This window comes from Alteromonas sp. MMG017 (assembly GCF_018100795.1).
In the GTDB taxonomy this organism is placed as follows: domain Bacteria; phylum Pseudomonadota; class Gammaproteobacteria; order Enterobacterales; family Alteromonadaceae; genus Alteromonas.
This window is the reverse complement of record NZ_JAGJDY010000004.1, coordinates 173,014-230,684: the sequence shown is the minus strand read 5'-3', so window position 1 is coordinate 230,684 and position 57,671 is coordinate 173,014. Positions and strand designations below refer to the sequence as shown.

Sequence of the window (57,671 nt, the reverse complement as noted above, 5' to 3'; positions counted from 1 at the left end):
GGGATATGCCGATAACGAATATGTGGATGTAGGTGGAATTATTATTGATGATGTGAATAGTGCATTATCAACAGCCGATATGCTTGTAAGCGTAAATAAACCGGCTGAATCCCAACTGTCGGTGATGAAAAAAGGGGCCATTGTGGTTGGCCATCTTGACCCTTTCTTTGAGCAACCGCTGGTTGAGTCAATAGCAAACAAAAGCTTAACGGCTATTTCAGTTGAAATGATCCCCCGCTCATCTCGAGCCCAAAAAATGGACGCGCTAAGTTCACAAGCGAGCCTTGCTGGTTATGTCATGGTGATGCAAGCGGCGAACTACCTACCTTCTATATTACCTATGATGATGACGCCGTCGGGCACAATAAAGCCAGCAAAGGTATTTATTATTGGTGCCGGTGTGGCTGGCTTGCAAGCCATAGCGACTGCAAAACGCTTAGGCGCAAATGTATTGGCTTACGACACTCGCCCAGTTGTTGCTGAGCAAGTGGAATCTTTGGGCGGTAAATTTCTTAAAATCGATATTGGTGAAACTGGTCAAACTAAAGACGGCTACGCCAAAGAACTCACCGATGAACAAAAAGCCAAGCAGCAAGACGCGCAGCGTGATGCTATTGCTGATTCAGATATTGTTATTACCACGGCACAGCTATTTGGTCGCAAACCACCGGTGTTAATTAGCAAAGATACCTTGGCACTAATGAAGCCAGGTAGTGTGGTAGTTGATATGGCGGCCCAATCTGGCGGTAACGTTGAAGGTTCGGTGGCGGGTGAAGTAGCACAAGTGAATGGCGTAACAGTGATAGGCACAGGTAACTGGAGCCAAGCGGTTGCCCGCGCAGCCACCGATATGTACGCGAACAATATTTATAACTTAGTAGATGAATTCTACGACACCGAAAGCAACGCTTTTGGTTTGAATTTAGACGACGATATTTTAAGTGGCTGTGTTATTGCTCATGGCGGCGCAATTACCAACGACATGTTAACCAACGCCTACAAAGGAGCGTAATCATGGAGATTATCTATTTACTGTTTATTGTGCTGCTTGCTGGTTTTCTAGGGTTTGAGTTAATTCGCAAAGTACCAGCGACGTTACACACGCCATTAATGTCGGGCTCTAATGCTATTTCAGGTATTACGTTAGTGGGCGCATTGGCCGCGTCTGGTGGCGACAACAATGTGTTGACCACGGTATTAGGAACGGCGGCAGTCGCACTTGCCAGCATAAACGTTGTGGGTGGTTACTTGGTAACCGATCGCATGCTTAGCATGTTCAAAAAGAAAGATAAAAAATAAGGAGTATGCAAGTGAATGATATCGAAACCATAATCAATCTTGCGTACGTTGTAGCCGCAGCGTTATTTATTTTAGGGCTAAAATTACTTAGCCATCCAGATACAGCAAAAAGAGGTAACTTTGTTTCTGCTGTAGGTATGTTGATTGCCGTGGTAGTAACATTGCTCGACCAGCAAATTATCACTTACCAATGGATTATCTTAGGTGTTGTAATTGGTGGTGCCTTTGGTGCTTGGAAGGCCAAGTCGGTTGAAATGACAGCCATGCCAGAAATGGTCTCGTTGTTTAACGGATTTGGTGGTGCAGCCTCATTATTGCTTGGTTGGGCTACGTTGTCTGGCATGAGCATGGTTGCACTTCAAACCGCCACGGCGTTTACGTACATTACCTTGTTCTTCACAATTTTAGTGGGGGGCGTTACTTTCTCTGGCTCCGTGGTAGCGTGGGGTAAGTTGTCAGGCAAAATGTCATCTAAAGCCGTTATTTTCACCGGTCTTCGGGAGCTTAGCGTACTGCACCTTATTGCTATGCTGGTAGTGGGGTACTTTTTTACCACAGAACCTCAAAATACCCTGTGGCTTTACTGCGCTATTGCGCTGGCGTTAAGCTTCGGTCTATGGGCAACTATCTCAATTGGTGGCGCCGATATGCCAGTGGTTATTGCCTTATTGAATAGTTATTCAGGGGTAGCGGCTACGGCGGCAGGTTTAGCAACCGGCAACACCATTTTGATTGTTACTGGTCTATTGGTGGGCGCTTCAGGTCTTATTCTTACTAACATTATGTGTAAGGCGATGAACCGCTCGTTAATGAACGTGTTGTTGTCTGGGTTTTCGAAACCTGTGGAAGCGGGTGAAAAAATTGAAGGCGAAATTAAGATTTTGTCTGCCCAAGATGCATTTTATGTATTAGAAGCGGCGCAGTCGGTATTGGTTGTTCCAGGTTACGGCATGGCGGTAGCGCAAGCACAGCATGCAGTACGTGAAATGCAGTCATTATTGGAAGAGAACGGATGCACAGTAGATTACGCTATTCACGCGGTAGCAGGGCGTATGCCTGGCCACATGAATGTTCTACTCGCCGAAGCCGATGTTCCGTATGACCAATTGTACGAAATGGATGACGTTAACCCGCGTATGGAAAACTACGACGTGGTTATTGTTATTGGGGCTAACGATGTGGTTAACCCTGCCGCGAAAGAAATGAAAGGTAGCCCCATTTACGGTATGCCAGTTATTGAAGCGTATCGCGCTAAAACCGTATTCGTGCTTAAGCGTTCTGCAAATGCTGGTTTTGCTGGTGTAGATAACCCGCTCTTCTTTAAAGATAATACCCGTATGGTATTGGGCGATGCAAAAGAAACCATTAACAGCATCGTGAGAGAGTTTGGTGACGATTAAGGTATAAAATATCAGTGGCAGGTATGAAAATGCCTGCTACTGTTTATGCTCTCAGTGATAGATGCTACATATAAGCTTTTGTTTCTTTTTTATTTAGTTTATTTTTTCCCACTAAATTTACCTGCCAGTAAGCACCATTTTTTTCAGCGAAAAAGATGAGACATTTCTTGTACAACGACAATAATCACCTTTACCATTGCACATGCTACTTTAGTCGAGCTATTGAAAGGGATTGCAGTTAGTCAGATGTCAAAACAGCATTATCACATTGAAGTGTTTCAAGATCTTATTTTGGTAACACTGCGCGGGCGTTGGGATATGAATACCAACATTCAATATCTAGCAGCTTTTGGTGACACGCTCAAAGCAAGGCGAGGAAAAGCCTTTCATGTCATTGTAGATATGCGCTCTTGGGAAGTGCCGCATTCAGAGTCTTTTGCTCGAATGAAAGCCCCTATTCACCTCGATAGGCGCAACCAAAAAATCGAAATCTGGCTTGAGGATGACAACACCGTCTCCGATCACATAGCCGCAAAATTCTTTAATGAGCAAAACTTCACATTGCACCGTACCAAAGACCATGATTCGTTTATGACACAGGTAGACGTGGTGTTTGATCTTGAAACTAAGGCCTATGTTCAGGATTGGGTTACGGCGAGTGCTGTCGATAAACAAAATTAGTCGAGACAATCGATATTTTACGTAGCGCCACACTATACGTTGTCTATAATACCGCCCTATTTCGCATTAATTTCTGAACAGCAGCGTTCAGCATAGTTTTTAAAAGGTGACTACATTGTCAGATTGGAGCATTGAAGAAGCAGAGCGCGTCTATGGCGTGTCTCAATGGGGTGGCGGCTATTTTCAAGTTGGTGAAAATGGTAACGTGCATGTAACTCCAGTTCCTGATGATCCCAGTATTCGCATCGATTTTAAATCGGTTGTTGAAGAGATTCGAAAAGAAGGGGTTCAATTCCCTGTAGTGGTGCGTTTTCACGATATTTTGCGCTCTCAAGTCGCTAGTTTAAACAAAGCGTTTCGCAGCTCTATTGAAGAAGCTGAGTACAAAGGTCTTTACCAAGGCGTATATCCGGTAAAAGTAAACCAGATGCGTGAAGTGGTAGAAGAAATTGTAGAGGCCGGTGCACCTTTTAATTACGGTTTAGAAGCGGGCTCAAAAGCTGAGCTGCTTACCGTACTTGCCATGAATACCAACGAAGATTCTCTGACCATCCTAAACGGCTACAAAGACGACGAGTTTATGCGCTTAGCATTATTAGGTAGAAAGCTTGGTCGCAAAATAGTAGTGGTGGTTGAAAAGTACAGTGAACTATTGCTGTTGGTAAAAGTGTCTAAAGAACTGAAAATAGACCCTATTATCGGCGTGCGCGCTAAAATGACGGTGAAAGGCCGTGGTAAATGGGAAAGCTCGGGTGGCGAGCGTGCCAAATTTGGGCTTACCATCACGGAAATTATTAAAACCGCCCGTTATCTTGAAGAACAAGGCATGTCTCATTGCCTTAAGTTACTGCATTTCCACATTGGTAGTCAGCTAACCGATATTCGTGCCGTAAAAGAAGCGATGACCGAAGGCGCGCGTATTTATGCCGATTTGCACAAAATGGGTTTCCCACTAGATTATGTTGATGTAGGTGGCGGCTTAGGTATTGATTACGATGGTAGCAACTCTACTAACGAGTCTTCACGCAACTACAGCATGCAAGAATACGTCGCCGACGTGGTTTACGGCATGAAAGAGATGTGCGACCTAGAAGGCGTTCCGCACCCTAATTTAGTGAGTGAAAGTGGCCGAGCCATTACCGCCCACCACAGTTGTGTAGTGACCGAAATTGTAGGCGAAATTAAGTCGAATGCGGCTCAAATCGACACGTCTGCAAATGAAAACGAACATGTATTTTTAAAAAATATGCGTGAGTTGTCAGACGATTTCGAGAATCAAACCAATATGCACGAAGTGTATAACGATGCATCGCAATATAAAGAGCAAGCGCTAGGTGCTTTTAAATTGCGCGTGTTGTCGTTGGAAGAATTGGCAAAAATTGAAACCCTTTACTGGGATATCATGGCGCGTTTGCAAGTATGGTATCGCAAAGAAGAATATGTACCGGAAGAACTGCAAGAATTAGATTACAGCTTGTCGTCGCAATACTTATGTAACTTCTCGGTATTTCAGTCTGCCGCTGATACATGGGCCATTGACCAGCTGCTACCCGTAGTGCCGCTTACGCGTATGAACGAAAAGCCTACGGTGAACTGCTCATTGGTTGATATTACTTGTGACAGTGACGGCAAGATTGATCAGTTTTCGATTGGCCGTGAAATTACCGATGTATTACCGATGCACCCGCTTAAGAAAGATGAGCCTTACTATATTGGCCTATTCCTAACTGGCGCGTATCAAGACGTAATGGGCGATATGCACAACTTGTTTGGTCGTTTGAATGAAGTTCACATCTTTAGCTACGATGACGATCCTGAAGACTTTTACATTGAAGAAGTGGTGAAAGGCTCTTCTGTAGAAGATGTTCTGAACATTATGCAATATAACCCACGTGCCATGGCATCTGATGTGAAACGTCTTATAGACAGACAAGTGTCAGGTGGGAAAATTAATCCGAAAGAAGGGGTTCGCTGGACCGATTTTTACGAAAATTGCTTAAGCGGTTATACCTACTTAAAGCCGTAATTTAGGCGCTTTAACGTAAACCTTACGCATGATGGCGCTTTTAACCTGTAATAGAAAATGGGTTTTAAGCGCCATTCTAATCTTTAGCTTCAGCCTGCTTAAAATAACGCTTCCAAAACTCAGCCGTAGTGGAATTGATCATGTTCGATTCGGCATTCATTAGCATCACATATCCGGTTTTATAATCGGGCGCAAACGCCACATCGGCACGATACCCTTTTACCCAGCCACCATGGTAATTAATGCGTTTTCCATCAAAGTCATACACTCGCCAGCCTAGCCCATAATGGGCGTCATTTAGCATGCCGCGCCAACCCCTGCGTCTAGTTTCCCGCTGGGTTTTAACCCGTGGTGTAGTGACTTCATCAATCATGTCAGGTGAGATCACCGTAGGGAATTCGCCTAGCAAAGCCTGCAAGTAAATAGTCATATCAGTAATGCTGGCGTTTACACCTGCTGCGGGTGAAAAACGGTAGTAGTTGCTTTCAACTGCGCCTTCGCGCCATCTGTCTCTGGCAATAGCAATGTGTGGGCGAGCCCATGAAGCAGACGCAAGTAATCCGCCTTTGCCAACGCTTGCGGTATTCATACCTAGTGGCGTAAAGAGCTGGGTTTGTACTTCCCTAGAATAAGAAGAATAATTGTTCGTAAGGTAGTACTCAATTGCCCCAAAAAGGGCATTTTGATAGGTGTAGCATTCGCCAGGTATGCATAAAGGGTCGAGCTCACTCAATGAGGTTAACACCCGCTGCAATGAATAATCTGCTTCAATTAAGTTGTCGTAAGCATTGGGCATAAAGCCGCTAGATTGCCCCACAATATGCTGAAGCTGCAATGTTTCCATACCGTCCACATTGAAAGGTATGTCAGGTAACAGGGTAGAAATGGGAGTATCCCAATGTAAGCGCTGTTGCTCAACCAGTTTGGCAGAAAGTAGGGCGGTGAAAGTTTTTGATACCGAGGCTAGGCGAAATACCGTGTCTTCAGTAATGCGCTTTCCACCTTTGTGCGTTCTGCCATAAACATATACTTGTGGCGCCTTACCTTGCTCGTAATAAACAAAGGTATAGCCGGGCACATTATATTTTGCGGCTTCGCGCTGCACATAGTTGGCGTAATCAGAAAGCCAATCGGCGCTTAATGCGGGATATGTCACGATAAGCGTGAAAAAGAATAGGCTAATTCTAATCAAGCGCGGTACTAAATTGCGCGTGGTTTGCAACATGAATTGGGCTCAGTAAGGGCGCACCCCAAAGGTGGCAGGCACTATTATTCTTACGCCATTATGCGGTTGCTAGTGGCGATTATCAACTCTACTGATATTTTACTGTCAGTTCCGATTTTGTCGCACCCTTACTAGGGGAACAGGATACAATTAAATCTTAATAGCGCAGTGACGGTTTAAACCCGCACATTAACCCGAGCCATAGTATGAACACGGACATAAAAGATTCAGCGCATGAAGATAATGAGCACCGCGATACTTACGCTAAAGCTAGGGTGAGTAGAGATGCCCGTTTTGATGGCCGCTTTTTTGTGGCGGTGAAAACCACGGGTATATTTTGCCGGCCAATTTGCCCAGCCAAATTGCCTGATGAAAAGAACGTGGCCTACTATAACCATGCTGCTCAAGCTATGAGTGATGGCTTTCGTCCCTGTTTACGATGCAGACCCGACAGCGCGCCGTCTTCTTTTGCATGGTTAGGTGTAGGCACAACAGTGACAAGAGCGCTAACGCTATTAAGCGATATACCCGTGCAGTCTATTTCCACCATTTCAAGCCGATTGGGTATCAGTGAGCGTTACTTAAATAAACTCATGGTGTCGCATACGGGGTTGTCTCCTAAACAATATCAAGATTTGCAACGAGTGTTGTTCGCAAAGCAGTTGCTACAGCAATCCACCATGAAGCTTACTGATATTGCTTTAAGCGCGGGGTATGCCTCTACAAGGCAACTTCAGCGCGCAGTGCAAACTTATTGCAAAAAAACGCCTACCGAATTACGAAGTAAACGCCATACTGCACTGCCTGAAATATCACTAAGATTGCACTTCAGGCCACCTTACCATTGGCAACAAGTCAGAGAGTTTCTTGCCTTGCGGGCTATTCGGGGCGTAGAAATGGTGTTCGATAATACCTATAGCCGTTATATCAGCATTAACGGGGAGTCGGGATTTATCAGTGCGACTTTTAACGAGAGCGCAAATGGCTTCGATGTAAAAATGCGTTTGCCAAATTTAGCTTACGTGTATAAAACGGTTGAACAAATAAAGCAGCTGCTCGATTTACATGCCGCCCCAGAGTTAATTGAAAAATCACTATTAGCAGCGGGCTTGCCTGATAACCTACTGACGAAAGGGTTGCGCCTTCCTGGTACCTGGACCGTATTTGAAAGTGGATGCAGAGCCATTGTAGGCCAACAGGTCAGTGTAAAAGCGGCAATCAATCAAGCGGGGCTGCTTGCACAGCACTTAGGCGCGGTTGCCACTGAGGGGGCTGTCGAGCCAAGCCAGCATTATTGTTTTCCTGAACCCGAAGCGGTGGCTATCAGTGATTTAGCATTTTTGCGCATGCCAAATGCTCGTAAGCATGCACTTCGTGATTTTGCGGCGCTATTTTGTAACGGTAACCAGCCTACTCATGATGAAATATTGTCAATCAAAGGTGTTGGTCAATGGACAGTAGATTACCTTAAGATGCGAGGTGAACGTGATCCTGATGTGTATTTGGCTGGCGACCTTATTGTAAGAAAAATGGCCGAGAAGTATCCGGTGTCGCCGCAAGAGGCTGCGCCATGGCAAAGCTACTTAACACTACAATTGTGGCAGTTGAGTAATAGTTAACGTGTTGTTGGGTATACATTTATCAGTAGGAATAAGTCATGACAGTATGCAAAAGCTACCTTGAGTCACCACAAGGGCTTATTGAAATAGCCGCTACTAACAAAGGAATTAGTGCCATTACTTTTGTCGATAGCGTTAATGCTGACGTTAACGGCGGCGTTCACAGTAATGACCTTACTGAAACAGCGAAAGCACAGTTAGCGGCTTATTTTAATGGTAGTCTCACCCAATTCGACTTACCTTTTGATACCAAAGGCACTGCGTTTCAGCAGGCGGTATGGAAGGCGCTATGCGATATCCCTTATGGTGAAACCGCCAGTTATGCCGATATTGCCAATAAGCTAAATAATCCTAAAGCGGTTCGCGCCGTGGGTATGGCCAACGGGCGCAACCCTATTGCGATAGTGGTACCATGTCACCGAGTGATTGGAAGCAATAAAACCCTAACGGGATACGCAGGTGGGCTTGAACGTAAGCAATATTTATTAAAATTAGAAGGGGCGCAAGGCGTACTATGGGCTTAAGAGATATTGCTGCACTATTATTATTAGCGTCTATTTGGGGCGGCTCATTTATTTTTATGCGGGTGGCGGCGCCAGAGTTTGGTATTTATGTACTGGTAGCCATTCGTACCGTACTTGCTACCTGTGTGCTATTACCTATTTTAATGATGACCGGTGGCGTGAACCAAATTTTTAGGTATTGGTTCCCCATTGCATTAGTGGGGCTAGCGAATACAGCTGTGCCCTTCGTCTTATTTAACTACAGCAGTTTGCATTTAGAAGCTGGGGTTAATGCCATATTAAACGCGACCGCACCAATGTTCGGGGCGTTAGTGGCGTGGCTATGGCTGGGTGACAAACTTACTCCCACAGCTATCGCCGGATTAGCACTTGGGTTTTTAGGGGTAACGGTTATTAGCCAGCAAAAGCTAGGGGAAGGTGATATTAGCTTTGTGCCTATTCTAACCGCTTTACTTGCTACTACCTGCTACGGCATTGCGGCCAGCATGATGAAACGGTGGCTGCAAGGCGTGCGACCTTTAGTGGTGGCTACTGGAAGCCAAGCAATGGCATCTATTATGTTAGCGCCTTTCGCGTTAAGTACATTACCAGCCACTATGCCGAGTACTAACGCATGGTTAAATGCAGTGGCGCTCGCCATTTTAGGTACTGCTATTGCTTACATTTTGTATTTCAAACTAATTGCGAATGTGGGCCCAGCAAAAGCGATATCGGTGGCCTACATGGTGCCATTATTTGGTATTATTTGGGGCGTATTGTTTTTGCAAGAACACTTGTCGTTACAAACCATTGTTGGTGGGGTAATGATATTGACAGGTGTGGCACTCACTACCGGTGTGATAGGTATGATAAAGCGTAGCCGGGCAGCCAAAACGGCGTAAGAAGTTTGCTTGCTCGGTTCGAAAGGACGTTAGCATCACCGCCCACCGTTTAGCTAAAAGCGGCTGATACGGTGGTGATGCTAAGCGTTATATATTGAAATCTATTCGTTAAATTTCAAATAGAAAAAATTAAAGCTCCGCAGCTTATTTATTCAATAAGCTGCATACGCACTAAATTGTGCCCATCTCTTTTCGCCTGATACAGCGCATCTTCCGCATGGGCGGTAACTTCATTCATGCTACGAGTAGTAGCAGTAAACGATACCCCAAAAGAGGCGGTTAATTGTAGCTGCGGCGACTCACTTAACGGCGTTAATGTAGCAATGCCATGACGCAAATTTTGTGCAGTATCGAAGGCTTCGTGCGGGCCTGTTTGAGGCAGCAATATAATAAACTCTTCACTGCTCCAGCGACCAAGCACATCTTGCTCACGCAGGTGGTCAGAAAGATACGCCACCACTTTATCTAACACGTCATCACCTGCATTTCGGCCATGGGCATCAATAATATGCCCAAAGTCGTCTACGCTGATTAAAATCACGCTAATAGAGCGCTGTTCTTTTAATAATGATTGATAGATAAGTTCTAGGTTAGTGCGGTCGGGCAAACGATTAGCATGACGCACAATTAAATCGGGCTGCATGTCTCGTCTGAAATAATAAAGTAAGTTGTAAATAAGCAAAAAGAGAGAGAAAACAACCACTAGCAGCGTCACTACACTAAAGATGAAAGCTTGTGATATTTCGGTTTGCCTGTCTTCTAGTGGGCTAAGTAAAAAGACTGTCCATCCAAATTGGTTTAATTTAACTTCCGCAATCAAAAAGTCTTTTTGATTGATAGTCACCAACTTGTTATTAAGGGCTTGCTCGTCTTGAACCGTAATCGGGAGACTGGCATACCAAGGTAGCTCTGAAAGGTTGGTGAAATCAGAATACGAGGCCACAAGAGCAGGATCGGAAGACAGCATGATATCTCCCTTTTCATCGACAAAAAGAAAGTCGTAGCCGTATTGTTCTTTGTAAGAATCAAAGACATTGATGAAGCTGCGTAAGCTTTTTCCTACGCCGAAGAAGCCTAAAAATCGGCCATCGTCATCAAAAACCTTCAGGTCGATATAAAAATGGGTATCTTCCCATTTACCAATATCTGCCACTGCATCGTCAGGGCCGTCACGGTACTTAAAATACCAACTGACTTCGCCTTCAATTAAATCGATGGTAGTGCCATCAGAATTAAATTGGCGTTTGACATTTTCGCTGGCAATAAAGAAAGATAAACCGAATTCTCTTTCAAGTCGGTTTAGGGTGTTAAATATCGCGGCTTCGTCAACCTCGTCGCCTTCCATCAAGGTAACTAATTCAGTGGAATGGCCTAACGCTTCAGACGTGTGAAGAGGCTTTAATAACTGCTCGACAATAAGAGACACCGCTGGCGACAATGACTGTTGCTGTGCTCTGCTTTGCTCCGCCACAATTTTAGAAATACTAAAATGCACTAGGGTAACAATCGCTAAAACCACGACGGCAAACAGCACCAATATACTTCGGTGAAGTGTTCGAAAAGTATTCACTGACTACGCAAGCTCCTTTGCTGCTACAATCCAATTCAGTTGAAAAGTAAAGTATACCCGTTGATTTAATGAACTACTAGGCTGTTCAACTCAGATCTAGACTTAAGAATGAGCCTTCAAAAATCAATCGCTGACATATAATCACGCCTTAGATACACTAGGCAAAAGTTCGTATTATCGATTTTCGTAAAGGAATAGCATGGCATTTTCAGTGGTAGTTTTAGCCGCAGGCAAAGGCACGCGCATGAAGTCTTCGTTACCAAAAGTACTTCATAAAGTGGGCGGAGTGCCCATGGTGCAGCGTATTATCAACACCGTTCAAGCCTTAGAGGCTGATAGTATTCATTTAGTTTATGGTCATGGAGGCGACAAGCTAAAGGCCACAATAACTGGCGAAAACTTAAATTGGTGTTTGCAAGAAGAACAGTTAGGCACGGGTCATGCGGTGCAGCAAGCCGCGCCGCACATTAACGATGATGAAGATGTACTTGTATTAGTTGGCGATGCTCCCCTTATTCGCGAAGAAACCTTGGCGAAACTAAAAGCGGTAAAAGCCGAGTGTGATTTAGCCCTGCTTACCGTTGAATTAGACGACCCTACAGGAATGGGCCGAATTATTCGTAAAGACGACAACATCACCGCCATTGTTGAACACAAAGATGCTACCGATGCACAAAAGCAAATTTGTGAAATCAATACGGGCATGATGATGATGTCCGGAAGCGATTTAAAACGTTGGTTGGGTGCGCTAAGTAATAGCAATGCACAAGGTGAGTATTATCTTACTGACGTGATTGAAATGGCTGCTAAAGAAGGTAAGCGTATTCAATCGGCACAACCACAAGAGGTGGTTGAGGTTGAAGGGGTAAATAACCGCATTCAATTGGCGCATCTAGAACGCGCACTTCAGCTTCGCCAAGCAAACGAACTAATGACCAATGGTGTGGCACTGGCCGACCCTCAGCGTTTTGACCTAAGAGGCACATTAACCACGGGGCAAGATGTCACCATTGATATTAATGCAGTGGTAGAAGGTAACGTTATTTTAGGTAATAACGTAACTATTGGGCCAAACTGCGTTTTGAAAAATTGTGAAATTGCCGACAACGCGGTTATTGAAGCAAACTCTATTATAGAAGAAGCCATAGTAGGTGAAAGCTGCACGGTAGGGCCATTTGGTCGCTTGCGCCCTGGCGCGGTTATGCATGCAAAATCTAAAGTGGGTAACTTCGTAGAAATGAAGAAAACCGTGCTAGGCGAAGGTGCTAAGGTTAATCACCTTACTTACCTCGGTGATGCTGAAGTGGGTGCTAATGCCAATATTGGTGCGGGCACAATTACTTGTAACTATGACGGCGTGAATAAATCTAAAACCGTAATAGGTCAAAATGCCTTCGTGGGTTCGAACTCTTCATTAGTGGCCCCTGTGATCATTGGTGATAATGCTACGGTAGGTGCTGGCTCAGTCATTACCACCGAAGTAGAAAGTGCGGCACTTGCTGTAGCGCGAGGAAAGCAGCGTAATATTGCGAACTGGCCTCGCCCGACAAAAAAATAACCAGCATGTAATAGCTTTAGCGCGGTTTAGTGGTAAATGAAAGGGCAACCAAGGTTGTCCTTTTTTGTGCCAGCCGGTTTATATGTTGATAGCTTACTAGTAAAAATTGTACGAAAAACTTGCGAAATAGCCGCGAATAGCTTACATTTCTTTCACTTCGTAAATTATAACTTTCGTTTTGAAAGTTATGATTTACGAATAGTGTAGAAATGGTTTAGAGAAGGCACTGTAGTTTCCTTCATATCAGGGTTGGATTGAGTTTGAAAACGAGTCGTTCTGTAGATCAGCGCCGCGCTGGCATTATTAAATGGGTAAACACGCACGGCTACGCGCAAGTTGAATTGCTCGCGGCCCAGTTCAGCACATCTGAAGTGACTATTCGAAAAGATCTAGCCGCCTTGGCAGACCAAAAAAAGCTTATTCGCCAATTTGGCGGTGCCGCACCCCTATCTGCTTCTCAAGGCGAAACCAATGTAGTGAACTTACCTTCATCAATAAAACAGAATATAGGTAAGCTTGCTGCTAGTCGCATTCAGCAAGGGTCAAAAATAGTGTTGGATTGCGGCAGTACCATCGCGGCGCTTTTACCCTGCCTTCGTGATATACCCAACTTGGTAGTGATGACGAATGCATTAGATGCAGCGAGTCAGCTGACCAAAAGTAATAACGAACCCACTATTTTGATGACAGGTGGCACCTGGGATCCCGCATCTCGTTCATTCCAAGGTGCAATGGCCGAACAATTGGTATCGGCTTATAGTTTTGATATGGCGTTTATTGGTGCGGCGGGTATTGATGTGAATCGCGGAACCACTACCTTTAATGAATTAACAGGGCTTACTCGCGCCATGGCACGTGCCGCTCATGAAGTTGTTGTAATGGCAACGTCGAATAAGCTGTCGAACAAAATGCCCAATTTAGAATTGGGCTGGGAAAATATCTCTACTCTTGTGACTGATAATGGCATCAGTGACGAGGATAAATATCTAATTGAACAACAAGGCGTAACGGTGCTGGTCGCTGCGCAAAACGGAGAGTAATTATGTGTGGAATTGTCGGTGCTGTTGGTGAGCGTAATGTTGTTGAAATTCTATTAGAAGGCTTAAAACGACTTGAGTATCGTGGTTACGACTCTTCAGGCGTAGCTTTGTTGCAACAAGACGGCACACTAAATCGCATAAGAAGTACCGGTAAGGTACAAGAGTTGGTAGATATTATTGCCAACGATGAAGCGCTAGGTACTACCGGTATTGCACATACCCGTTGGGCTACCCACGGCGGCGTGACGGTGGCCAATGCCCACCCACATTTTTCAAGCGATCGCGTTGCCGTAGTGCACAACGGCATTATTGAAAACTACCAAGCCCTACGTGAACAGCTTTCAGCAAAAGGTTATGTATTCAGTAGCGATACCGATACCGAAACCATTGCCCACACGGTTCACGAAGCGCTGGATGCTGGTAAAGACTTATTAGAAGCAGTTCAAACGTCGGTTAAAACCTTTCATGGTGCATACGGCACGGTTGTTATTGATAAAGAAGATGCTGGCCGTATGGTAGTAGCGCGCTCTGGTAGCCCGCTAGTGATTGGTTTAGGTTTAGGCGAGAATTTTGTCGCATCAGACCAAATGGCATTGTTACCTGTAACACGCCGCTTCATCTTTTTGGAAGAGGGCGATGTTGCCGATATTACTCGCCGCACCATTGCTATTTATGACAAAGACGGCAATGCCGTTGAACGTGAAATTATAGAGTCGAACGTTGAACACGACGCTGGCGACAAAGGCGCTTATCGTCACTACATGCTAAAAGAGATTCACGAGCAGCCGGTGGTAGTGCGTAATACACTAAAAGACAGACTAACCGAAAATGGATTAGCGGCAGATGTTTTTGGAAACGGTGCCGATGATATTTTCAGTAAAATCAAACACGTTCAAATTGTTGCCTGTGGTACCAGTTATCATTCAGGTATGACCGCCCGCTATTGGTTAGAGCAATACGCCAATGTGTCGTGCAATATCGAAATTGCTTCAGAGTTCCGTTACCGCAAATCGGTAGTGCACCCGAATAGCTTACTTATTACTATTTCACAGTCGGGCGAAACCGCTGATACCTTAGCCGCACTACGTTTAGCCAAAGAAATTGGGTATAGCGCAAGTTTAGCTATTTGTAACGTACCAGGCTCATCGCTAGTGCGCGAATCAGATTTAGCGTTTATGACACGGGCTGGCGCAGAAATTGGTGTTGCATCTACCAAAGCATTTACAACGCAGCTAGCTGCATTCTTAATGCTTACCCTAGCGTTAGGTGAGAAAAACGGTATGGCTGAAAGTGATAGTAAAGACATCATTAGTGCCCTTCAAAGCTTGCCAGCTAAATTAGAAGAAACCCTTACCATCACACAAGGTATTGAAGATTTAGCCGAAGAATTTGCCGATAAACAGCACAGCCTGTTTTTAGGCCGTGGTGACCAATATCCTATTGCTATGGAAGGGGCGCTTAAGCTAAAAGAAATTTCTTACATTCACGCAGAAGCCTATGCTTCAGGCGAATTAAAGCACGGCCCACTGGCACTTATCGATGATGAAATGCCGGTTATTGTGGTTGCGCCTAATAACGAGCTGCTAGAAAAGCTTAAATCGAATGTGGAAGAAGTACGCGCTCGTGGCGGCATTATGTATGTGTTCGCCGATAAAGACGCTGCGTTTAAAGGTGACGATACCATGCGCGTAATCAATGTACCGCACTGCGAAGCACCTATTGCCCCAATCATCTATACCTTGCCGTTACAGTTGTTGTCTTACTATGTAGCATTAATTAAAGGTACGGATGTGGATCAGCCTCGTAACTTAGCGAAGTCGGTTACGGTAGAGTAGGGTTTAGGTAAAGCGGCTGAGGAATCTCTTTTGTTGTACCACATTTTAGGTACCCTGAGCGCAGTCGCTTTTTTGCTGACCTGGTATGGGCTTGCGAAGCAAATCGCTAATATAGAGGCGCTTCGCAAAAGTCATCAGAGCGCTACTCAAAGCTTGTCGGTAAACCAGTTTACCTCAAGCTTTTTTGCGTTTTATGCCAATTTTATTTTCGGTATTGCGATAGAGCCGCTTAGTCATTATTTAGTGTGGACTCGTTTCGGTGCGCTGCTTCTGATATTGGCCATCCTTTATCAAATTTGGCGAGACAGGCGGTCAATATCAACGAGTTTTGCCGTTAGCTTGTGCGCCGGTGCTTTGGTGATAGGGCTAGGTTCTATAGGTTTTCGGCCTTACCCTAACCTTGCCAAGATTGGGGCAAACAGCTTGATGCTGGTAGTAACCGTGCTACTTGTTCAAGGCACGTTACACCAAATAATGGTGCTAAGGCGTAGCCGGGTGATTGGCGCGCTATCACCAGCTTTATTCCGCAGTATTCTAATTAAAGACGTCACTACACTCGCGTTCGCGTTTACTATGCCGTTTACCGTCGCCTGGCCCCTTATTCTACTGAATGGGGCCAGCGTAATTACCCGCGGTGGCTTATTGATTCAAATGAATAAAATCAAAAATAATGGGCCAGAAAAATAGTGGGGTCAGAGTTAGTTAAAGGCGCTAACTAAAAGGATGAGTTACCCGGGCTTTTTAGCCAAGAAAATGGTGTGCTTACTTCCTTTACCCTTGCGTGCCCTGGCAATACGAGTACTTACTACGTAGCCTGCATTTTTCAAGCGTACGGAAAACAAGTAATCGGGCCCCGCAGACCAAATGGCTAACATGCCATTGGGCTTAAGCACCTCGTAGATATCTTCTAAACCGTCAATTGAATAAATCCAATTATTGTCAGAATGGGTTAAGCCTTCAGGGCCATTGTCTACATCAAGTAGTATGGCGTCGTAGGTTGGCGTTTTAGTATTTAAAAGGTGTTTTACATCACCTACTTTCACGTTCGTTCTAGGGTCTTGAAGTGGATTTTTAGCGCAATTACCTAGCGGGCCTTTATTCCATTCCACAACCTCAGGAATGAGTTCAGCTACCGTGACCTGCGAACTAGCAGTGACTTCTTTTAACGCCGCTGCAAGGGTGTATCCCATGCCTAAACCGCCTACTAAAACATGTGCGTTAGGTGTGGATTTAAGGTGCTCACAGCCCATCTGAGACAGCTCTTTTTCTGAGTTGTACACACGGCTATTCATCAACTCGCCACGAATACCGGAAAGGCGAATACTGAACTCTTCATCTCGCTGAGAGAACGTTAGTTCCCCACCATTATTTGGAATTTTAGCTGTGCCCAATTTAACCCATGGAACCATCGGAAGGTTTGTCCTTTTAACAGAATGTTGTGCTTGAACTGAATCTAGGCGCGCAGAATAGCACATTTGCCGACCATTGATGGGCTTAGCACCTTGATAGGCCCCAAATGTGAATAGGCCCAAACGCGAATAGAAGCAGAGTGTAAATAGGGTCAGTGTTAATTAAAGCTAAAAGTACACTGACCCCATATTCTTCTTTTCGTCTTTTAGCGGCGATACATCGCGGGCTCACCCTTTTTAGGTGTGCTGCTTTTGATAAACTCACGTAAGTCTTGGTTAGACTGCTTTAAGTCGTCTCGTCGTAAGTACATCATATGCCCGCTTCTATAGCCTTTAAAGCTTAAACGGTCTTGCATAATGCCGCTTTGATCAAGCTGCCACATGGTATACTTGGCATCAAAATAGTTGGTGGCGCCATCGTAGTAACCTGCTTGAATCATTACATTTAAATAGGGGTTTTGTGCCATGGCAAGACGCAGGTTTTCGCCAGATTTATTGCCACTTCTGTCCCACGGGTGAACATCGCCGAACATATTATATTTGGTGTCGGTTTTGTAATTTAACTCTTCTCGCAAGTAGTAGTTAATTGCGGGTGTAAACGAGTGTAGCCACGACGTTAGTTCGGCCCAGTAATCGGGTCTGTCACCCGCTTGCTTGGCATCTATACCTAAATAGCGGCTATCTAATCGGCCTAGCGTTTTACCTTCCTCACGAAGTAACGATTTCCAAAAATAAGTGGTGCTTACATCAAGGTTGTTTTGTGAAATCGCCTCTTCTGATAACCCTGAATAACGCGCCATTTTTGCAAGCACGTTTCGTTTTTCCTCAGCGCCAATAAAGCCACCTTTCGCCAGCGCTGGAATAAGTGTGTTGATAGTGAAATCTTCTACTTCAGGAAGCAGTTCGGTTAAGTCTTTATTTTGAAGTTCAGGGTCTAACTTGTTGTGATACCACGCGGTTGCAGCAAAATAAGGTAGTCGATTTGCGGCTTTCACTGGCCCATTGCGTTCAATACCAATATCGGTAGGCGATACCAATATCACACCATTTAAATACATCCACTGGCGGTTTTGTAATTCTAGGGCTAAGCCCGATACCCGAGTAGTACCATAGCTTTCACCTATAAGGTATTTCGGTGAGCGCCAGCGGTTATGGCGAGTCACGAAGGTATTTACCCAATCTGCAAGGTAGCTAACGTCGGCGTTCACGCCAAAAAACATATTCTTCTGAGCGTCCTTTGAAGGCATTTCACCTTTTTCATTCTCTAATACGCGGCTGTACCCGGTATTGACGGGGTTTATGAATACGATGTCCGCCACATCTAATATTGAATACGGGTTGGTTTGCACGCCATAAGGCTGCACGGGGTAGCCTTCATCATCAATGTTTAAAATTCGAGGGCCCGTATACGCCACGTGCATCCATACTGATGCTGAACCAGGACCGCCATTGAAAGAGATTACAAGCGGGCGAGACCCGTCATCTTTTATATCGGTGCGCTGGTAATAGGTGTAAAACAACGTAGCGACAGCGTCATCTTTGTTATTCCACACCGGTTGCGTGCCCGTTGTGGCGCTGTATTTCACACGCTTACCTAATATTTTGGTTTCATGTTCGGTCACTACATGGCTATCGATGTCGATAGTACGTTCATGTGTTTCATCTGCTGCTTTAGCGGTAATAGAGAACAATGCCACTAAAACAAACCATATAGCCTTGCTTTTGATTGTTGAATTTATTGAGTTCATCGTGTTTTCTTTTCGTTGTTATTCATTTAATAGATGTCACGTGCATCACTATACCTTGCCGTATGGGTATAGTGCTCTTTGTACGACAGAATAGCCGATATTTCCGACTTGTGTCTGTCTGCATTTTATTTAGGTAAATCGAACGCTATAGCATTCATGCGTGTAGTTAGGAATGGGGTAAGTTCCTAAATACGCGTGCTAAGAAACTAAGTACTAACACATTAAGTACGCAAGCTAATTTGCATATCTTATTTGTGTGATGTTATAACATATCTGTATGTGGATTTATAATAGTATGGTTTTGTTGTACATAACCTTTGAAATCATATTTTTGGTTTAATATTAAGAAGGTAATTGAATGAAAACGCCAATCATTCCATCAAGTTACGAGCAATGGAAACATTGCATCATAGAAGAGTGTGGTATTCCCCTAACCGCAACTTTTGTCGATGAGCGTATCGCTGCCATGAGCGATGTAAAAAACGAGTACACACGACAGTTTTTAAACTGTTACGGCAAAAATCATTATGAAAACACGCTGCGTTGGCTTACGCAGGCAAAGGAAAGCTTGTCATGAATCAGATACTCGATAAGCAGCAGCTTCTAGATGCACCGGCCGACGATTATATGAGTGATGCTCAATTGGCGTTTTTCAAAGCGTTACTCACCGAATTAAAGAAAAAGACGATGTTGCACATAGAAGAAATGAAGGTGCAATTGAGCGACCCACCGGAGATAAACGATGATGTGGATAGGGCGCAATATGAAGAAGATTCACGCATTGGCTTACGTATTCTTGATAGAGAAAGAAAGCTAATACTTAAAATTGATAAATCACTTAGGCGCATTACCGAAGGTGATTTTGGCTATTGCAAAGAGACTGGTGAGCCTATTGGCATACCTCGGCTTTTGATCCGGCCAATTTCAGAATATTGTGCAGACGTAAAACAAGTTAATGAAGGGAAAGAGCGTCATTTTCAACGAGAGCGAAAGTAACTAGCGTGTAGAAGAAAAGCGATTAAACACATTAGCAAAAACAAGAATGGCAGTGTTTACACTGCCATTCTAAACGTTGAATTTTAAGAGCTGCTTTCACAGCTATATTAATCGACTTCTTTTAGAAGTAACCCCTCACACCAAGTGCAAAGCTACGGCTAGGTCGTGGCGCAATATCTTTTAGGAATGAAGTATGTACTCTGGCTTCGGTATCGGTCAGGTTTGTGCCTTTCACATACACTGAAATATCTTGGTTAAGCACATTTAAATCGTAAGACACACTGGCATCTACTAGGGTATAGCCATCGGTAGCTGTTTCACCTTCACTAACACGGTCTTGCTCTTCATAACGTGTAATATCGAGGTGGGCACTTAATCGTTCGCTCTGGTAGCTAAACTGCGTACCAACTCGAAGCGGTGGAGTGCGAGGCAAATCGCCGCCATCTTGTAAACGTGCTCTTACGTAGTCGGCAAATACCGTGGTTTTGAATTCATCTGTGGTTTGCCAAGCAACTTGTGCTTCAAAACCATGCAATATTACATCGTCAGTTTTGAAAATATAAACGGGCAGTTCATCAGTGTGTTCGTCGTGCTCATCACCACCTTCTTCTTCGCCACCTTCTTCTTCACTGTGGTCATGTCCGCTTTCAGCGAAAAGGCCGGTATTGGTTTGGTAGTAATAGTTGTCGATTTGGTTATAAAACGCATTTAATACAAACCCTAAGTTACCTTCGGTTTTACGTAAGGTAAGGTCGATATTATTAGCAGTTTCAAGTTCAATACTGCCTTCACCAAGCTCTATATGCGCTTCGCCTTCCTCTTCATGAAAGGCGAATAAAGCCCCCACTTCATAAGTACTGGTGCCAATATGTGGGCCAAATGAAAGTAGCTCAGAGGCTGATGGCGCACGCTCTGAACGAGATACTGAGATACCTACGTTGTAGCCTGGTGCAAAGTCCCATACCAAACCTGCCGAGATGCTTAATGCAGTAAAGGATTCATCGATAGGGAATACTAGGGTGTCTTCATGCTCGTCATCGTGGGCATCTTCATCATGCTCGTCGTCATGAACATCGTCTTCATGGCCATCATGCTCTTCCTCATGATCATGTGTGTCCAAAGAGGGCAACAAAACGTTATCAGCTTCTAGCGATACATGTTCTATACGTGCTCCGAGTTGAACAAGTACATCATCAAAGCGCTTTTCTTCCATGATAGCCATCGCAAAGGTTTCAGTAACCGAAGGGGGAGTAAACGCTTCTTCACCTTGGGCTGATGCATCGCTATTTTTGTAATGAAAGCTTACCGCGCCGTTCCAGTCATTCATTGGCGCGTGTAAAACATCGAGTTTTAATTCATGGGTTTCATTTTCAAACAAGGTACCCGCTTCACCTTCTTCAATTTCAGCGTGTTCATAGTCGGTAAATCCACCGCGTAACTGAATTTGTTTTACCCAACTCCCTGCTACATTGTATTCACCTTGAAGTTGAACACGGGTTTGCTCCAGGTCGGCAAAAACGGATTCTTCCTCGTGATGCTCTTCATCAAATTCTTCGTCGTGGTCGTCATCATGCTCTTCTTCGCCGTGGGTATGGCCAGGAATACCGTATTCACGATTAAATTGTTCAACTGAAAGCCCTACATAGCCTTTATCGAACAAATAACTGGTGCCAACGGTAAATCCACTCGACGCTTCGTTGCTGTTCTCTACTACTCGCGCCTGCTCTTCATCATGTTCATCTTCATCTTCGTCATGATCGTCGTGCTCTACTTCAGGTGAAACAGGAACATCGTAGTCGTTAGATTCGCGCCAATACCCATCGGCATAAAAGGCGAAAGACTCATTCCCCGTGGTTACATTGAAAGAGCCAAGCTGTTGATCATCAACCGAGTTGGTTTCAAGTAACCATTCGCCTCGCGTTGTACTATCGGTAGGAATGCGACCATCTACTACATTCACAACACCGCCAACTGCGCCACTACCGTAAAACAAGGTTGCAGGACCACGTAGCACTTCGATTTGCTGCGCCGTTGAAGCCTCTGATGCTACTGAATGATCGGGGCCTACTCGTGAAACGTCGCTCACATCTAAACCATTTTGCGCAATAAGTACTCTTGGGCCACTTAACCCACGGATAACAGGTGTGCTGGCTACTTTAGCGTGGAAGCTAGTGTGTACACCGGCTACTTTTTCTAAACTATCGCCTAAAGTAGATGTTTGCTGGCGGCGAAGAGTCTCACCCGCTAATACACTCACCGGTGATGCAGATTCCATCACTGACAAATGAATAGGCGTAGCAAGTACGTCAACCACTTCAATTGGAGAACGATTTAGCGTAAATGAGAGTTGCAGCGGCTTGCCTTCTACCAGCGTAATATCTTGATGAAGGTGAGCAAAGTTGGGTGCCGAAATATGCAACTCGGCGTTGCCGTTGCTAACATCACGTAGCGAGAATTTACCTTCGCTGTTGGTCACCGTGCTTTGGTTTGTTCCCTCTACTTCAACCTTGGCACCTACTACGGCATTGCCATTTTTATTTAGCACAGTGCCTTCTATATTCTGTGCTAAAGCGCTTGTTGATAACAATGCGCTTATTAATGCTGCTACCTTGGTAACCCTAATCATTCCTAACCCCGATACTAAGTTATAATTTTAATCTTATTTTGTGTTATGTTATAATGTATCAAAATGAAATCAATAGATAATTTAGAAATAGATCAAGAAGCGTGTAAATTCACGTATGTTAACTGGCTTGTTCTATACAGAGATTCACGAAGCTGGCCTAGCGTGTACACATGCTACTTTGGTCAAAAGTTGTCGCTCATTATTGAAAATTTATAAGAAGGTAGATTCATGATAAAGCCCCATATAGCGGTCTCTTTACTCTTTTTCTCTAGTTTGGGATTTGCCGTAAATGCGCAGCAGCATGTACACGGGCAAGGCGAGCTTTTGGTTTCTCAAGAGGGAAACATGCTTCACCTTCAGCTTGTATTACCTGCCGCAGACGCCCTTGGTTTTGAGCACGAGCCTGAAACCACTGAACAACTAAATAGTCAAAATTTGCTTGCCGAACGTTTCACATACAATACAAATGTGATTGATGTAGAAGGACAATGCGAGTTAGTGAATGTTGAGCACACGTTAGAAGCGCATGATGACCATCATGAAATGCATAAGCAGCACGATGAGGGTCACGACGAAGATCACGACGAAGATCATGATAAAGGTCACGATGACCACCATGAAAGCGGCCACGAAGAAGCGCATAACGAAGATCATGAGAGCGAACATGCTTCGCATAAAGAACATGACGAGCACGATGAACATGCAGGGCATGAAGAACACGAAGAAGAAAATCATCAAAATATAGAAGTTGAATATCAATTTCATTGTGATGATGTAGTGTCCGGCATTACTGTTGCCCTGTTTGAATCCATGCCATCGCTAAGCGCTATTCAAGCTCAGTGGATCACCGAGCGTGGACAAGGTCTTTCAGCGTTATCTGCCGGTAAGCCAACGTTAAGCTGGTAAGCTAAAAATCGAGTAGGTTAAAGATAAGGAACCATACTGAATGAATTTTCAAAAAATAAGCGATAAAGCTGCCATAGCACTGTCTATGCTATGCGTGGTGCACTGCTTATTATTGCCTGTTTTATTAATTCTGCTTCCTCCGATAGCGGGGGTTTTAGCTTTTGATGATGAGTTGTTTCATAAAACGTTGTTATTCTTTGTTGTGCCTATCAGTGTTATTGCACTTATGATGGGGTACTTTTATCACAGAAATCACACCATGCTTTTAGTGGGTGGGGTGGGGCTAACATTGCTTATTCTAGCCGTCGTGTTAGGACACGACTTGTTAGGCGAATACGGCGAAGTGGTGTTAACGGTAATAGGGTCTAGCTTCATTGCATTTAGTCATATTCGAAATCTTAGGCTACGCAGCCAAACAGACAATGAAACCGATTACCCGCACATCATCACACATAAATAACGGCGTACAGGAAGGGTGTGTATGACAACAGGTAAGCCTGAAAAATTAAGTGCTATTCCAACTAATATTATTAGTGGTTTTTTGGGTGTAGGAAAAACAAGCGCCATTTTATCCTTACTAGAAGCTAAACCAGAAAATGAGCGGTGGGCTGTTTTAGTCAATGAGTTTGGCGAACTTGGTATTGATGGTGGCTTTTTTGAGGGCGTTCATACCGAACAAAGCGGTGTGTTTGTGCGTGAGGTACCCGGTGGCTGTATGTGCTGTGCATCAGGATTGTCTATGCAAATTGCGCTTAATCAGTTGCTTGCGCGATCTCGACCCCATCGTTTATTAATAGAGCCTACGGGGCTAGGGCACCCAAGAGAAGTATTAGAAGTGTTATCTGCAGAGCATTATCAAGATGTGCTCAATATTCAAAAGAATATCACTTTGGTTGATGCCAGAAAGCTAACAGATATACGCTACACCCTGCATGAGACGTTTAATCAGCAAATTGATGTTGCGGATATTGTTGTCGGTAACAAAGAAGATTTGTACCAAGATGACTCTAAGCAGCTGCTTATTGATTATGTTGCTAACCGCCGTGATCCCATGCCTGATATCGTTTTTGCACAACATGGAAAGTTAGCGCCATCGTTGCTAGACGGTGCTTCGGATGTGGTTAAAGCAATGAAGCAACCTATACCTCACCATTCTCATGATGACGCACATCACACTCATGAAAATACTGATAGCGCTGATCACGATCATCATCACCACAAGCACAGGCACAATCAAGCGCGCAATATTAACGATATACCCCTACCACAAAGCGGCTTCGTTAAAATTGAAAATAACGGAGAAGGCTTTGAAAGTATGGGGTGGCGATTTTCGCCCTACATTGTATTTAACCGAACCGCGCTACATGATTGGCTAGATACGCTAAAGGTGGAAAGGCTTAAAGCAATTATGATCACCAATGAAGGTATTTTCAGCTACAACATTGTAGATGATGCAATATCAGAAAAAGAATTGGATGATTGTTTAGAAAGCCGTATAGAAGTGATTATTAATGAACAGGTTGCTTCTAAGGCGGGCGATGATGACATTAGTGGTATGTGGGAGCAGCAATTAGTTGCTTGCCAGCTAGATGAAAACTAGAAGTTCGCAAAACACCAACTAAATGCTCCTTAAACGCTATAAACACCCAAGAAAATAGCTAACAAATACCTATGAGCGTTCTTGAAAAAATAGTGTCTTCTCTCTAAATAAGCCTAGTGAGCACGAAAGTCATCGGGCTGACCATGGTAAGCCTCAATGTCGTATACGTTTAGGATATACGCTGAGGTTCCAAGGGGGTCTTCAAACATGCCTTGCTCTAAAATACCCGTTAATGTAAATGCATCGGCCAAATTGTGATGAGCAAATCCATCAGGGAGTTGTACAAAAATAATTTGATTGGGTGGGGGAGGTGGGAAGTGAATACAGGCGCCGTAGTAAGGCACCACGAAAAAGCTCTGTAATGTGCGATCTTCATTCACTTCTATCGGAACAATAAAGCCGGAAATAGAAATAGCTTTGCCTAAAACGGTTTGTACTATATTGGTTGAGTGAAGGGCTGATTTGTAATTTTCATCGCTACTGGCTTGAATAGATAACAGCAGCTGATTTGTAATAGACTGAACGGTGCCGATTTGAGCAGGTGATGATTCACTTGCAGCGTTACCTGACTGATATTGTCGTAACGTAGCTTCTTCTTGTTCAGGCAGTAAGTCTTGCCAACCTAAACGCACCACACTTTTTTGTTCAATTTCCTGACTGAATAAGGTCTGTAACTCAGGGTTGCTGGTCTGATAGAGTGCTTGGCTTGTGGAAAATTGGTGTTTTATGCTGGGCCAATATAACTGAACTAGCCTGGTGAACACACTGCCAGCCACTAAAAAAACTAGAACGACTAGTACGGTCTTCAGTAGCTTACGCTTAGCGTTAATTGCAGTCTGCTCCTTTTCTTTAGCTCCGGCGCTACTCACTACCTTGTCCATTTTTCTTACGCAGAGCGCAATTCAATTTTCTGATTTAGTGAAAAAGGCTTACCGTCACTCAACCCATTTATTTGAATTGAAATGTGCGACGAGCCTGGGCGCTTAACGGTAAATGTTAAGTTATAAACGCCGGAATCTTGCTCCAGTAATACCGCGCTTTCGCCCACAATTTCAACGCCATCGCTACCTATGAAACTCACGTTTACATCACGATAGCGTAGCGGTATCACGTAAGATATTTTCGCTGTGGCGGCTTCATCAACAACAACATCCACCTGTTTAGCGTGTTTAACCGACAGGGCTTTAAAAGCCGACGCCTGATAATGTTGCTGAGCAAGGGGGTGTAATCGGCTAAAGCCAAAACCCATATTACCACCATGTAGGTCGCATGCATGCGCGGCAGAAACAACTGTTAAAGAAGCAAGCAGGGTAGATAATAGTTTGTTAAATCGTGTCATCATTTATCCCTCGTAAGGTTGCACATTAACGTGCTCTAAACGGTACGCCGCGGTGCCCATCGCATTTTCAGTGGTGTCGATAGCCAAGGTGCCTTCAAACCAGAATGGGTCGTACAAGCCTTCTAGCTCAACACCTTGCTCAATACTTACGTAAATAATTTGATTGGGCGGCGGTGGCGGCATATGAATGCACGCACCGAAGTAAGGTACGATAAAAAACTCTGTGACCATTTGCGATTCGCTGCTTTCAAGCGGAACAATAAAACCAGGAATACGAATAGGCTTATTCTCAAAGGTTTTAACAACCTGCGTTGATGTCAATGCTTGTTGAAAACGGTTAGTGGCTTCGTTATCAAATTCTTGATTACCAAAGGCTTCCACCGAATCTTCCTCAGGCATTAGCTGTGTCCATTCAATCTCTTGATAGCCAGGCGCTTCGATATCTTCTGCATATGTTGTAGGATAAAAAAGCATGCCTGCTATCGCGACAAAAATACCAATGCGGGCGCTTAAGAAGAACTTCATCATTTTATTTAGCCAAGAATTATTATAACAGTTAGTGTAAAACGTTATAACATAACGGTTTGAAATTGTACATTTGAAGTCTAGCTAAGCATACTCTTACGCCAAGTTAGGCTTAGTTTCGGCTTAAATGGCGGCCTAATAGAATGAGAGGCCGCTACATCCACTTTTACGCAAACATGGCGTAATGCAAAAAGGAGATGATTCACATTGTCAGCAGCACCAGAGCAACCTTTGAAAAATGAAGCAGACTCCAATAAAGCAGCACCTAACCAAGGCAATGCTATTGCGCTAAATGACGTTAATTATCATTATGCAGATGCAAATAGCAGTGGGTTGCATATACCCACGTGGAAGGTGAATTACGGTGATCGTGTTTTCTTACATGGTCATTCAGGCTCTGGCAAAACTACCTTGCTTAACTTGCTAGCGGGGGTGCTAACGCCACAAAGTGGCGAATTATCATTACTTGGCAAGCCCTTTTCAGCTCTATCAGCTAGGCAAAGAGATAAGTTTCGCGCGCAGCATATTGGCGTGGTATTTCAGCAATTCAATCTAATTCCTTACCTAAGTGTGCTTAAAAATATTGAACTGGCCACTTATTTTGCAAAAGCGGGCAAAACTAATGTGGCCGATACGGCCGAAGCGTTACTGACCGGGCTTAATTTGCCCGCTACTATTTTGCAGCAGCCTGCTAATGCGTTGAGTGTAGGTCAACAGCAGCGGGTAGCCATTGCTCGAGCGTTAATCAACAAACCAGAAATATTGCTTGTTGATGAACCTACGTCTGCCTTAGATGCTGCCGCACGAGACGCCTTTATGACCATTCTCATCGACATGTGTAAGCAGCACAACACAACACTAATATTTGTAAGTCACGATATGTATTTGAAAAAGTTTTTTGAAACCAGTGTAGAAATGTGTTCTCTAAAACAATCTTCGCTAAAACAGCCAGCGGAGACCAAGTAATGTTAGTGTCGTTAGCGTGGAGTAGCCTAGGTAGTCGCAGAAAATCAGTGGTATTAACGTTTCTTTCGCTGCTAATTAGTATTAGCGTATTGCTTAGCGTTGAGCACATTCGTCAGCAGGCAAAAGAGAGTTTTAACCGAACTATTTCAGATGTTGACCTTATCGTTGGCGCCCCAAGCGGTCAGCTAAATCTCTTATTGTATTCAGTGTTCAGGATGGGCAGCCCCACCAGTAACATCAAATATGAAAGCTATGAAGCACTACAAGAAAGTCAATTAGTAGACTGGGCAATTCCTATCTCGTTAGGGGATTCTCACCGCGGCTTTCGGGTAATGGGTACCAACGACAACTATTTTCAGCATTTCAGATTTGGTAATAAGCAAGCGCTCAGTTTTCAAAACGGTCAAGCCTTCGCGAGCTTATTTGAAGCTGTGATAGGCGCCGATGTGGCCAAAGCGCTGGGTTATAAAGTGGGAGACCATGTGGTGATATCTCATGGTATTGGTAACACCAGTTTTACCAATCATGATAATACCCCTTTCACTATTACCGGCATACTTGCAGCCACTGGCACACCGGTGGATAAAACCGTGCACGTAAGTTTAAACGCGATTGAAGCTATTCATTTATCAGCATCAAAGCAAAACCAATTACTCAACGATGCAGCCTCGGTAAATACCACGCCAGACAGTGTAACGGCGGTCATGCTTGGGCTTACCTCAAAATTTGCGACCTTTAAACTTCAGCGAGATATTAACAACTACAAAACAGATAGGCTTATGGCCATACTGCCAGGCGTGGCACTGACCGAGCTTTGGCAAATGATGGGCACGGTAGAAAACCTACTCCGCGTTATCAGTATCTTGGTGCTCATATCTTCATTGTTTGGCTTATCGACTATGTTGCTAGCGTCTATGCAGCAACGCAAAAACGAGATTGCGGTTTTGCGTGTATTAGGTGCAGGTCCTGGGGTTATCTTTACCTTGGTATTAGTAGAAGCGCTCATTTTAGTGTTATTAGCTATTGTGGCAGCAATAGTATTACTTAGCGTAACGTTAACTTTATCGAGCGATTGGCTGGCATCGCAATATGGTCTATTTTTAAGTGCTAATTTGCTGACGGTAGAAACGCTGAAAGTGGTCAGTGTGATCACTTTGGCAGCTATTGTTACCTCGGCGATACCGGCATTCGAAGCCTATAAAAATGCGCTGCACAGTTCACTTTCTGCAAAGTAGTTTGGTTGGCAAAGTAACTGGGTGTGCAAAGTACTGGGTCTGAAAATCTGCTAAGCAATGCCCGATATCGCGAATCTGGGGTGAACCATGGCAAAGCACTTCGGCGTATATTGAGTTTGCGATACACTGCAAAAAACGTTTACGAGGTTAGCCATGTCATTACCCCTTTCACTACTCGATCTTGCTCCTATTTCTGAAGGGCAGAGCATCAGCAATGCATTAAGTAACTCTAGGGAGTTAGCAAAGCAAGCTGAGCGTAGTGGGTATCAACGTGTGTGGTTGGCTGAACATCACGGTATGCATGGCGTGGCAAGTTCTGCTACCGCCGTTATGCTAGGGAACATTGCTGGCGCGACTAATCATATTCGTGTAGGTGCAGGTGGTGTCATGTTGCCTAATCATGCGCCCTTAGTTATTGCCGAGCAATTTGGTACGCTTGAAACTTTATACCCTGGGCGTATTGATTTGGGGCTTGGTCGAGCGCCAGGTACCGACATGGCTACCGCAAAAGCATTAAGGCGCAATCTTAATGGTAACGCCCATGTCGACACTTACCCCGATGACATAAAAGAGCTTCAACACTATTTAGGTACGCCAGAGCCTGGGCAGAAAATTGTCGCCGTGCCGGGTGCCAATACACATATTCCGTTATGGTTGTTAGGTTCAAGTTTATACAGTGCGCAATTGGCTGCATCGGTAGGCTTGCCTTATTCTTTTGCATCACACTTTGCGCCAGACCAACTGTTCGATGCCTTGCATGTGTATCGTTCTATGTTTACGCCGTCAGAAAATCAAGATTCTCCCTATGTAATGGCAGGGGTAATGGCGGTAGTGGCCGATACCGATGAAGAGGCACAGTATCTTTTCACCTCGGTACAACAGCAGTTTATGAATATGAGGCGGGGGCTGAATAAGCCTTTTGCTAAGCCCGTAGACGATTTATCGGCTATTTGCAGCGAAGCAGATCACGCCATGCTGTCTCATGTATTACGTTATGCACTGGTGGGTTCAACAGCGACGGTTGCCGCACAGTTAGCTAAATTTGTAGAGGCAACTGAAGTGGATGAGGTAATTGTTTCAATGCCAATTCATAACCTAGAAGCTAGGCTGAAAAGCGTGGCACTTTTGGCTGAATTAAACATCTAGCTGAAATAGGGCTTAAAGCAAACCTGAGTAACAATAAATAAGCCTGTTTCTAACAGGCTTATTTATTTGAATTGGCGTTTCTATTTCTTATTCGCAAGGCGTTCGATAAGCGCCTTGTGCTGCGGAAATTTTTCTAGCAATTCATGCTGAAAAACTTCAATCATATCTTCAGGCTCCCACCCAGGGGATACGGCTTCGCTGACCAACCCATAGTCGCCATCAGTTAACTCGGCCGCTTTATAAGTGCCACCTGGTACGGCAAGTTGCAACTGCTGACCATTGGCAATATCAGGCCCTACTACCACTTTTTCGTAATGACCATCTGGGTAAATCATATGGTAAGTAATAGGCGAGCCCATGTGGTAAAACTCAATACCATCGGAATACTTAGTATGAAAGTGGTCAATACTGTTGTCGTTGGTAAGCATGTAATAAATAGCGGTCATAGTGGTGCGTTCACCACGCGCAGTTGTTACTTTGTCTCTGTGATCTGCTTTAAAGCTTTGGCGAAAATAGCCACCTTCAAAATGATGGGAGAGGTTGAGCTGTTCAATGACTTGTTCTTTCGTTAAGGTCTTCATTTTTTCGTTTGTCACTGTCTTGTCTGTCATGCTCTCGTCCTTCAATGTTTCGTTTGTTATTTCGTTGCCAGCTAAAGGCGAAAAGCTTGCCAAATACAGGCTTAAACATAGACCTAACGTTGTCATTTTATTGCTACTGCATGCATTTTGTGTAGTACTAGGCATAAGAGATTTTATTCGCCTCATAATATGGTTATTATCCTTAATAGACTTGGCCGTAACGGGTTAGCCATGTTGCATGGCTCTTTAATCATAGCGACCCTGAACCATAGAAAGCTTAGTCAGCTAGGGCAGTTTTTAACTATCAAACTAGCATAAACTATCTACAAACAAACTTATGGGTATTTTAAGCCTATATTATACGAACTTCGGCTATGCAGCAGAGTCGATTAACACTATGATATTTCAAACTAATCACCTACTCACTAGCTTAACAGTTGGGCTAAATAAAGATGAAAAAAATGTCACTACTCATCACGAGTATACTCCTTTGTTTTATGTTTCACGCTCAAGTAGAAGCTCAACCATTACGGGTGGCGATCATTGAAACAAGCCCCTTGCCCATAGTGACAAATACAAGAGATGCATTTATCGATGAACTTACATTGATTATGCCTGAACATGAAATAGACATAGAAATATATAACGCTCAGGGATTAGAAGAGCAAGCGAGAACCATAGTGCAAACTGTTACGGAAAAAGGTGCGCCGGACCTGCTAGTGCCAATCGCAACGCTTGCCACCCGAGCGGTTTACAACTTTTCAGCGGCTTCTGAGCTCCCTACTTTATTCATGACAGTGGCAGACCCAGTTAAAGAGGGCATAGTTACTGCGTTTGGCGAAAATAGCGCGTCAAACATAACCGGTGAGTCTCACGTATTAGATGCCAAAGTAAAGTTGGATATGCTTGATGGCTTACTAAAAGCCTCGGCACTGGAAGAGCCGATTACTATTGGGTTAGTGCATTCTGACTACCCGTCTTCAAAAAGTTCTGTAGAACGCCTATTAGCACTCGAGAGCCAGTATGATAACGTGAAGTTCGTGGCTGTAAGGACCGCCTACGTTGAAGGCACCTCAGGGTTAGACACTATGCGTGATGATGTTGTGGAAGCGCTCAAAGAAAAAGTAGAAACATCCGGCGTTGATACCTATTGGCTTTCCACTGGCCCTTTGCTTCAAGCCAACGATCTCATCAATGTTATTTACAAAGAAACTAAACTATTGCCGGTTTTTGCCGAAAGTATAGAGTCAGTGCAGCAAGGTGCGTTACTTGGCGTTGTAGCAGATGAAAAAAGTATCGGAAAATCAGGTGCCTTACGGGCCAAAAGAATTTTAAGTGGCGAGAAGGCCAATAGCATGCCTGTCACTAGAATGGATAAATACACCATAGGGGTGAACGTGTCTACCGCCATAAAGATGCATATTCCTATTCCATCGTCGTATTTAAAGTTATCCAAAGACCACGTTTATCAGTAAAGATCTCGTTTATCAATAAAGAGTAGTACCAGATATCTATGCGAATTAAGTCGAAGCTTTTAGCTATATATATCCCCATTCTGTTTACAGGGATGGCGCTAACGGGCTATTGGGCCTATTTGACGGCTTATGACTCGGTAAGAGAACGAGAGTATCAATTACTTACCCAAACCTTATCACTCACCTTTATTGAGTTTGTGCGAGAGCGGCACGAATTGCTGGTGGATTCGGGGTTAGAAAATGTGCCGGTATTTAGAGATGCCTATCAAAAAGAGGTATTTGACGAACTAGCAGAGCTTCATGAATCAACCGGTAAGCATTTTGCGGTCAGTGATAAATCAACGGGGGCTGAGCTATTTAGTACCTATGAAGCGTGGGCGCCCATTAATACTACAAACGCCAATATCACCACCATCAATGCTACCAATATTGCATTTGGTGAGTCTGAATGGAGAGATCAATACGTACTCTTTGCCTGCAGTAAGTTTGACCCTTGGAATTGGAAACTTACAGTTAGCCAATCTACCGATGAGCTAGAGTCGTCACTATCAAAAATAGCCTGGCTGACCATTGCGATTACCTTGTTCACGGTCATTTTAGTGAGCTTTTCTATAGGTAAAATTACGCAATATTTTGTAATATCCCCCATTGGCAAAATTAAAGATGCAACGAGCAGTATTGCCGGAAATCATAAGCGTGTAAGCATTGATGTTAGTGGGAAAGATGAACTGAGTGACTTAGCCCAAGATGTGGAGGCGATGTCTGCAGACATCGAAAATTATGTAGAGCGGGCACAAGCTGCCAATAAAGCCAAAACGGACTTTCTTGCCGTTATGAGCCACGAAATTCGTACGCCGTTAAATGGTATTCAAGGCCTTGCTACTTTATTGCTAGATACGCCGTTAGATGACAAGCAAAAGCAATATGCTTCAGATTTACGCTCTTCGGCTACTATTCTTGCCAATGTGATTAATGATGTACTCGATTTATCCAAAATAGAATCTGGCATGTCAGAAGTTGATGTGACTGAATTTAATTTAGATAGCATGCTGAACGATCTTATTACCTTGCTTGGTATCAATGCGAGTGCAAACCACACGCGGTTAGAATATAAAAGTAAGAATTTAGACTCGGTATTGGTTACCAGTGACGTGACCAAATTGCGCCAAATAGTAATTAACCTCGCCAGTAATGCCATCAAGTTTACGCACAAAGGCACAGTAACGGTTACCGCGAGCCTTAAAAAGGTAGCCTCTACATCGGTAGAAGAAAATCGTTTAGTCATTTCTGTGAAAGATACAGGCATTGGTATTGAGCCTGACAGGCTTGAACATATTTTCGATAAGTTTACCCAGTCTGACTCTTCTATTTCCCGTCGTTATGGTGGCACAGGACTTGGTTTATCTATTGCTAAAGAGCTCTCACAGATACTAGGTGGCGATGTCAAAGTTATGAGCCGAGTGGGTGAAGGGTCGTGTTTTACGATGTCTGCCATAGTCAGCGCCCGTACTATCGACAGTGCGACACTGCAAGAAGCGCAAAGTAATCTAAATAAAAATACAATCCTTAAACCGGGTATTAGCGTATTACTGGCAGAAGATAATGCGATAAATGCCGTGGTTGCTCAGGCACTGTTAGAACAACTTGGGTGTGCGGTTACTCATGTCGATAACGGTTTAAAAGCAACAGTTAAAGTGGAAGAAGAAAAATTCGACGTTATCTTTATGGATATTCATATGCCAGTGATGGACGGTGTTGAAGCCACTAAACGTATTCGAAGTTTACCAAGTGATATAAGCCAAATACCTATTATTGGGCTTACAGCAGAAGCCTTTAAAGAGCGTCACGATGCCTTTAAACAGGACGGTATGAACGACGTGGTTACCAAACCTATCACTATTGAAGCATTAAAAGGTAGCCTACTTAAGCTAGCCTTATAGAAGCGTCTATACTTACTTAAAGATGTTACCCGTGCCGGGAGAAAAAAGTGGAAGCGGTAGGAAAGCGTAGAGAGATATTAAGGCTTCGAGCTGCACTTCTTATCGGCGCCGCTTTGCTCGCCTCTTTTATTCTCGCCGATATGGTGATGTTACCATCCCCCTTGTACGAGTTTTATTTGCAAAATCGCCTGATATATCAAATACCCATCATCTTTACCGTTATCGCCCTTTCGTTCTCTCGATTCTTTTATGCTGCCAGAAGCTGGATTTTTGCAGGGCTAATGGTGATGTTAACCTTTGCTAATTATATGCTTATTTACCAAAGTTGGGTGCTATATGAATTTGCTTTTCCTTACGAGGGCACCATTTTATACGCATTCTATTGTGTGTTTGCATTAGGTGTTACCTACAAGCTGGCGTTGGTGGCATCGGCAATAAGCATCGCTGGTTTTATTGGTTTGATGGTAATTGCGCCTGTGTATGACGACCGCGTCATGATTTCAACATCGTTTGTGGTGGGGTCATTATTTATATGTGCTTATGCAAAATACCGCTTAGACAGAATAGTGATCCTCTTAAAATCAACGAATAAAAAGCTAAACACCTTAAGCCGGGAAGACCCGCTAACCAATCTCCTTAATAGACGGGCCCTGATGAAAGAAGGCGAGAGATTACTGTCGCTCAGTAAAAGGCAGAACCTTTCTTTCGCTGTATTTATGCTCGATTTAGATGACTTTAAGAAATATAACGATGCCTTTGGTCACCAACAAGGTGATGATGCCATTGTGGCACAGGCTGATGTGATGCGCGCCGTGTTTCAACGTCAAACTGATATTCTAGGCCGATATGGTGGCGAAGAGTTTATGGTTATTGTCAGTGGGGTGTCTGCAAGGCAAGTAGAACAAAGTTGCCAGCAAATACTTGATACGTGGGATGATAAAGCACTACCTCATGCATCAAATGCATCAGCTAAAACCGTCTCCTGTTCTATTGGTGCCGTGGTAGTAACCAATGTGAAAGGGCAAACATTAGAAGGCTTAATTAACCAGGCCGATAATGAGCTTTATCAAGCGAAGGCCGCAGGGAAAGGCACCTATTTACTATCGACGCTAAGTGAAGTTAGCGTCGATAGTTAGCGTAAAAAATACAAGCCTTAGGCTTAAAGTTTAACGATCATTTTCCCTTTATTGTCGCCAGAAAATAGCATCTGTAAACCCTCTACCGCTGACTCTATTCCCTCAACCATGTGAGAACGATATTGAATTTTACCTTGCTGTACGTAGGGTGAAAGCTTTGCAATAAGTTGAGGTACTTCACCCCAATGATCAGGCATGGCGAACCCACGAACGTTAATGCGCTTTTTAATTAACGGTATCCAATTTGGGCCGGGAGCCGGGTTTTCTGATTGATAGTCGGCAATCATGCCGCAAACAACAATACGCCCATGTGTATTCATACGATTGAAAATATGATGTTGAATTGGGCCTCCGGTGTTTTCGAAGAACACGTCAATTTTGTCAGGGGTGAGCTCAGTTAATTTCGCTTCTAAATCGTCAGTTTTGTAGTTTACTGCACCGTCGAAGCCGAGTTCGTTAACAATCCAATCTGCTTTTTCGTCACTGCCCACTACGCCGATAACGCGAAGGCCGTCTGCTTTTGCTAACTGACCTACGATTGAGCCTACCGAACCAGCAGCGCCAGTGACCACCAAGGTTTCACCTTCTTTAGGTTCACCAAAGTTATATAAGCCTGTGGTTGCAGTTAAACCGGGCAAGGCGAATACGCAAAGCGCCATTTCTTCGGTAACACCCGGCTGCAGCTTATTGAAGCCTTCACCATTACTTACCAAGTATTCTCGCCAGCCAGTCATACCCATGACTTTGTCGCCAACAGAGAAATCAGGGTTGTTCGACTCTATTACTTCACCTACACCGCTTGAGCGCATGACTTCACCAAGCTCGACAGGCGGAATATAACTTTCACGATCTTCACTCATCCACCCTAGCATTGCTGGGTCGAGTGACATGTAAGTTTGTTTAATCAGTATTTCACCGTCACCCGGAGAAGGAATGGATTGCTCACGAGTTTCAAACAAATGGGACCCTATTTTTCTATCGTTTGGGCGATTGACCAATAGAATTTCTTTATTGCTAGACATGTGAATTTCTCCTTAGGCTGTTGAAATTATCTTGAACTACAGTTGTGGGGCTAGAAACTGCTTATACAAGCATAATCAATAGAAAGGTCAAAAATAGGGTGTTTAGTCAAATCATCGCTAATGATTTGTAGTGGTAGGTAAATGGCCAAATTCACAAATAGTGTCAATATTTGTAATCTATTATTTTCAAAGTGTTTACATCTTCTTTAATTGTGTCGCTAAAGTTGTAAAAAATGCGATAAATCAGCGTAAATGGCGTTAACTTGCATTGAACAAAACTTACCGTAACCGTAGAATGCGCCACTGCATATTTCCTGTTCTATAAGAGTATTTTTATGAAGCAATATTTTTCTCTACGTGCCTCTGTATGCTTAGCACTAGCCTCGATGGCATCTTCTTCTGTGCTAGCTGCTGGTTTCCAAGTAAACGAGCATAGCGCTAATGGTTTTGGTCGCGCGATGGCGGGCCAAGCCGCAACGCCTGAAAATGCATCTATTCTTGCTACTAACCCTGCTGCAATTACTGAGTTCAAAACAGCTCAGTTCAGTGCGCAGGTAAGCTACATTAATCCACAGGTTGATATTCGTGGTGATATGGATGTTGCTGTGTACAACGAAAGCGGTGAAGTGCTGTTTGCGAATACGTATGATGCCAGTGAAGAAGATATTGCTACCTCGGCAGCTGTGCCTTCTTTTTTCTACACTGCACCTGTGAATGACAAAGTATCATGGGGTATTGGCGCATTCTCTAACTACGGCCTTGCTACCGACTACAGCGATAGCTATAACGGTTTGCACTTTGCTGATGACGCCGAAGTAACCTCATTTACGCTAAACCCAGTTGTGGCTTACAAAGTAAACGATACATTAAGCTTAGGTTTTGGTCTTAACGTGACGTATGCAGAAGCCGAAATTGGTACTGCTATTCCTCAAGCATTTGGTGCGCTACTTGGTAGCGATGCACTAGGTAATGCAACTATTGTTAAAATGTCTGGTGACGATGTTGCCTTTGGTTGGAATGTTGGCGCGTTATGGCAAGCCACAGAGACCACTAAGTTGGCGTTTAGCTACCGTGCAGAAACAGAGCTAAATCTTGAAGGTGAAATTGAATCAGACCTAGGCGCTATCATTCCTGCAGTGGCAGAGCTATACAACCAAGGCGGTTCACTAGATTTAGATTTAGCTGCAATCACTGAAGTGGCGATTAACCAACAGCTTAACGATAAATGGTCAGTGCAAGCCAGTGTTGTATTCACTGAATGGAGCGCATTTGATAAGTTGAATGCAGAGCTTGATAGTGGTGATGATTTACTACTTAAAGAAGAAGATTTTGAAGATTCATTACGCTTAAGCGTGGGTGGAACTTACCTTTATAGCGACAAGGTTACGCTTCGTGCTGGCTATGCGTACGACGATGGCGCAGTGAGCTACGAGCACCGTTCATTGAGTATTCCAGATACCGATCGTCATTGGTACACGGTAGGTGCAACATACGCATTAACTGAAAGCACCAGCATTGATATGGCTTATGCCTATATTAAAGGTCGTGAAGCGGCAGTTAGCCAGCAGCGCTCTATTGGTACTATCGTAAGTGACCTTACGGCTACTGAGCATGCTAAAGCGAACGTATTTAGTTTGCAGGTTAATACAAGCTTCTAAGCAAGTTTGACAAGAAAAAGGGCATCTTCATGATGCCCTTTTTTTATGCTTCAGAAAGCGACTAATTCGGATAACCTAGATCTCAGAAAACCAGTCCTGTAAACATGTAATAGCCGCACTGATTTTAGCAGGCACCAATTCACGTTTAGGGGTAACCGCATATACGGTGTAATCAGGTAACGACCAGTCAGTGAATAGCTGCTTCATTGAGCCTTCACTAAGTAAGTGGCGCACCTCTGGTTCAGGCAGCACTGCATACCCTAGTCCATCACGCGTAAGCTGAATTAAGGTTTGCATTGAATCAAGCTCAATACGGCTAGACGTTAGCGGCACTTTATCAAACTTGTCGTGCTTCATGACGTATTCTTCTACATGGCGGTGGGACATATAGGAATACTCTTGAAGAATGTCGGGTGACTCTAGAGGCGTTTTTGCCAAAGGGTGGTCAGCTGATACACATAGAATTCGACGCCACGTGGCCAATTCCAAACTGCTGAAATTAGTATCAGAAACCGGGGTGAAGCCAAGCAGTAAGTCGGCACCAGAAACAATAATGTCTGTAGGTTGGTCGGTTAGCGTCAGCGATACATTTATTTTTGGAAAATCCTCACATAACTTCTGCAAGGGCTGACTCAATAAGCCGCCACCAAAACCTTCTGGAGCAATAATATTGACTTTACCTGAAGGTGCGTCTTGAAGCGTTTCAATACGTTCTTGTGCTTCAACAGCGGTGTCTAACATTTTTTTGCTGGTGTCGTAATAGATCCTTCCAGCCTCGGTAAGGCTCAAGTTTCGGGTATTACGATTGAATAAACTCAGCCCAATGTCTTGTTCAAGCTTTCTTAGTTGTTGGCTAATGGCCGAAACGGTCATATGCAGGTTTCGGGCTGCAATACTCATGCTACCGCTTTCAGCGACCTCAACAAAAATTTGCAGAGAGCGAAGTAGTTTCATGTTCATTGGTAATTGTATCCTCATCGATACGAGTTAGTTGGTCTCGCGTTGCTTTTTTAAGTCCTTTTATGTCCTATAAATGTAATCCAATAAGGGTAACGGCACATCCGTGTTCAGCTTATGAAACTGCAACTAAGCGCGTTTTATTCTATTGAAGAGAAAGAATTAGTTGAAAAAGCGAAATAAGATAACCTTCGCTAAATGTCATTTGTTAGGGGGGTGTATCCAGTGTTTTTAATATTTGTAAAATGCCGATATAACACTTTCTTTCATACCGAAAGCTGGTACGTTAATAATTAAACAACGCAGAGCGTACAGGCTTTAGCCTCTGCCCTTCCAATAAAAAACTAAATAAGAATGGTGATTATGAAACTTCGTGTTATCTCGTTTCTGTTGTGCATGTCATGTGCTGTTGTAATAACTGGGTGTGCCAACACTTCATCTATCACTCAGCCTCAATATGGTCCGGCGTCTTTTACTGGCGATAAATTTACCGCTGTGATGGTGGCTTACGCCCCAGAAATGGAAGGTATTTTGGGCAAAATCGATTCTGATCCTAATGCACAAATACACACCACTACCACAATCAAAGGCATTACTTATCGTATTGGGACCTATCACGATGAACCTATTCTTGTTTTCGCTACCGGTATGAGTATTGCCAATGCGGCCATGTCGACACAAATGGCGCTAGATTATTTCCCTGTAAAACAGGTGGTTTATATGGGCATTGCTGGCGCGGTAAATCCCAAGTGGCAACCAGGTGATGTTATCGTGCCAGAGCGTTGGTACTACCATGATGAAAGTGTTTACACCAATGAAGACGCTGAAAACCCAGGTGAGTACGTGCTACCTGAGTACTACGCTAAGTTTATGGAAGAGCAGCCAGCGCGCATAGCAGAAGACCCACATTATCCTAAATATAAGCCGTTTCAGTTTATCCACCCAGACGAAGTGCTTATTGTAAAAGACGGTATGGATAAACCAGAAGATACGCCTTATTTCACCGCATCACCTAGGTTGTTGAATGCGGCAAAAACAGCAATGGCAGAAATGCCGGTTCAACGTATTTTAAATGAACGTGATGCTAAGCTGCATGTTGGCGGAAATGGTGTTACCGGTTCGGTGTTTATGGATAACCGAGAATACAGAAAATGGGTACGGGATGTTTTCACGGCTGAAGTAACCGAAATGGAATCTACGGCGATTGGCCAAGTATGCACAATTAATGATGTAGACTGGGTGATCATTCGTGCTATCAGTGATTTAGCGGGTGGCCAAGAGGGTGTAAATACAGAAAACATGTACGATAAAGAAGTCTCCCGTGTAGGCGCTAACGTACTGTTTGCTGTGCTTGATGAGTTAGCTGATTAGAAAGTTTTTGATCTAATCAGAAGGCTACACAGGTCGGTAGCTGCGGATGAATGACATCGCCCAACCGACAAAATGCGAGGCAAACCTATTAAGTTATAGTGTTTGCCTCGCTTTTTTGTTTTCACACATTAGTGTTTTAGCGAATAGTACGCACCATATTGATGGTGGTGGTAGCTAGTTTCACTTCCACTAAAAAGACAACAAGGGCACAAATTAGAAACATCATTGCCAATATAAAAAGTGAAATGACGGGTGTTTTTAAATCGACAAACCACAGAGAACCAGCAAATAAAGCCACAATAACGGTACACACCATTAGCCCCGAGGCCACACACAAACCAATGGCCCAGTTGATGACTTTCACCCTGCGCCACAGTACTTTTATTTCTCGTTTGGAACGGTCAACAATATGAGGGTCTGAGAGGGTATGAATTTGCCTTTCTGCTACCCTTACTCTGTCTGATATTCTGCCAAGCCGAGACGACATAACATTCAAAAAACCTGCTATACCCGTAAGTAAAAAAACAGGGGCTACCGCAAATTCAATAAGTTGAGATAGGCTAGGTATTAAGGTGTCCAAAAATTCCTCCGGTATTGCTGCTGTGCTATCGACTTTACGAAGCTTATACGTATGTTAGTTCAATCCCGAGCACAAGTACTGAGCGGTGAGTAAAATCCTGCAGTCAGTTTCCGCCATCAAAACCGTCACGCTCTAGTGCGGTAAGTCATTATTTTTACTATTCATCACGCAATAGTTAACGATACAATTGATGGTGTAACTAACATCAATATTGTGGTCGAACGACACATATTATACGTATGTTAATCTCGCCAAATCTATAGAAAGGACAAGCAATGAGCTCCACATTCAGGTTATTTTTACATAGCCTAAGCACCGTGACTGTCGTGTCGTTTTCTTCTCATGCTGCCGCGCAAATCCCAGAAGGCGCAAACACTGCCAAAAGCATAGAATCAATAGAACGTGTGGTGACAACAGGAAGCAGAATTGCTAATTCCACCTCAAATTCAGGGTATGTGGTATCTAGTGTTTCAAGCGATAACATAAGCTTTGTATCACCAAGCCATATACAAGAAGTGTTGAATTTCATTGCAGGCGCGGGTGTTCAGCGAGGAAATGGCCAGGAATATTTACCTGCACTACGCTCGCCAGTGCTTACAGGGGCTGGGGCTTGCGGTGGTATACTGGCTGCTGAAGATAACATTCCTTTACGCGCAGCCGGTTTTTGTAATATTAACGAGCTGTTCGAAGCCCATGGTGAAATGGCTGAACGCATCGAGGTCTTAAAAGGCCCTGCTTCCCCCCTTTATGGCTCCAACGCTATTCACGGCGTGATAAATGTTATTACCCCCGATGTTACCCAAGACACTGCTTTATACGGAATTGATTATGGTTCTTACGGCTATAGCAGACTGAAGCTAAGGCAAGGTAAAGACTTTGGTGATTCGGGTGTAGGTATAAACGCGAGTATTACCCGCGACGGCGGGTATCGAGACGAAGAAAGCGTGGATCAAGAAAAGGTTAACCTTCGCCACCGCTACGAAGTTGATAACCTAAAGGTAACCAGTGGGTTGACGTACACCCACTTAGATCAAAAAACCGCTGGTTACATTACTGGGTTTGAAAGCTATAAAGATGAAGATATCGCCCAAGGTAACGACAACCCTGAAGCCTTTCGAAAAGCGAAAAGTTTGCGAGTGTGGAGCAAAGTAGATGTAGCATTAAGCGGCGCGAACGCACTGTCTATTACGCCTTATTATCGCGACCAAAGCATGGAATTTCGCATGCATTTTTTACCCGGTACACCGCTTGAAGAAAACGAGCAAGAAGGCTTTGGTGTACTTTCCCAATATCATCATGTGGTGAACAATACGCTAAGCATTGACGCAGGATTAGACGCCGAATATACCCAAGGCAGCTTGGTACAATCCCAAGATAGCGAAACTGTGGGCTCTGCTTTTCTAGTGGAAACCGTGCCTGTAGGGCTTCATTACGACCATCAAGTAGACGCCACCCTGTATGCACCATTTATTGCGCTAAATTGGCAACAAGCAGCGTGGGCGGTTTCATTGGGTGGGCGGTATGAGTATATGGATTACGATTACACCAACAACATGATATCGGGTCGTACTCGTGATGATGGCACTGAATGTGGCTTTGGTGGCTGTCGATACGCAAGGCCTGAAAGTGGTACTAACGACTACAGTAATTTTAGCCCTAAACTCTCGGTTAGTTTTCAAAGTAGCGATGCAACACTATGGTATGCGGGGTTATCTCGAGGCTACCGTGCCCCTCAGGCGACTGAGCTTTACAGGCTTCAGCGCAGTCAACAAATTGCCGACTTAGACTCTGTGACTGCCACTAACATAGAAATGGGTGTAAAAGGGCAGCATAAAGCCTTTAGCTATGTTGTGTCTGCTTATAGCTTAACCAAAGACAATGTGATTTATCGTGATAGTGATTTTTTCAATGTAAGCAATGGAGAAACATGGCATAGGGGCGTTGAGCTAACCCTAAACTATCAAATTAGCCAAGGGTTTGATGTCGCGTTTGCAGGCAGCTATGCCAAACATACGTATGAGCACAGTGAGCTTTTGGGCGAAGTCGATATTAAGGGCAACGATATTGATACTGCGCCAAATCTTACTTTCAATGCTCGCGTAGGGTACAGCTTTACGCAAAACACCCGGGCTGAAATTGAATGGCAGCATGTTGATGAATACTATACCGATGCTGAAAACCTGAACGAGTACGAAGGTCATGATTTATTGAATCTACGCGCCTCTTGGGCAATGTCGCCAAAAGTCTCAGTGTACGCAAGAGTGAATAACTTGCTCGATACCGCCTATGCTGAGCGGGCGGATTACACAACCTTTACCGCAGATAGGTACTTTCCAGGGCGGCCAAGAAACGTAATGTTTAGCGTTGATTATCAGTATTAGTTAAAAGCATTATCTACTTCGGTACAAAAAGCGGTAGCGTGTATTTCACGGTTACCGTTTTTTTTGCCTTTTTTATCGTACGCCCTGCTAGAACCAACCTGTCAGGCTTGCGAGAAAATGCGTTCAGGCGTACTGTTAACCCCATATATGCAGCGAATACCTTTAGTCGTGCCAGGTATATCATTTCAATAATCGTAGATTATGAAAGATGAGATACGTGGAATGATTAAATTATAGGTAAACCCATGCAAAAAATAGTTGTTGTCGGTGGTGGCGCTGGAGGTCTTGAACTTGTAAGCCGCTTAAGCCGCACCCTCGGGAGAAAGAACGAAGCAGAAATAACCCTAGTTGATAGAAGTCGCACCCACATTTGGAAGCCCTTGCTTCACGAAGTGGCTGCAGGCGTTATAGATAAGCACTCAGATGGCGTTGATTACGCTATTCATGCTGCCGCTCATCACTACCGCTTTCAGTTAGGGAGTATGTGTGCCATTGATGCAGAGGCCAAAACTATCACTCTCGCGCCATTATTCGATGATGAGGGCGTGGCGATATTACCCGAACGTAAAATACCTTACGACCAGTTGATACTGGCGATTGGCAGTGTCAGCAACGACTTTGGTACGCCAGGCGTTGCACAGCATTGCTACTTTCTTGATTCACTGGTGCAAGCCGAGCGATTTCATCGTGGCTTGTTAAATCAGCTTATTCGTATTAATCAGCAGGAAGATGAGAATAGCTTTATTAAAGTGGCTATTGTGGGCGCGGGTGCAACGGGCACTGAATTAGCCGCTCAGCTTCATCATGTCGCTAACTTATCGAAAACCTACGGCATGCCAGGCATGTCAGCGTCTCGTTTAAAAATCACCATTGTAGAAGCCGGTGAGCGAATACTGCCCGCATTGCCTGAGCGTATCGCCAATTCAGCCCGTAAGGCGCTGCATAAGCTTGGTGTGGATATTAAAGAGCGCACCATGGTGGCTGAAGCTGATGAAAATGGCCTCATTACCAAAGACGGCAGTCGTGTGGATGCTGATTTGATGGTGTGGGCGGCAGGCGTTAAAGCGCCGGATTTCGTCACCAAAATGGGTATTTTTGAGACTAATCGCGCAAACCAAATTCTTGTTAATGAACACTTGCAAAGTACTGGCGACGGTAACATTTGGGTCATTGGCGATTGCTGTGGTTTCAAGCAAGAAAATGGTAAGTGGGTACCACCAAGAGCGCAGTCTGCGCATCAAATGGCAAACACGGCGGCAGACAATATTATTGCATTGCGTCGGGGTAAAGAATTAAAAGGCTACGTTTATAAAGATTATGGCTCGTTAGTGCATTTAAGTAACTACAGCACAGTAGGAAGCTTAATGGGCTCGCTTTCAAATTCAAGCATGTTTATTGAAGGGCGTTTAGCGAAGATAGTTTATATTTCCTTGTACAACATGCATCAATTTGCAGTGCACGGAAAGCTTAGAGGTGCGCTTAAACTGCTACTCAAGAAGCTGAGTTATGCAATTAGCCCCAAGTTAAAGCTACATTAATTTATAAGGTATGAGTCATGCTTAGGTAAGTCTATTGAGCCTGTTAACGTAAAAAGCCCGCATTAGCGGGCTTTATTGTTTTATAAGCGTTTAGCTTACTGTTTAACACCTTCAACGTGAAGTGAAAGCTCAACAGTTTGTGAGGCTGGGCCTAAGTCGTAGTCGATACCATAGTCTTTTAAGGCAATAGTGGTGGTGCCTGAAAAGCCAGCACGATAGCCACCCCATGGATCGCTACCTTCACCAATCTTTTTAGCTTCTATAGTAACGGGTTTAGTCACACCATGCAGCGTAAGGTTACCCGTAATGTCTAACATGCCGTTGCCTTTGTCAGTCACGTTAGTGCTAACGAATTTGGCTTCTGGGAAATCATCTGCATTCAAAAAGTCGTCGCCTCTTAAATGCTTATCGCGTTCTGAATGGTTTGAGTCTACGCTATCGGTTTCGATAGTCACCGATACAGACGCCGCAGCAGGGTTATTTTCATCGTAGCTAAAGGTGCCTTTAAAGTCGTTAAAGCGTCCTGTTAGCCATGAGTAACCTAAATGCTGAATTTTGAAATTAACAGATGCATGAGCACCTTTTGAGTCAATAATATAATCAGCGGCGTGAGCTGAACTTAGCGCTGAATTTAGTGCTATGGCCGTCACGATTGCAAGTGTTAACTTCTTCATAAAATCTCCTTAATATCAGTATTTAGCGAAGCCTTAACATCTGCTTCAGTGTGTCGTCTTTATCAATGAAATGGTGTTTCAGTGCCGCCAACCCGTGTAAAGAAGCCAGCACGATTAATGTCCAAGCTAGGTAAAAGTGAACCTCGCCGGCCAGGTCTTCTTGGTTTTCAATAAATGCGCCAAGCCCTGGCACTGCAAACCAATCGAATACTTCTATGGCTCTGCCATCGGCGGTTGAAATAAGGTAGCCCGAGGTAAAAAGCGCTAAAAGGACAATATAAATAGCACTGTGTCCTAAGTTACTCGCTAATTTCTCAAACTTGCTACCAAAAGTCGGTGGTCTCTGGGTAGATGCGCGCGAAATCAGCCTAACTAACGTTATTGCGAACAACAGAAGCCCTACACTTTTATGCCAGTGGGGTGCGGTTTTGTACCAATCGCTATAGTAGGTCAAATCTACCATCCATAGCCCAGAGGCAAACATACCTATTACTACCAGTAAGGTGAGCCAGTGGATTAAGATCAGCCAAAGAGGCCAGCGTTTTTTCATAAGTGAACTAAGCAATAGAACCAAATTTTAAAACGAGTCTACTGGAACAATTAAAAAGTGAATATTTCAAAGCTTATTACAGTGCATTCTATTTATTAGAATGAATACACAAGTTGAAACGGTACTTAAATTTAGTAATTAGAAAATAAGCGATAAATCGTCTAAAAATTGAGGCGGGTTTAAGTGATAGTGAATAAAAAAGCCATATAGTATTAAGTAAGGGTGAGTTAACCCGTTTTTTAAATGTCGCTGGAGTTCTTCTTTTGAATCTTTTGCTGTTGCTACTCACAATGTCATTCCTAGTACCTGAAAATGGTGCTGGTAATGTATTGAGCAAAGAGATATCACAAGTATCGAATGACATTAGCATTCAGTATTTAGCCTCATCAAATCTAGAGCAAGCCAGTGATAAAGACGAGCTTGATGATGGCGCCTACTTTTTAAGCGCTTTCTTCGCGAGTAGCATTGTTCCCAATACTCGCTTTTGTACTTACACCCTGCTTAGCGATGCAGACTATGCAGCACATCCCATTCGCGCACCACCCCACCTTAGTTAAACAAAATATTCATTTATCTATTTAATTTGTTAACTAATTTAAGGGGAAGGTAATGCATACCTTACAACTTCATAAAACCGATGCCGCCGATCGTCTAGCTTGGCCTGTTGTTGAAAATAAAGTGTCTGTCACATCATCAGCGATGGCGGTATTTACAGACTTCAAACAATACATGCCATTGGTGATTGACGAAAATGCACCTGCGACACGAGTCGAAAAAATCATGCGCCAATCTCATGTTCGTATGATGCTGGTAGTAGATGCCACGAATGCATTCACCGGCATTATTACGTCACAAGACGTGAGCGAACAGCATATTGTACAAAGAATTGCTGAATTAAAAGTGCCTAGAGATGGGGTAGTGGTTCGTGATTTCATGCAGGCGAAAACGTCATTAATGTCATTTGATTTCACAGAATTGACAAAATCGTCAGTAGGCGATGTGGTAGAAACCCTGAAAGATTATGGGCAGCATCATTGCTTAGTACTCGATAGAGACTCTCACGAGGTGCGCGGTGTTATTAGCGTGAGTGATATTGCTCGTGAATTAAGAGCTCCTCTTGATGTACAAGATAAGCCTACGTTTTCACAGTTGATTCGGGTGTTAGCTGCATAGCTTACTCCCGTTTACCCCTGCCAATGCCACGGTAGAGGGGTGTTAACTTTGCCGGTATCACGCTTGAAATAGCTCTAAGTTAACCATCGCGTCCTTAACCGCATTAAGGCCGCGATGGCTTACTACATTTCGAATTTTGAAATCATTGTCTATAGTTTGATTGTGGAGTATTGAAGATCAAAGAATTATGAAACCAGTACATGGCTCATTTGTAGTTACTCGGTGCGGTAACGTTATGCTTACCCAAGCCTACGGCCCCTGGAATTGTGAGTGTGTTCATGGCTTAGTACTTGATTATCGAGAAAAGTCTATCGATATGCATGGCAGTCACTGGGGTGATATTGTGGTTCTTGAAGGGGAGTCCCTGCTTATTCCCGATGCTGAGAGCCTTCTGGCTGAACGTATATCCGCAGTTCGTCATCTTGGGTTGAGTCATTTAGCGTTAGTACTTGAATCGTCATTAGTAAAATCGACTACCAGAAATCAACTTGAAGCGGTATACCGTAAAACCGGTGTAGACTTTTCGTTCTTTGATACCTACGAAGAAGCAAGGGCGTGGTTAACTCAACTGGATTACACGCTTAATGAAGATGCTGAGCGCGCGCACTTCGTGAAAACCAAACAACACTGTCAGTAGTTGTAAGCGACTCGGCAAGTTGGAATGATTTTCGCAATATTCTCGATAAGTAAGATGTTTTAAACGACTTAAATCGAGGCCAAACTATGATCCATAGCACCTATCCACCCAGTGTTGTTATAAAAGCTTTCACTTGGGCTTACCAAGAAGTTGGCTTGAATCAAGCAGAGGCTGCTGATTTACTTGGCGTTTCTGAAACATCACTATCGCAAACCACCCTACTTGGGTTCGAGCACGGCACAACAGAGTATCGTAGACAGCTCTCTTTCATCCGTATGTATCATTTACTCATTGCGTTGTCAGAAGGGGACAGTGAGGCCATGCAAACATGGTTTCAGCAATACCAAAGTGAAATAAAAACCTCGCCTAAAAGCTTATGTTTTACATCAGACGGTATTGAAAAGGTTACTGATTACTTACGAGAGCTAAAGCAAACTGTTGAACTTAGACCAAGTCTGTCGCATTTACGAAGTGCTAAAGCAAATTCTGCTGCCAGAGTGGTTACGCATTAAGGAATGACGCGGTGCATAAATAGACGAAACGCTTAACATTGTTAAGCGAGCCCTAGCTGAGCGTCTATTTTATTCACTTTGTTTATGAAGTTAAAACAAGCTTCAGGCTGCGTATTAATAATCATATGGCCAGCGTTAGGAATAATTTCAGCCATGCTACTAGGAAGCGACGTAGCAATATAAGACATATGCGCATCGGGCGATAAGATGGCGTCTTGTTCACCATACAAAATACCCACCGGGCACGAAATAGCCTTGTAGTGTTCGAACTGTTTATACAAACTTTCTGTTGAAGCTACCATGTCACAGCTAGCTTGATAAAAACTCTCTGAATGTAGCGCAAGTGCGCCACCGCTCTCACTTCCAAAATTTGAGGGTACACGTTCTGGGAAAAAGACTTGAGCAACCTGTTTCTTACCAAAAACTATACGCACCGGCGCGGCCAAGGTTTTACTGATTAAACTGCGCAACTTTTGATAAGGAATGTACAGTACAGACAAGGGACCAGGCCCTTTTGTTAAGGGAACCGTTAACGGGCAAAGCAGTGAGACAGACTTAATTTTTTCTGGTGCATCCAGTGCCATGCGTAAAGCAATAGCGCCCCCCATAGAGTGCCCAGCAACAAAGGCTTCGCCTAAACTTAACTGTGACATCCAGGCTAAAATGGTGGCGCTTTGAACGCTAAAATCTGCCGATGTGTTACGATGACGTGTAGAAAAGCCGCTTCCAGGGCGGTCAATACTGTACACGGTATAGTGCTTGGCTAACTGATTCGCTAAGGCAGTAAAATTAAGCGCATTACCTGCAAGTCCATGAATAAGAATAAGGGCGGGGCCTTGCCCTTGTTTGGTGTAGTGAATTTTTTCTTGCTGTACGTCTGAAAATTGGCCTGGTGGACGGAAGTTTTTTTCGATTTTCTTGTCGATATGCTGAGTGAAAAACCACGACGCCACAAACAGGCACAAGATAAGTGCGACAACAATATAAATGAACACCACAATATGTTTCCTTTATTAGCGTAATTAGTAAACTAATAAGAAATGAATAAACAGTCAATGTAAGCCTTTTTCTATGGCGCTAAGTACAACCTATAAACTGTCAAATAACTCACAAGTGAAGAATATAACCGTTAAGCTATGATTACGATTACCCCTACTATCACGCTAGAAGATAGCGACATTGAAATGCAAGCCATCAGAGCACAAGGTGCTGGCGGGCAGAATGTAAATAAAGTGAGCAGTGCTATTCATCTGCGCCTTGATATACCTGCCTCATCTTTGCCTCAAGAGGTAAAAGATACGCTGCTCAATACAAAAGACAGCCGCATCTCTAACGATGGTGTGTTTGTTCTAAAAGCGCAAAATTCTCGAACTCAAGAACAGAATAGGGAAGATGCTATTGTGCGTTTAAAAGCATGGATAGTCAGTGCCACTAAAAAACAAAAACCAAGGAAGGCAACCCGCATGAGTCGTGCAGTAAAAGCGAGGCGTGGCGAGGCCAAAAAGCAACAAAGTGTGAGAAAATCTATGCGGAAAAAAGTGGATATTTAACCTACTTTAGCCTAAAGTATAGCTCTTCAGCGACGTCGTCTCGTAAAATGAATGGAACATTCTACGTATTAATGAGTTAAATACGAAAAATATACGATTAAAGAATACGTTTTACGCTCAAGCTGTGATGGATATTAGGGAATTTCTTCAATGACACGGTCTGACATTATACCTATGGTACTTTTCGCTGCCATCGTTGTCTCGCTTGGGATAAATACGCCACAAGCGGCTAACGAAATAATAGCGAAACTCTTCGGTAAATCTATTTCAAATAGCGAACTACAACCTAGTCAAAGTGATGTAGATCGTTTCCAATCTATTCTTAGTGACAAATCTGAAGTTGAGATCCGCAAACTTTTAGCTCAGCGTGCGTTAGGCACTAAAATTAGTGAATCTGTTATTGCTGACTTTGCCGACGAAAACAACATTGAGCCTTCAGAAAGCGAAGTAGAATCTGCTTACGCGGTTATTAAAACTTGGACAGTCGATTTAAGCCACAATGCTGAATATTCAGATGAAGAAGTTGAGCGTTATCGTTTAGCCATGGCAGAAGGCATGGCCAAAAGTTGGAAAGTGTCTAAGTCACTGTATGAAACCTTTGGTGGGGACGTTGTTTTCCAGCAAAGTAACCCGCTTACCCCCGTTGGTGCCTATAAGGATTTGTTCGAGCAATATCGCTCACAAGGCGAGTTCGTCATTTACGATCCTGTATTTAAAGCGGCTTTTTGGGAGTCGGTAAGAATGCGTTACTCTAATGTACTCCCCCAAGAAAATATTGATTATTCATCGCCTTGGTGGGAAGCTGGATTAAATGCTTCTGGTGACTGAAGCTCTCATATACCCTTGTTTTAAATAACAATTTAAATATAGTGAATTGAAAAAAACACCCCGCTTTAAGCGGGGTGTTTTTGTTTGTGGAATATTTTTTATCGTTTGTTTGGAATAAAAGAGGAGGTTCATTCGTTATTTAAGTGTCTTTGATGAAAAACAGGAAATAAACGAATGAACAAACTACATACTGCTTTAATTGTTGCATTAGGCCTTACTTCAAACGTGGCGTTGGCTCAGACTGTAGCTGCATCTGTTTCAGTGTCTAATAGCACTCAAGCTTCAACCAATGTGTCTGGTGAGCAAGCAAGTCTTACCCAGTCAATGTCTTCACAAACTTCCGCTTCGGCAAATGTAGATGCACAGCCTAGTGCGGTTACCGACACTGAGGCAAGCCCTGAAACTGGCAGTGAAACGCAAAACGCAGACCAAGCTGATGCTACTGCCACTACTAACGACACATCAGAAGCATCTGATGAAACAAGCGGTGAAATCCTTACTCAGCTCACCAGTGCGCAAAGTGCTCTTGAAGGTAGTGTTGCGGTAACGCAAAGCATTGCTACAAATGCTTCAGGAGCCTTAGATGTTGCCACTTCTGCCGCCACTGACGTGGTATCAGGGGTTGTCGATAGCAGTGTATCGCAAGCGGCTGATGTCAATGACGTGGTGTCTTCAACATTAACTCAGTCGGTTGAAGCGGTAGCGCAATCACAGGTTGAAGAGAGTGTGGCTAGCCAAGTATCTGGTCAAGTAAGTGGGCAAATCGAAAATACGGTTTCAACCACTGTTGAAAACACAGTAAGCGGAAGTATTGCTGGCATTCTAAACCAGTAAAAGTCACGCAGATTAACGTGTTCGACGCACCGTGAACAGCCGCCACCCTCGTTATTCCTGTCACTATGAAGGTTATAAAAATAGGAGGGTGGCACTATTCCCAGCCCCATCTTTAATTCCATGTGTTAATGCCGTGAGTATTCGATTTAGTAGGAAACCTACATGAGCCTTAAAACCCCCATACCATTGTTAAGCGTATTGAGTGTATCTATTGCCTTAAGCTTGATTGGCAAAATTGCCATGGCGAGTCAGTCAGAAAACAGCACAGAAACTGACGAGCACAAAATGATAATAGTGACTGGAGAAGTCTATGTCGGTGCTCATCACGATTCAAACGTTAACGTTAGCGAACTTGATACCAATACCGACACATCAGACTCAGCAATAAAAGGAAACGCGAAGCTGAAGGTAGCCATAATGCCTACGGATAAATGGCAAATCACTGCGTCTGCACAACATAGTGAAACGCGCTACAGCGAACTGTCGGATTTTGACCTTGCTATTACGACCTTGTCGGGTGAGGCGAGCTATCAATCGTCTTGGGCTAAAATTGGCATTCATCACTACTATGCAAACGCCAACCTTGATGACAATGCCTTTCTTACTTACCAACAAAGCGGTATTTCATTGGCCAACAGTGCGTTTACTCAAGGTTATTGGCGTATTAGTGTGGATACCATTGATAAGTCGTTTGAATCTGTGCCAGAGCGCGATGCCAAGGCGCTATCTAGCCGCATTGATGGTTTCTGGTTTTTTGAGAACCACAGCTTTATCCAAGTGGGCGTGAAATATCAAAATGAAGATGCGTTGGCTCAAGCGTTCGACTATACCAGCCATGGTATTGACGCCAGCTATACCTATCCGGCCAATTTGTGGGGTAAAGCGCTCGACATCAAGCTCGGCTATGAAATGGAGAGTAGGCTTTATGGTAAAGGTAGCCAGAGCAGTGAGCCTACCACTTCCGCAGTACCTTTTAGTGAGATTGAACAACAGGAAGATGGGCGACGAGAGGATAATAGGCATGTCTTTGAAGCGAGCATAGAATATACAGCTATGGAAAACGTAGATTTTATCGTAAGCACGCAATACAAAGACTATGGCTCAACCCTAGTGTCAGCAGACTATCAAGAAACACTAGCTGAAATTGGTGTTAGATTTCACTTCTAATCGCGCATTGGCACTCACTTTTGATTTCATTACTGGAGAATACCTACTCCAAACACCGGGTCCCGTCCCGGTGCTCCAGCATCTACGGCTTGGTCGCGTAATGTGGCCAACGCTTGGGCCTGATTTGAACTCGCACGAAATAGGCAGGCATAACGGGCTGAAACGAAAGGCGTTGCCATCGATGTGCCGGTCTCACGGCTAATCGTACCATCTGGATGTGCGACTTCGACTGAAACACCGCTGGCCGCAAAATCGACATGATTGCCTTGATTGGCCCATCGATAGATAGCGTGGTTACTGTCTACCGCCGTTACCGCAACAGTTGACGGGTATGCTGCCGGAAACAAAGGTGGTGAGGCTGGCCCTTCGTTTCCAACTGCTGCAATAATTTGTATCCCTTGTTCGCTAATTTTTTCTATAACGTTAGCAAGCACTGGATTTTCTGGCCCTGCTAGACTCATATTAATCGCATCAACATGCTGGCCGACTAAATAGTTAAGACCATCAATTAATGATAATAAGGTCGCGCCCTGACTAATACTGTTCCGCGTATAAAATACGCTAGCGTTATAAAGATGACTACCTGTAAGCATGTTATCTGCTAATAAGCTGGCCACTGATGTACCGTGTACTTGGGTAGTTGGTAACGCTTGTGGAAGAAAAGACTGCTGTTCAATAACAAGGTGTTTTAGTGCCTGGTGGTTGTGCGCAATATTGGTATCTATCATTCCAATTCGAACCGGTACTTGGCAAACTTTTGGCTTATCAGTAGTTTCAATACTAGCTTGCTTGTCTTGGCTGTTTTTCTGGTTTTCAGGATTTTCAGGGATTTGGTAAGTTTCTGGGCTCTGTAGGTTGTCCATGCTTTGCGCTAAATAAATGTGATTTCGGCCTACTTGTGCTTTTAGTGATGTCGGTAAGTTGTTTCTTATTTGAGACAGTTCATCAAGGCTAGTACTAACCTTCAAACGGTAAATCCATTGGTCTATAGCGGTTAAATAGTGTGACGATTCAATCGTGATGTCGGGGTGTGTAAAGTGAGCTTTGTCAGCCTCGCTACCTACCACCAACCACTCTCTTTTTACCGTTAAAAACCCATCAGGGGTTTTTACTTCCTTTAGTACAAGATTGCCTGCAGGCGAAGTAAGGCTAAGGGGCGATGGAACAGTAAATTGCGGGGCAGGTATGTTGTTTAAGGTTTCAAAAGTACTTCCCACACCTTGCTCTACCTGATTTTCAAGCACATCTCGCACGGTGCCAACATCAACGGGTACTCTGTCAATAATAGGCGTTACGGGTTCGATTATTTGACGGCCAATAGTTAACTGGGCACTGACATCAGAGCTTAACACGCTGCCCATTGAAAATATTATGCCGCCTACTACGAGCTGACAAAGCGATCTGCACTTCATAATTTACCTCACTTGCGTTGCGGCTAACCCCATACAAGCATCTCATGGCCTGAGGTGCTTGTTACTCGCCACGAGCGACTTACTTAATCCATCCGTAAAGCTGGCATAAAACGTGCCCTTATTGATGGATAATCCTTTTCTATTACTTAGTTAACGTTTGTTGATGAAAAAAATTCCCTATCGTTGGGAATAAATCACGGCACCAAACGTTAACTAGGTATAAAGCGTGATTTCATAGGAAATTGTATGAAAGAAGAAGTAACTGAACTCGTTCCATCATTGAGAAAATTTGCGTTTTCACTTACCGGCAATATACATGATGCTGATGATTTACTGCAAAATACGATTGAGAAACTACTGACTAAATCTTTGCCACAAGATGCCACACTGATGGCATGGGCATTTCGAGTTTGCCGAAATTTGTGGATAGATGAATATCGTGCGCAAAAAGTAAGAGCAAGTGCGGCGGTTAACCCTGAATTGCAGGCGCAGGATGAGGCGCACTTGGATGAAGCGCTTTCAGGTGGCATTACATTAAAGCAGGTGAGTAAGGCCATGGGAGAATTACCCCCAGAGCAGCGAGAGACCTTGTCACTTATTGCCATTCAAGGAATGAGCTACTCAGATGCTTCAGAGGTCCTTGAGGTACCGGCGGGGACCATTATGAGCAGGCTTGCTAGGGCACGAAGCAAACTCAGTAATATGCTAAATCCACAACAGGAGGTGGTGCTATGACAATATCTGACGAAATGCTTTCAGCATTTTTAGATGCAGAACTTAGCGATGAAGACATGGAATACGTTAGAGCGTCGATTGCCAATGATCTTACTTTGTCAGACCGTTTAGCGTCTTTGGCGCAGGTAGACATGATGGTGAAAGCGGCAGCTGATGCGGCAACGCAAAAACCTTTACCTAATAGCGTAGTGGCATTGCTTGCAGACGATGTTTCCTCAGAAGCCTATCTTGAGCAAGCGGACTTCGACTCAGATCAGGTAAGTTCAAGCCATACAGGTGAGCGCATATCAAGCAACGTAACCTCACTTGATCGCAAGACTCAAGAATCTGAAAGTAGTGGGAAGTGGAAAGTACCTTTGTCGTTAGCGGCTGGTGTGGCGTTAGTGGCAGGGCTAACCTTGATGCAATCGGAGCATACAGCCCCCCTTGACCCAGCAATCACTTCGACAACGAATAGCCATTGGGCGAATGTATCTAAAGCCCTTGATAATAACTTAACGGGCGAGATGATGGTAACCGATGCGGGCATGGAAATAGTGCCACAATTGTCGTTTATGAATATTCAATCTCAGTTGTGCAGGCAGGCGCAGATACAAGGTGAAGATGAACTGAATGTCATGATCGCATGTAAAAATAATCAGGGCATTTGGCAACTTCACGCCAGTAAGCTGATAACAGCGGGGCGCGATAAAAGTGAATATCAAACGGCAAGTGCCAACAAAGTGCTTGATGAAGAGATAGATTTGTTAATGGTGTCCACACCATTAAATAGAGAGCAAGAGCAGCAAGCTATTAATCATGGATGGCAGTCTAAGGCTGCCGAAGGAGTAGTTAATGAAAACTAAATTTATAGCGTTTCTAGCAGTGATAGTAATGACAGGGTGTGCGAGCCAACCCGATTACCGACAGGCATCTAAAGGGGGCTTCGGGTATACCGAAAGTAAATTAAGCGAAACCCAATACCGTGTTCACTTCAAAGGTAGAGGGTCGGATAAGAGTAAAGCCATGGATTATGCCATGTACCGCTCGGCGGAATTGACCTTACTAAAAGGTTACGATTGGTTTGTCGTAACTGATCGGGAAACCATGGTAGATAAAGAGCGTGTACAAACATCACCTCAGGTTGGCTTTAGCCAACGCTATGCGAGGGTAACTGAGTGTGGCGTTATTACTTGTAGAACGTCTTACCACCCTACAACCCAGTTTGAATCTGGTATTTTCGTAGGTGGCTCACAAAAGAGCGAAATCGAAAGTATTTTGAATATTGAGATGGGCAAGGGTACTCGACCCACGTCGTCTACAAGCTTTGATGCAAGAGAAATTAGCAACAACTTAAAGCCTGATACGGAATCTTGATGTTAAGTCCTGACAAAGGGGTTTAGCCCTGACGGTTAGGTTGTTTTACGCATAAAAAAAGCCCCGAATGGGGCTTTTCTTGTACTGCTAGCCATTAAGGCTTAGGTGAAGTGCCTAGTTGAAATGGCTATCCACTTCTTTTTCGGCTTCTTCACGGCTCTTGCCGTACGCTTGCTGAATCTTGCCTACTAGCTCTTCACGACGACCATCAATGACGTCTAGGTCATCATCGGTAAGTTTACCCCATTGCTGTTGTACCTTACCTTTCATTTCTTTCCAGTTGCCTTCGATACGATCATTGTTCATATGTTGCTCCTTTAAAAAGAATAACCGAGTGGTTATTGTGAACTGCACTTAATAAGTAGCAATCCCCATTCCAAAGATTAACATCTTGATCAATATAGATTTTTGTTGGTTTTTATAAAGGAGCTAATACCAGCGCTCTGCATTATTTACAGGGCGCTGAAAGTCGTACAGGGTTTTATGCTTTCACGGCACAGCAAAATTGTTGCTTTAATGCTAATTAGGCAAGCTGTTTCGCAAAGGCTTCAACATCTTGGCGTTTATCTATCTTATGTTGATCTTCGCTGCGGCCTTCACGCCAATAACTACTAATATAAACTTGGCTGTGAGGTACCTGTTTTTCGTCTTTTAGCCACGAACGAATTTTTCTCATCTGTGAAAATTCACACGCCACCCATACCGCAGGCGTTCCCTCTGGCCAGTTAGTGCGCTGCATGGCGTCAGATAATGTTGCTTCTTTTTTAGATACCCACTGAACAGTGACGCCTTCAGGTTTTTCTAGCACGGTGGCATCCGTTTCATGTTCAATAGCAATAACGGCAATGCCTTTAGTATGGCTAGGAAGCGCTTGTAAATAGTTGCGAATACTAGGCAGTGCAGTCATATCGCCTGCGAAGAGCACCCACTCGTAGTCTTTAGCTAACGCTTTACTGCTGCCAGGGCCTGCAATCGTTAGTTTATCGCCTTCTTTTGCTCTTAGGGCCCATGCGGCCGCAGGGCCAGTTACGCCATCTTTAACATGCACTACCATATCGATGGTCATTTGTGCTTTTTGTCTATCGAAGCTATTTATTGTGTAGGTTCGCATCGCAACGGGGCTATCTTTCGCAGGCTTTACTATAGGGTTGCCATTTAAATCAAAAAGTAATTTAACGTAGGCGCCAGGGCGAGTTTCTGGAAAGTCTTCTAATGTAGCGCCGCCAAGGACAATACGTTGCATGTTTGGTGTTACGCGGAAAGACTCGATAACTTCAACAACACGAGGTGCGGGTTTAGACATGATTTTCTCCAAGTGGGACAACGAGCTCATTCTACATGATAATGGTTCTCGTTTCTATTTATGAAGTTGGTATGAAATCTAGCTAACCCCAGATCTGTTTAAGCAACGACCATAGAATTTATCTCAACGTCAGTAATATCAAGGGAT

56 protein-coding genes and 1 pseudogene (2 of these 57 only partly in view) are annotated in these 57,671 nt (G+C 43.9%); 38 read left to right on the top strand and 19 right to left on the bottom strand.

Translation table 11 applies throughout. The annotated features are described in order from the left end of the window. The 5 genes from J8L84_RS07855 to speA all read left to right on the top strand — a co-directional run. Positions 1-1,012, top strand: the 3' portion of a protein-coding gene (locus tag J8L84_RS07855) for an NAD(P) transhydrogenase subunit alpha (protein WP_211070200.1). It extends 146 nt beyond the left edge of the window; only the last 1,012 of its 1,158 coding nucleotides appear in the window; the start codon falls outside the window, past its left edge; it ends in the stop codon at positions 1,010-1,012. A 2-nt stretch (positions 1,013-1,014) separates the two neighbouring features. Further along, the gene (locus tag J8L84_RS07850) at positions 1,015-1,299 is read left to right on the top strand and encodes an NAD(P) transhydrogenase subunit alpha (RefSeq protein WP_013786518.1); all 285 of its coding nucleotides are present in this window, start codon (positions 1,015-1,017) and stop codon (positions 1,297-1,299) included. 11 nt (positions 1,300-1,310) lie between these two features. Next, on the top strand, positions 1,311-2,699 hold the full coding sequence (locus J8L84_RS07845) for an NAD(P)(+) transhydrogenase (Re/Si-specific) subunit beta (RefSeq protein WP_082746103.1): 1,389 nt from the start codon (positions 1,311-1,313) through the stop codon (positions 2,697-2,699). A 246-nt stretch (positions 2,700-2,945) separates the two neighbouring features. Further along, complete coding sequence (locus J8L84_RS07840; protein WP_211070199.1) at positions 2,946-3,380, top strand: arginine decarboxylase; 435 nt, start codon at positions 2,946-2,948, stop codon at positions 3,378-3,380. 115 nt (positions 3,381-3,495) lie between these two features. Then, entirely contained in the window at positions 3,496-5,406 is a 1,911-nt protein-coding gene (gene speA / locus J8L84_RS07835; RefSeq protein ID WP_211070198.1) for a biosynthetic arginine decarboxylase, read from the top strand. A gap of 76 nt (positions 5,407-5,482) precedes the next feature. Here the strand turns inward: speA and J8L84_RS07830 are convergent, their stop codons facing one another. Next, positions 5,483-6,631, bottom strand: coding sequence for a serine hydrolase domain-containing protein (locus tag J8L84_RS07830; protein WP_211070197.1), 1,149 nt, complete (start codon positions 6,629-6,631; stop codon positions 5,483-5,485). A 206-nt stretch (positions 6,632-6,837) separates the two neighbouring features. Here J8L84_RS07830 and J8L84_RS07825 point away from each other — a divergent pair, with 206 nt between their 5' ends. Genes J8L84_RS07825 through J8L84_RS07815 form a run of 3 tightly spaced genes read left to right on the top strand, consistent with a single transcriptional unit; the run spans position 6,838 to position 9,655 of the window. Next, complete coding sequence (locus J8L84_RS07825) at positions 6,838-8,250, top strand: Ada metal-binding domain-containing protein (RefSeq protein WP_211070196.1); 1,413 nt, start codon at positions 6,838-6,840, stop codon at positions 8,248-8,250. A gap of 38 nt (positions 8,251-8,288) precedes the next feature. Next, positions 8,289-8,774 carry a methylated-DNA--[protein]-cysteine S-methyltransferase gene (locus J8L84_RS07820; RefSeq protein ID WP_211070195.1) on the top strand — a complete coding sequence of 162 codons (486 nt, stop codon included), beginning with the start codon at positions 8,289-8,291 and terminating at the stop codon, positions 8,772-8,774. After that, a complete protein-coding gene (locus tag J8L84_RS07815; protein WP_211070194.1) occupies positions 8,765-9,655 on the top strand; it encodes a DMT family transporter in 891 nt (296 codons plus the stop codon). The genes J8L84_RS07820 and J8L84_RS07815 overlap by 10 nt, the downstream gene beginning before the upstream one ends. A 148-nt stretch (positions 9,656-9,803) precedes the next feature. On the opposite strand, the gene J8L84_RS07810 is transcribed toward J8L84_RS07815, so the two are convergent. After that, a complete protein-coding gene (locus tag J8L84_RS07810) occupies positions 9,804-11,225 on the bottom strand; it encodes a sensor domain-containing diguanylate cyclase (protein WP_211070193.1) in 1,422 nt (473 codons plus the stop codon). A gap of 199 nt (positions 11,226-11,424) precedes the next feature. Here J8L84_RS07810 and glmU point away from each other — a divergent pair, with 199 nt between their 5' ends. From glmU to J8L84_RS07790, 4 genes are all read left to right on the top strand, one after another. Next, on the top strand, positions 11,425-12,783 hold the full coding sequence (gene glmU, locus J8L84_RS07805) for a bifunctional UDP-N-acetylglucosamine diphosphorylase/glucosamine-1-phosphate N-acetyltransferase GlmU (RefSeq protein WP_057795380.1): 1,359 nt from the start codon (positions 11,425-11,427) through the stop codon (positions 12,781-12,783). A gap of 260 nt (positions 12,784-13,043) precedes the next feature. After that, positions 13,044-13,823, top strand: coding sequence for a DeoR family transcriptional regulator (locus J8L84_RS07800; RefSeq protein ID WP_057796518.1), 780 nt, complete (start codon positions 13,044-13,046; stop codon positions 13,821-13,823). A gap of 2 nt (positions 13,824-13,825) precedes the next feature. After that, complete coding sequence (glmS, locus tag J8L84_RS07795) at positions 13,826-15,658, top strand: glutamine--fructose-6-phosphate transaminase (isomerizing) (RefSeq protein WP_211070192.1); 1,833 nt, start codon at positions 13,826-13,828, stop codon at positions 15,656-15,658. A 30-nt stretch (positions 15,659-15,688) separates the two neighbouring features. Continuing rightward, on the top strand, positions 15,689-16,345 hold the full coding sequence (locus J8L84_RS07790; protein ID WP_211070191.1) for a hypothetical protein: 657 nt from the start codon (positions 15,689-15,691) through the stop codon (positions 16,343-16,345). Between the two features lie 41 nt (positions 16,346-16,386). Here J8L84_RS07790 and J8L84_RS07785 read toward each other — a convergent pair whose 3' ends face one another. Together J8L84_RS07785 and J8L84_RS07780 are read right to left on the bottom strand one after the other, a co-directional pair. Then, the gene (locus J8L84_RS07785; RefSeq protein ID WP_211070190.1) at positions 16,387-17,067 is read right to left on the bottom strand and encodes a hypothetical protein; all 681 of its coding nucleotides are present in this window, start codon (positions 17,065-17,067) and stop codon (positions 16,387-16,389) included. 206 nt (positions 17,068-17,273) lie between these two features. After that, a complete protein-coding gene (locus J8L84_RS07780) occupies positions 17,274-18,815 on the bottom strand; it encodes a carboxypeptidase (protein WP_211070189.1) in 1,542 nt (513 codons plus the stop codon). A 358-nt stretch (positions 18,816-19,173) separates the two neighbouring features. On the opposite strand from J8L84_RS07780, the gene J8L84_RS07775 reads away from it, so the two are divergent. Next, entirely contained in the window at positions 19,174-19,392 is a 219-nt protein-coding gene (locus J8L84_RS07775) for a hypothetical protein (protein ID WP_211070188.1), read from the top strand. Continuing rightward, a complete protein-coding gene (locus J8L84_RS07770) occupies positions 19,389-19,811 on the top strand; it encodes a TraR/DksA C4-type zinc finger protein (RefSeq protein WP_211070187.1) in 423 nt (140 codons plus the stop codon). Before J8L84_RS07775 ends, J8L84_RS07770 begins: the two co-directional genes overlap by 4 nt. A 121-nt stretch (positions 19,812-19,932) precedes the next feature. Here J8L84_RS07770 and J8L84_RS07765 read toward each other — a convergent pair whose 3' ends face one another. Next, positions 19,933-22,437, bottom strand: a complete 2,505-nt coding sequence (locus J8L84_RS07765; RefSeq protein ID WP_211070186.1) for a TonB-dependent receptor — start codon at positions 22,435-22,437, stop codon at positions 19,933-19,935. A gap of 228 nt (positions 22,438-22,665) precedes the next feature. On the opposite strand from J8L84_RS07765, the gene J8L84_RS07760 reads away from it, so the two are divergent. The 3 genes from J8L84_RS07760 to J8L84_RS07750 are packed head-to-tail and all read left to right on the top strand — an operon-like array spanning position 22,666 to position 24,943. Further along, positions 22,666-23,343, top strand: a complete 678-nt coding sequence (locus J8L84_RS07760; protein WP_211070185.1) for a DUF2796 domain-containing protein — start codon at positions 22,666-22,668, stop codon at positions 23,341-23,343. Positions 23,344-23,383: 40 nt separating this feature from the next. Next, entirely contained in the window at positions 23,384-23,803 is a 420-nt protein-coding gene (locus J8L84_RS07755) for a MerC domain-containing protein (RefSeq protein ID WP_211070184.1), read from the top strand. A gap of 21 nt (positions 23,804-23,824) precedes the next feature. Further along, entirely contained in the window at positions 23,825-24,943 is a 1,119-nt protein-coding gene (locus J8L84_RS07750; RefSeq protein WP_211070183.1) for a GTP-binding protein, read from the top strand. Positions 24,944-25,056: 113 nt separating this feature from the next. On the opposite strand, the gene J8L84_RS07745 is transcribed toward J8L84_RS07750, so the two are convergent. From J8L84_RS07745 to J8L84_RS07735, 3 genes are read right to left on the bottom strand one after another with little or no spacing between them, the layout of a single operon-like run. Beyond that, positions 25,057-25,812 (bottom strand): DUF3299 domain-containing protein, encoded by a 756-nt coding sequence (locus J8L84_RS07745; RefSeq protein WP_211070182.1) that lies wholly within the window; start codon positions 25,810-25,812, stop codon positions 25,057-25,059. A 17-nt stretch (positions 25,813-25,829) separates the two neighbouring features. Further along, a complete protein-coding gene (locus J8L84_RS07740; RefSeq protein WP_211070181.1) occupies positions 25,830-26,285 on the bottom strand; it encodes a hypothetical protein in 456 nt (151 codons plus the stop codon). Continuing rightward, complete coding sequence (locus J8L84_RS07735; RefSeq protein ID WP_211070180.1) at positions 26,286-26,810, bottom strand: DUF3299 domain-containing protein; 525 nt, start codon at positions 26,808-26,810, stop codon at positions 26,286-26,288. Positions 26,811-27,014: 204 nt separating this feature from the next. On the opposite strand from J8L84_RS07735, the gene J8L84_RS07730 reads away from it, so the two are divergent. The 3 genes from J8L84_RS07730 to J8L84_RS07720 all read left to right on the top strand — a co-directional run bounded on the left by J8L84_RS07730 (position 27,015) and on the right by J8L84_RS07720 (position 30,154). Continuing rightward, complete coding sequence (locus tag J8L84_RS07730; RefSeq protein ID WP_211070179.1) at positions 27,015-27,773, top strand: ABC transporter ATP-binding protein; 759 nt, start codon at positions 27,015-27,017, stop codon at positions 27,771-27,773. Continuing rightward, the gene (locus tag J8L84_RS07725) at positions 27,773-29,008 is read left to right on the top strand and encodes an ABC transporter permease (RefSeq protein WP_211070178.1); all 1,236 of its coding nucleotides are present in this window, start codon (positions 27,773-27,775) and stop codon (positions 29,006-29,008) included. Before J8L84_RS07730 ends, J8L84_RS07725 begins: the two co-directional genes overlap by 1 nt. A 153-nt stretch (positions 29,009-29,161) precedes the next feature. Beyond that, the gene (locus J8L84_RS07720; RefSeq protein WP_211070177.1) at positions 29,162-30,154 is read left to right on the top strand and encodes an LLM class flavin-dependent oxidoreductase; all 993 of its coding nucleotides are present in this window, start codon (positions 29,162-29,164) and stop codon (positions 30,152-30,154) included. 80 nt (positions 30,155-30,234) lie between these two features. On the opposite strand, the gene J8L84_RS07715 is transcribed toward J8L84_RS07720, so the two are convergent. Beyond that, the gene (locus tag J8L84_RS07715; RefSeq protein ID WP_211070176.1) at positions 30,235-30,765 is read right to left on the bottom strand and encodes a cupin domain-containing protein; all 531 of its coding nucleotides are present in this window, start codon (positions 30,763-30,765) and stop codon (positions 30,235-30,237) included. A gap of 431 nt (positions 30,766-31,196) precedes the next feature. On the opposite strand from J8L84_RS07715, the gene J8L84_RS07710 reads away from it, so the two are divergent. The 3 genes from J8L84_RS07710 to J8L84_RS20655 are packed head-to-tail and all read left to right on the top strand — an operon-like array spanning position 31,197 to position 35,286. Then, positions 31,197-32,210 (top strand): ABC transporter substrate binding protein, encoded by a 1,014-nt coding sequence (locus J8L84_RS07710; RefSeq protein ID WP_247670638.1) that lies wholly within the window; start codon positions 31,197-31,199, stop codon positions 32,208-32,210. Positions 32,211-32,248: 38 nt separating this feature from the next. Further along, on the top strand, positions 32,249-34,150 hold the full coding sequence (locus tag J8L84_RS07705; protein ID WP_211070174.1) for an ATP-binding protein: 1,902 nt from the start codon (positions 32,249-32,251) through the stop codon (positions 34,148-34,150). Between the two features lie 47 nt (positions 34,151-34,197). Further along, entirely contained in the window at positions 34,198-35,286 is a 1,089-nt protein-coding gene (locus tag J8L84_RS20655) for a GGDEF domain-containing protein (protein ID WP_211070173.1), read from the top strand. Between the two features lie 23 nt (positions 35,287-35,309). Here the strand turns inward: J8L84_RS20655 and J8L84_RS07695 are convergent, their stop codons facing one another. After that, complete coding sequence (locus J8L84_RS07695) at positions 35,310-36,308, bottom strand: NADP-dependent oxidoreductase (protein ID WP_211070172.1); 999 nt, start codon at positions 36,306-36,308, stop codon at positions 35,310-35,312. A gap of 335 nt (positions 36,309-36,643) precedes the next feature. Here J8L84_RS07695 and J8L84_RS07690 point away from each other — a divergent pair, with 335 nt between their 5' ends. Beyond that, positions 36,644-37,966 (top strand): porin, encoded by a 1,323-nt coding sequence (locus tag J8L84_RS07690; RefSeq protein WP_211070171.1) that lies wholly within the window; start codon positions 36,644-36,646, stop codon positions 37,964-37,966. Positions 37,967-38,041: 75 nt separating this feature from the next. Here the strand turns inward: J8L84_RS07690 and J8L84_RS07685 are convergent, their stop codons facing one another. Then, positions 38,042-38,926 carry a LysR family transcriptional regulator gene (locus J8L84_RS07685; protein WP_211070170.1) on the bottom strand — a complete coding sequence of 295 codons (885 nt, stop codon included), beginning with the start codon at positions 38,924-38,926 and terminating at the stop codon, positions 38,042-38,044. Positions 38,927-39,286: 360 nt separating this feature from the next. Between J8L84_RS07685 and J8L84_RS07680 the strand changes: the two genes are divergently transcribed. Further along, positions 39,287-40,294 (top strand): 5'-methylthioadenosine/S-adenosylhomocysteine nucleosidase, encoded by a 1,008-nt coding sequence (locus J8L84_RS07680; protein ID WP_211070169.1) that lies wholly within the window; start codon positions 39,287-39,289, stop codon positions 40,292-40,294. Between the two features lie 136 nt (positions 40,295-40,430). Here the strand turns inward: J8L84_RS07680 and J8L84_RS07675 are convergent, their stop codons facing one another. Continuing rightward, the gene (locus tag J8L84_RS07675) at positions 40,431-40,874 is read right to left on the bottom strand and encodes a DUF2721 domain-containing protein (protein ID WP_013786482.1); all 444 of its coding nucleotides are present in this window, start codon (positions 40,872-40,874) and stop codon (positions 40,431-40,433) included. Between the two features lie 275 nt (positions 40,875-41,149). On the opposite strand from J8L84_RS07675, the gene J8L84_RS07670 reads away from it, so the two are divergent. Both J8L84_RS07670 and J8L84_RS07665 read left to right on the top strand, forming a co-directional pair. Then, a complete protein-coding gene (locus tag J8L84_RS07670; RefSeq protein WP_211070168.1) occupies positions 41,150-43,255 on the top strand; it encodes a TonB-dependent receptor in 2,106 nt (701 codons plus the stop codon). A gap of 245 nt (positions 43,256-43,500) precedes the next feature. After that, a complete protein-coding gene (locus J8L84_RS07665; protein ID WP_211070167.1) occupies positions 43,501-44,793 on the top strand; it encodes an NAD(P)/FAD-dependent oxidoreductase in 1,293 nt (430 codons plus the stop codon). Between the two features lie 95 nt (positions 44,794-44,888). Here the strand turns inward: J8L84_RS07665 and J8L84_RS07660 are convergent, their stop codons facing one another. Beyond that, complete coding sequence (locus J8L84_RS07660; RefSeq protein WP_211070166.1) at positions 44,889-45,467, bottom strand: YceI family protein; 579 nt, start codon at positions 45,465-45,467, stop codon at positions 44,889-44,891. A 22-nt stretch (positions 45,468-45,489) separates the two neighbouring features. After that, entirely contained in the window at positions 45,490-46,017 is a 528-nt protein-coding gene (locus tag J8L84_RS07655) for a cytochrome b (RefSeq protein ID WP_211070165.1), read from the bottom strand. 263 nt (positions 46,018-46,280) lie between these two features. On the opposite strand from J8L84_RS07655, the gene J8L84_RS07650 reads away from it, so the two are divergent. The 4 genes from J8L84_RS07650 (at position 46,281) to J8L84_RS07635 (ending at position 48,339) form a co-directional block, all read left to right on the top strand. Beyond that, the gene (locus tag J8L84_RS07650) at positions 46,281-46,574 is read left to right on the top strand and encodes a hypothetical protein (protein ID WP_211070164.1); all 294 of its coding nucleotides are present in this window, start codon (positions 46,281-46,283) and stop codon (positions 46,572-46,574) included. A gap of 52 nt (positions 46,575-46,626) precedes the next feature. Beyond that, entirely contained in the window at positions 46,627-47,190 is a 564-nt protein-coding gene (locus tag J8L84_RS07645; RefSeq protein WP_211070163.1) for a CBS domain-containing protein, read from the top strand. A gap of 187 nt (positions 47,191-47,377) precedes the next feature. Continuing rightward, entirely contained in the window at positions 47,378-47,827 is a 450-nt protein-coding gene (locus J8L84_RS07640) for a hypothetical protein (protein WP_211070162.1), read from the top strand. Between the two features lie 86 nt (positions 47,828-47,913). After that, positions 47,914-48,339, top strand: a complete 426-nt coding sequence (locus tag J8L84_RS07635) for a hypothetical protein (RefSeq protein ID WP_211070161.1) — start codon at positions 47,914-47,916, stop codon at positions 48,337-48,339. Positions 48,340-48,380: 41 nt separating this feature from the next. Here J8L84_RS07635 and J8L84_RS07630 read toward each other — a convergent pair whose 3' ends face one another. Beyond that, positions 48,381-49,337 (bottom strand): alpha/beta hydrolase, encoded by a 957-nt coding sequence (locus J8L84_RS07630; protein WP_211070160.1) that lies wholly within the window; start codon positions 49,335-49,337, stop codon positions 48,381-48,383. 138 nt (positions 49,338-49,475) lie between these two features. On the opposite strand from J8L84_RS07630, the gene arfB reads away from it, so the two are divergent. The 4 genes from arfB (at position 49,476) to J8L84_RS07610 (ending at position 52,718) form a co-directional block, all read left to right on the top strand. Beyond that, a complete protein-coding gene (arfB, locus tag J8L84_RS07625) occupies positions 49,476-49,889 on the top strand; it encodes an alternative ribosome rescue aminoacyl-tRNA hydrolase ArfB (RefSeq protein ID WP_126874021.1) in 414 nt (137 codons plus the stop codon). A 150-nt stretch (positions 49,890-50,039) separates the two neighbouring features. Next, positions 50,040-50,717 (top strand): hypothetical protein, encoded by a 678-nt coding sequence (locus tag J8L84_RS07620; protein ID WP_057795439.1) that lies wholly within the window; start codon positions 50,040-50,042, stop codon positions 50,715-50,717. 174 nt (positions 50,718-50,891) lie between these two features. Next, the gene (locus tag J8L84_RS07615) at positions 50,892-51,551 is read left to right on the top strand and encodes a hypothetical protein (protein WP_211070159.1); all 660 of its coding nucleotides are present in this window, start codon (positions 50,892-50,894) and stop codon (positions 51,549-51,551) included. A gap of 162 nt (positions 51,552-51,713) precedes the next feature. Further along, positions 51,714-52,718 (top strand): hypothetical protein, encoded by a 1,005-nt coding sequence (locus J8L84_RS07610; protein ID WP_211070158.1) that lies wholly within the window; start codon positions 51,714-51,716, stop codon positions 52,716-52,718. Between the two features lie 29 nt (positions 52,719-52,747). Here J8L84_RS07610 and J8L84_RS07605 read toward each other — a convergent pair whose 3' ends face one another. Continuing rightward, complete coding sequence (locus J8L84_RS07605) at positions 52,748-54,130, bottom strand: S8 family serine peptidase (RefSeq protein WP_211070157.1); 1,383 nt, start codon at positions 54,128-54,130, stop codon at positions 52,748-52,750. A 246-nt stretch (positions 54,131-54,376) separates the two neighbouring features. Here J8L84_RS07605 and J8L84_RS07600 point away from each other — a divergent pair, with 246 nt between their 5' ends. The 3 genes from J8L84_RS07600 to J8L84_RS07590 are packed head-to-tail and all read left to right on the top strand — an operon-like array spanning position 54,377 to position 56,221. Then, entirely contained in the window at positions 54,377-54,865 is a 489-nt protein-coding gene (locus J8L84_RS07600; protein WP_211070156.1) for an RNA polymerase sigma factor, read from the top strand. Then, on the top strand, positions 54,862-55,710 hold the full coding sequence (locus J8L84_RS07595) for an anti-sigma factor (RefSeq protein WP_211070155.1): 849 nt from the start codon (positions 54,862-54,864) through the stop codon (positions 55,708-55,710). The genes J8L84_RS07600 and J8L84_RS07595 overlap by 4 nt, the downstream gene beginning before the upstream one ends. After that, positions 55,700-56,221, top strand: a complete 522-nt coding sequence (locus J8L84_RS07590; protein ID WP_211070154.1) for a hypothetical protein — start codon at positions 55,700-55,702, stop codon at positions 56,219-56,221. Before J8L84_RS07595 ends, J8L84_RS07590 begins: the two co-directional genes overlap by 11 nt. Positions 56,222-56,335: 114 nt before the next feature. Here J8L84_RS07590 and J8L84_RS07585 read toward each other — a convergent pair whose 3' ends face one another. The 3 genes and pseudogenes from J8L84_RS07585 to J8L84_RS07575 all read right to left on the bottom strand — a co-directional run. Next, positions 56,336-56,527: a CsbD family protein gene (locus tag J8L84_RS07585; RefSeq protein ID WP_057795453.1), complete on the bottom strand. Its 192-nt coding sequence runs from the start codon at positions 56,525-56,527 to the stop codon at positions 56,336-56,338. A gap of 217 nt (positions 56,528-56,744) precedes the next feature. Continuing rightward, positions 56,745-57,524, bottom strand: coding sequence for a siderophore-interacting protein (locus J8L84_RS07580; RefSeq protein ID WP_211070153.1), 780 nt, complete (start codon positions 57,522-57,524; stop codon positions 56,745-56,747). A gap of 98 nt (positions 57,525-57,622) precedes the next feature. Continuing rightward, positions 57,623-57,671: pseudogene (locus J8L84_RS07575) on the bottom strand (transposase); its annotated part runs 131 nt beyond the window's last position; the annotation flags it as partial.

Excerpts from the sequence above, each read along its gene's own strand:
- J8L84_RS07850 (WP_013786518.1), top strand. The coding sequence starts at position 1,015 with ATGGAGATTATCTATTTACTGTTTATTGTGCTGCTTGCTGGTTTTCTA.
- J8L84_RS07840 (WP_211070199.1), top strand. The coding sequence starts at position 2,946 with ATGTCAAAACAGCATTATCACATTGAAGTGTTTCAAGATCTTATTTTG.
- J8L84_RS07830 (WP_211070197.1), bottom strand. The coding sequence starts at position 6,631 with ATGTTGCAAACCACGCGCAATTTAGTACCGCGCTTGATTAGAATTAGC.
- J8L84_RS07825 (WP_211070196.1), top strand. The coding sequence starts at position 6,838 with ATGAACACGGACATAAAAGATTCAGCGCATGAAGATAATGAGCACCGC.
- J8L84_RS07820 (WP_211070195.1), top strand. The coding sequence starts at position 8,289 with ATGACAGTATGCAAAAGCTACCTTGAGTCACCACAAGGGCTTATTGAA.
- J8L84_RS07815 (WP_211070194.1), top strand. The coding sequence starts at position 8,765 with ATGGGCTTAAGAGATATTGCTGCACTATTATTATTAGCGTCTATTTGG.
- glmU (WP_057795380.1), top strand. The coding sequence starts at position 11,425 with ATGGCATTTTCAGTGGTAGTTTTAGCCGCAGGCAAAGGCACGCGCATG.
- glmS (WP_211070192.1), top strand. The coding sequence starts at position 13,826 with ATGTGTGGAATTGTCGGTGCTGTTGGTGAGCGTAATGTTGTTGAAATT.
- J8L84_RS07785 (WP_211070190.1), bottom strand. The coding sequence starts at position 17,067 with ATGGTTCCATGGGTTAAATTGGGCACAGCTAAAATTCCAAATAATGGT.
- J8L84_RS07780 (WP_211070189.1), bottom strand. The coding sequence starts at position 18,815 with ATGAACTCAATAAATTCAACAATCAAAAGCAAGGCTATATGGTTTGTT.
- J8L84_RS07775 (WP_211070188.1), top strand. The coding sequence starts at position 19,174 with ATGAAAACGCCAATCATTCCATCAAGTTACGAGCAATGGAAACATTGC.
- J8L84_RS07770 (WP_211070187.1), top strand. The coding sequence starts at position 19,389 with ATGAATCAGATACTCGATAAGCAGCAGCTTCTAGATGCACCGGCCGAC.
- J8L84_RS07765 (WP_211070186.1), bottom strand. The coding sequence starts at position 22,437 with ATGATTAGGGTTACCAAGGTAGCAGCATTAATAAGCGCATTGTTATCA.
- J8L84_RS07760 (WP_211070185.1), top strand. The coding sequence starts at position 22,666 with ATGATAAAGCCCCATATAGCGGTCTCTTTACTCTTTTTCTCTAGTTTG.
- J8L84_RS07755 (WP_211070184.1), top strand. The coding sequence starts at position 23,384 with ATGAATTTTCAAAAAATAAGCGATAAAGCTGCCATAGCACTGTCTATG.
- J8L84_RS07750 (WP_211070183.1), top strand. The coding sequence starts at position 23,825 with ATGACAACAGGTAAGCCTGAAAAATTAAGTGCTATTCCAACTAATATT.
- J8L84_RS07740 (WP_211070181.1), bottom strand. The coding sequence starts at position 26,285 with ATGATGACACGATTTAACAAACTATTATCTACCCTGCTTGCTTCTTTA.
- J8L84_RS07735 (WP_211070180.1), bottom strand. The coding sequence starts at position 26,810 with ATGATGAAGTTCTTCTTAAGCGCCCGCATTGGTATTTTTGTCGCGATA.
- J8L84_RS07725 (WP_211070178.1), top strand. The coding sequence starts at position 27,773 with ATGTTAGTGTCGTTAGCGTGGAGTAGCCTAGGTAGTCGCAGAAAATCA.
- J8L84_RS07720 (WP_211070177.1), top strand. The coding sequence starts at position 29,162 with ATGTCATTACCCCTTTCACTACTCGATCTTGCTCCTATTTCTGAAGGG.
- J8L84_RS07715 (WP_211070176.1), bottom strand. The coding sequence starts at position 30,765 with ATGACAGACAAGACAGTGACAAACGAAAAAATGAAGACCTTAACGAAA.
- J8L84_RS07710 (WP_247670638.1), top strand. The coding sequence starts at position 31,197 with ATGTCACTACTCATCACGAGTATACTCCTTTGTTTTATGTTTCACGCT.
- J8L84_RS07705 (WP_211070174.1), top strand. The coding sequence starts at position 32,249 with ATGCGAATTAAGTCGAAGCTTTTAGCTATATATATCCCCATTCTGTTT.
- J8L84_RS07695 (WP_211070172.1), bottom strand. The coding sequence starts at position 36,308 with ATGTCTAGCAATAAAGAAATTCTATTGGTCAATCGCCCAAACGATAGA.
- J8L84_RS07690 (WP_211070171.1), top strand. The coding sequence starts at position 36,644 with ATGAAGCAATATTTTTCTCTACGTGCCTCTGTATGCTTAGCACTAGCC.
- J8L84_RS07685 (WP_211070170.1), bottom strand. The coding sequence starts at position 38,926 with ATGAACATGAAACTACTTCGCTCTCTGCAAATTTTTGTTGAGGTCGCT.
- J8L84_RS07680 (WP_211070169.1), top strand. The coding sequence starts at position 39,287 with ATGAAACTTCGTGTTATCTCGTTTCTGTTGTGCATGTCATGTGCTGTT.
- J8L84_RS07670 (WP_211070168.1), top strand. The coding sequence starts at position 41,150 with ATGAGCTCCACATTCAGGTTATTTTTACATAGCCTAAGCACCGTGACT.
- J8L84_RS07665 (WP_211070167.1), top strand. The coding sequence starts at position 43,501 with ATGCAAAAAATAGTTGTTGTCGGTGGTGGCGCTGGAGGTCTTGAACTT.
- J8L84_RS07660 (WP_211070166.1), bottom strand. The coding sequence starts at position 45,467 with ATGAAGAAGTTAACACTTGCAATCGTGACGGCCATAGCACTAAATTCA.
- J8L84_RS07655 (WP_211070165.1), bottom strand. The coding sequence starts at position 46,017 with ATGAAAAAACGCTGGCCTCTTTGGCTGATCTTAATCCACTGGCTCACC.
- J8L84_RS07645 (WP_211070163.1), top strand. The coding sequence starts at position 46,627 with ATGCATACCTTACAACTTCATAAAACCGATGCCGCCGATCGTCTAGCT.
- J8L84_RS07640 (WP_211070162.1), top strand. The coding sequence starts at position 47,378 with ATGAAACCAGTACATGGCTCATTTGTAGTTACTCGGTGCGGTAACGTT.
- J8L84_RS07635 (WP_211070161.1), top strand. The coding sequence starts at position 47,914 with ATGATCCATAGCACCTATCCACCCAGTGTTGTTATAAAAGCTTTCACT.
- arfB (WP_126874021.1), top strand. The coding sequence starts at position 49,476 with ATGATTACGATTACCCCTACTATCACGCTAGAAGATAGCGACATTGAA.
- J8L84_RS07620 (WP_057795439.1), top strand. The coding sequence starts at position 50,040 with ATGACACGGTCTGACATTATACCTATGGTACTTTTCGCTGCCATCGTT.
- J8L84_RS07615 (WP_211070159.1), top strand. The coding sequence starts at position 50,892 with ATGAACAAACTACATACTGCTTTAATTGTTGCATTAGGCCTTACTTCA.
- J8L84_RS07610 (WP_211070158.1), top strand. The coding sequence starts at position 51,714 with ATGAGCCTTAAAACCCCCATACCATTGTTAAGCGTATTGAGTGTATCT.
- J8L84_RS07605 (WP_211070157.1), bottom strand. The coding sequence starts at position 54,130 with ATGAAGTGCAGATCGCTTTGTCAGCTCGTAGTAGGCGGCATAATATTT.
- J8L84_RS07600 (WP_211070156.1), top strand. The coding sequence starts at position 54,377 with ATGAAAGAAGAAGTAACTGAACTCGTTCCATCATTGAGAAAATTTGCG.
- J8L84_RS07595 (WP_211070155.1), top strand. The coding sequence starts at position 54,862 with ATGACAATATCTGACGAAATGCTTTCAGCATTTTTAGATGCAGAACTT.
- J8L84_RS07590 (WP_211070154.1), top strand. The coding sequence starts at position 55,700 with ATGAAAACTAAATTTATAGCGTTTCTAGCAGTGATAGTAATGACAGGG.
- J8L84_RS07585 (WP_057795453.1), bottom strand. The coding sequence starts at position 56,527 with ATGAACAATGATCGTATCGAAGGCAACTGGAAAGAAATGAAAGGTAAG.
- J8L84_RS07580 (WP_211070153.1), bottom strand. The coding sequence starts at position 57,524 with ATGTCTAAACCCGCACCTCGTGTTGTTGAAGTTATCGAGTCTTTCCGC.